Annotated in this window: 53 protein-coding genes and 1 tRNA gene (2 of these 54 only partly in view); 38 read left to right on the top strand and 16 right to left on the bottom strand. The window is 66.5% G+C overall.

Annotation, left to right across the window (positions count from 1 at the left end; all coding sequences use genetic code 11):
* The 3 genes in view from ACRB8A_RS12180 to ACRB8A_RS12170 are tightly spaced (each overlapping or abutting the next) and all read left to right on the top strand, a layout consistent with a single transcriptional unit that may run on beyond the window.
* On the top strand, positions 1-198 hold the 3' portion of the coding sequence (locus tag ACRB8A_RS12180; RefSeq protein ID WP_432244779.1) for a sulfurtransferase. 699 nt of this gene lie to the left of the window's left edge; the window shows 198 of its 897 coding nt (coding positions 700-897); its start codon lies off the left edge, out of view; it ends in the stop codon at positions 196-198.
* Positions 195-1,334 (top strand): NAD(P)-dependent alcohol dehydrogenase, encoded by a 1,140-nt coding sequence (locus tag ACRB8A_RS12175; RefSeq protein WP_056597236.1) that lies wholly within the window; start codon positions 195-197, stop codon positions 1,332-1,334. The genes ACRB8A_RS12180 and ACRB8A_RS12175 overlap by 4 nt, the downstream gene beginning before the upstream one ends.
* Positions 1,331-1,765 carry an HIT family protein gene (locus ACRB8A_RS12170; protein WP_050686826.1) on the top strand — a complete coding sequence of 145 codons (435 nt, stop codon included), beginning with the start codon at positions 1,331-1,333 and terminating at the stop codon, positions 1,763-1,765. Before ACRB8A_RS12175 ends, ACRB8A_RS12170 begins: the two co-directional genes overlap by 4 nt.
* Here the strand turns inward: ACRB8A_RS12170 and hrpA are convergent.
* Positions 1,762-5,706 (bottom strand): ATP-dependent RNA helicase HrpA, encoded by a 3,945-nt coding sequence (hrpA, locus tag ACRB8A_RS12165; RefSeq protein ID WP_432244778.1) that lies wholly within the window; start codon positions 5,704-5,706, stop codon positions 1,762-1,764. The two genes, ACRB8A_RS12170 and hrpA, sit on opposite strands and share 4 nt — an antisense overlap.
* A gap of 60 nt (positions 5,707-5,766) precedes the next feature.
* Positions 5,767-5,934, bottom strand: a complete 168-nt coding sequence (locus tag ACRB8A_RS12160; RefSeq protein WP_164468841.1) for a hypothetical protein — start codon at positions 5,932-5,934, stop codon at positions 5,767-5,769.
* Positions 5,935-6,015: 81 nt separating this feature from the next.
* Here ACRB8A_RS12160 and ACRB8A_RS12155 point away from each other — a divergent pair, with 81 nt between their 5' ends.
* Entirely contained in the window at positions 6,016-6,984 is a 969-nt protein-coding gene (locus ACRB8A_RS12155; RefSeq protein ID WP_050686824.1) for a GlxA family transcriptional regulator, read from the top strand.
* Between the two features lie 9 nt (positions 6,985-6,993).
* Here the strand turns inward: ACRB8A_RS12155 and ACRB8A_RS12150 are convergent, their stop codons facing one another.
* The 6 genes from ACRB8A_RS12150 to ACRB8A_RS12125 form a co-directional block, all read right to left on the bottom strand.
* The gene (locus ACRB8A_RS12150; RefSeq protein ID WP_050686822.1) at positions 6,994-7,317 is read right to left on the bottom strand and encodes a protealysin inhibitor emfourin; all 324 of its coding nucleotides are present in this window, start codon (positions 7,315-7,317) and stop codon (positions 6,994-6,996) included.
* Between the two features lie 60 nt (positions 7,318-7,377).
* Positions 7,378-8,430 carry a M4 family metallopeptidase gene (locus tag ACRB8A_RS12145; protein WP_432244777.1) on the bottom strand — a complete coding sequence of 351 codons (1,053 nt, stop codon included), beginning with the start codon at positions 8,428-8,430 and terminating at the stop codon, positions 7,378-7,380.
* A gap of 141 nt (positions 8,431-8,571) precedes the next feature.
* Positions 8,572-8,647 (bottom strand) — tRNA-Arg (locus tag ACRB8A_RS12140).
* A 111-nt stretch (positions 8,648-8,758) separates the two neighbouring features.
* Positions 8,759-10,303, bottom strand: coding sequence for a ferredoxin--NADP reductase (locus ACRB8A_RS12135; protein ID WP_432244776.1), 1,545 nt, complete (start codon positions 10,301-10,303; stop codon positions 8,759-8,761).
* Positions 10,300-11,172: an FAD:protein FMN transferase gene (locus ACRB8A_RS12130; RefSeq protein WP_432244775.1), complete on the bottom strand. Its 873-nt coding sequence runs from the start codon at positions 11,170-11,172 to the stop codon at positions 10,300-10,302. Before ACRB8A_RS12130 ends, ACRB8A_RS12135 begins: the two co-directional genes overlap by 4 nt.
* A 3-nt stretch (positions 11,173-11,175) precedes the next feature.
* Positions 11,176-11,664 carry an FMN-binding protein gene (locus tag ACRB8A_RS12125; RefSeq protein WP_285240763.1) on the bottom strand — a complete coding sequence of 163 codons (489 nt, stop codon included), beginning with the start codon at positions 11,662-11,664 and terminating at the stop codon, positions 11,176-11,178.
* A gap of 168 nt (positions 11,665-11,832) precedes the next feature.
* Between ACRB8A_RS12125 and argS the strand changes: the two genes are divergently transcribed.
* The 10 genes from argS to ACRB8A_RS12075 all read left to right on the top strand — a co-directional run bounded on the left by argS (position 11,833) and on the right by ACRB8A_RS12075 (position 24,618).
* Complete coding sequence (argS, locus tag ACRB8A_RS12120) at positions 11,833-13,482, top strand: arginine--tRNA ligase (RefSeq protein WP_050686816.1); 1,650 nt, start codon at positions 11,833-11,835, stop codon at positions 13,480-13,482.
* 5 nt (positions 13,483-13,487) lie between these two features.
* Positions 13,488-14,951: a diaminopimelate decarboxylase gene (lysA, locus tag ACRB8A_RS12115; protein ID WP_432246038.1), complete on the top strand. Its 1,464-nt coding sequence runs from the start codon at positions 13,488-13,490 to the stop codon at positions 14,949-14,951.
* Positions 14,952-16,268, top strand: a complete 1,317-nt coding sequence (locus tag ACRB8A_RS12110) for a homoserine dehydrogenase (protein WP_050686814.1) — start codon at positions 14,952-14,954, stop codon at positions 16,266-16,268. It abuts the gene before it with no gap.
* On the top strand, positions 16,269-17,375 hold the full coding sequence (gene thrC / locus ACRB8A_RS12105; protein WP_050686813.1) for a threonine synthase: 1,107 nt from the start codon (positions 16,269-16,271) through the stop codon (positions 17,373-17,375).
* Positions 17,376-17,377: 2 nt separating this feature from the next.
* Positions 17,378-18,352 (top strand): homoserine kinase, encoded by a 975-nt coding sequence (thrB, locus tag ACRB8A_RS12100; protein WP_432244774.1) that lies wholly within the window; start codon positions 17,378-17,380, stop codon positions 18,350-18,352.
* A gap of 299 nt (positions 18,353-18,651) precedes the next feature.
* A complete protein-coding gene (gene rho / locus ACRB8A_RS12095; RefSeq protein WP_432244773.1) occupies positions 18,652-20,844 on the top strand; it encodes a transcription termination factor Rho in 2,193 nt (730 codons plus the stop codon).
* 232 nt (positions 20,845-21,076) lie between these two features.
* Positions 21,077-22,150, top strand: coding sequence for a peptide chain release factor 1 (gene prfA, locus ACRB8A_RS12090; RefSeq protein ID WP_050686808.1), 1,074 nt, complete (start codon positions 21,077-21,079; stop codon positions 22,148-22,150).
* Between the two features lie 12 nt (positions 22,151-22,162).
* Positions 22,163-23,035 (top strand): peptide chain release factor N(5)-glutamine methyltransferase, encoded by an 873-nt coding sequence (prmC, locus tag ACRB8A_RS12085; RefSeq protein WP_050686807.1) that lies wholly within the window; start codon positions 22,163-22,165, stop codon positions 23,033-23,035.
* Between the two features lie 12 nt (positions 23,036-23,047).
* On the top strand, positions 23,048-23,860 hold the full coding sequence (locus ACRB8A_RS12080) for an L-threonylcarbamoyladenylate synthase (protein ID WP_050686806.1): 813 nt from the start codon (positions 23,048-23,050) through the stop codon (positions 23,858-23,860).
* Complete coding sequence (locus ACRB8A_RS12075) at positions 23,860-24,618, top strand: WecB/TagA/CpsF family glycosyltransferase (protein ID WP_050686805.1); 759 nt, start codon at positions 23,860-23,862, stop codon at positions 24,616-24,618. The genes ACRB8A_RS12080 and ACRB8A_RS12075 overlap by 1 nt, the downstream gene beginning before the upstream one ends.
* A gap of 10 nt (positions 24,619-24,628) precedes the next feature.
* Here the strand turns inward: ACRB8A_RS12075 and ACRB8A_RS12070 are convergent, their stop codons facing one another.
* Positions 24,629-25,525 carry a glycosyltransferase gene (locus ACRB8A_RS12070; RefSeq protein ID WP_056597247.1) on the bottom strand — a complete coding sequence of 299 codons (897 nt, stop codon included), beginning with the start codon at positions 25,523-25,525 and terminating at the stop codon, positions 24,629-24,631.
* 271 nt (positions 25,526-25,796) lie between these two features.
* Between ACRB8A_RS12070 and ACRB8A_RS12065 the strand changes: the two genes are divergently transcribed.
* From ACRB8A_RS12065 to ACRB8A_RS12000, 14 genes are all read left to right on the top strand, one after another.
* Positions 25,797-26,909, top strand: a complete 1,113-nt coding sequence (locus ACRB8A_RS12065) for an MraY family glycosyltransferase (RefSeq protein WP_432244772.1) — start codon at positions 25,797-25,799, stop codon at positions 26,907-26,909.
* A gap of 95 nt (positions 26,910-27,004) precedes the next feature.
* Entirely contained in the window at positions 27,005-27,487 is a 483-nt protein-coding gene (locus ACRB8A_RS12060; RefSeq protein WP_056597249.1) for a hypothetical protein, read from the top strand.
* Complete coding sequence (locus tag ACRB8A_RS12055) at positions 27,480-27,818, top strand: hypothetical protein (protein ID WP_432244771.1); 339 nt, start codon at positions 27,480-27,482, stop codon at positions 27,816-27,818. The genes ACRB8A_RS12060 and ACRB8A_RS12055 overlap by 8 nt, the downstream gene beginning before the upstream one ends.
* 81 nt (positions 27,819-27,899) lie before the next feature.
* Positions 27,900-28,700: a F0F1 ATP synthase subunit A gene (gene atpB / locus ACRB8A_RS12050; protein ID WP_050686801.1), complete on the top strand. Its 801-nt coding sequence runs from the start codon at positions 27,900-27,902 to the stop codon at positions 28,698-28,700.
* Positions 28,701-28,810: 110 nt separating this feature from the next.
* Complete coding sequence (gene atpE / locus ACRB8A_RS12045) at positions 28,811-29,029, top strand: ATP synthase F0 subunit C (protein WP_050686800.1); 219 nt, start codon at positions 28,811-28,813, stop codon at positions 29,027-29,029.
* 46 nt (positions 29,030-29,075) lie between these two features.
* Positions 29,076-29,630: a F0F1 ATP synthase subunit B gene (locus ACRB8A_RS12040; RefSeq protein ID WP_050686799.1), complete on the top strand. Its 555-nt coding sequence runs from the start codon at positions 29,076-29,078 to the stop codon at positions 29,628-29,630.
* Entirely contained in the window at positions 29,630-30,457 is an 828-nt protein-coding gene (locus tag ACRB8A_RS12035; RefSeq protein ID WP_050686798.1) for a F0F1 ATP synthase subunit delta, read from the top strand. The genes ACRB8A_RS12040 and ACRB8A_RS12035 overlap by 1 nt, the downstream gene beginning before the upstream one ends.
* A gap of 83 nt (positions 30,458-30,540) precedes the next feature.
* Complete coding sequence (atpA, locus tag ACRB8A_RS12030) at positions 30,541-32,178, top strand: F0F1 ATP synthase subunit alpha (RefSeq protein ID WP_050686795.1); 1,638 nt, start codon at positions 30,541-30,543, stop codon at positions 32,176-32,178.
* 73 nt (positions 32,179-32,251) lie between these two features.
* Entirely contained in the window at positions 32,252-33,142 is an 891-nt protein-coding gene (locus tag ACRB8A_RS12025) for a F0F1 ATP synthase subunit gamma (protein WP_050686793.1), read from the top strand.
* Positions 33,143-33,226: 84 nt separating this feature from the next.
* Positions 33,227-34,681: a F0F1 ATP synthase subunit beta gene (atpD, locus tag ACRB8A_RS12020; protein WP_050686791.1), complete on the top strand. Its 1,455-nt coding sequence runs from the start codon at positions 33,227-33,229 to the stop codon at positions 34,679-34,681.
* Between the two features lies 1 nt (position 34,682).
* The gene (locus ACRB8A_RS12015; RefSeq protein ID WP_050686789.1) at positions 34,683-34,967 is read left to right on the top strand and encodes a F0F1 ATP synthase subunit epsilon; all 285 of its coding nucleotides are present in this window, start codon (positions 34,683-34,685) and stop codon (positions 34,965-34,967) included.
* A 10-nt stretch (positions 34,968-34,977) separates the two neighbouring features.
* Positions 34,978-35,409 (top strand): DUF2550 domain-containing protein, encoded by a 432-nt coding sequence (locus ACRB8A_RS12010; RefSeq protein ID WP_050686787.1) that lies wholly within the window; start codon positions 34,978-34,980, stop codon positions 35,407-35,409.
* Positions 35,410-35,414: 5 nt separating this feature from the next.
* On the top strand, positions 35,415-36,725 hold the full coding sequence (locus tag ACRB8A_RS12005; protein WP_432244770.1) for an alpha/beta hydrolase: 1,311 nt from the start codon (positions 35,415-35,417) through the stop codon (positions 36,723-36,725).
* A complete protein-coding gene (locus ACRB8A_RS12000) occupies positions 36,722-39,298 on the top strand; it encodes a bifunctional lysylphosphatidylglycerol flippase/synthetase MprF (protein ID WP_432244769.1) in 2,577 nt (858 codons plus the stop codon). Before ACRB8A_RS12005 ends, ACRB8A_RS12000 begins: the two co-directional genes overlap by 4 nt.
* A gap of 151 nt (positions 39,299-39,449) precedes the next feature.
* Here the strand turns inward: ACRB8A_RS12000 and ACRB8A_RS11995 are convergent, their stop codons facing one another.
* Positions 39,450-39,653, bottom strand: a complete 204-nt coding sequence (locus ACRB8A_RS11995; protein ID WP_050687909.1) for a cold-shock protein — start codon at positions 39,651-39,653, stop codon at positions 39,450-39,452.
* A 283-nt stretch (positions 39,654-39,936) separates the two neighbouring features.
* The gene (nucS, locus tag ACRB8A_RS11990; protein ID WP_050687910.1) at positions 39,937-40,632 is read right to left on the bottom strand and encodes an endonuclease NucS; all 696 of its coding nucleotides are present in this window, start codon (positions 40,630-40,632) and stop codon (positions 39,937-39,939) included.
* Positions 40,633-40,703: 71 nt separating this feature from the next.
* On the opposite strand from nucS, the gene ACRB8A_RS11985 reads away from it, so the two are divergent.
* A complete protein-coding gene (locus ACRB8A_RS11985; RefSeq protein ID WP_056597255.1) occupies positions 40,704-41,060 on the top strand; it encodes a hypothetical protein in 357 nt (118 codons plus the stop codon).
* A gap of 43 nt (positions 41,061-41,103) precedes the next feature.
* Positions 41,104-41,904, top strand: coding sequence for an alpha/beta hydrolase (locus ACRB8A_RS11980; RefSeq protein WP_050687912.1), 801 nt, complete (start codon positions 41,104-41,106; stop codon positions 41,902-41,904).
* An 18-nt stretch (positions 41,905-41,922) separates the two neighbouring features.
* On the opposite strand, the gene ACRB8A_RS11975 is transcribed toward ACRB8A_RS11980, so the two are convergent.
* Positions 41,923-43,158, bottom strand: a complete 1,236-nt coding sequence (locus tag ACRB8A_RS11975; RefSeq protein ID WP_050687925.1) for an AI-2E family transporter — start codon at positions 43,156-43,158, stop codon at positions 41,923-41,925.
* A 263-nt stretch (positions 43,159-43,421) separates the two neighbouring features.
* Between ACRB8A_RS11975 and ACRB8A_RS11970 the strand changes: the two genes are divergently transcribed.
* From ACRB8A_RS11970 to ACRB8A_RS11955, 4 genes are read left to right on the top strand one after another with little or no spacing between them, the layout of a single operon-like run.
* Complete coding sequence (locus ACRB8A_RS11970; protein WP_432244768.1) at positions 43,422-45,119, top strand: hypothetical protein; 1,698 nt, start codon at positions 43,422-43,424, stop codon at positions 45,117-45,119.
* Between the two features lie 52 nt (positions 45,120-45,171).
* Positions 45,172-46,149 carry a tetratricopeptide repeat protein gene (locus ACRB8A_RS11965; protein WP_432244767.1) on the top strand — a complete coding sequence of 326 codons (978 nt, stop codon included), beginning with the start codon at positions 45,172-45,174 and terminating at the stop codon, positions 46,147-46,149.
* Positions 46,149-47,246: an NADH:flavin oxidoreductase/NADH oxidase gene (locus tag ACRB8A_RS11960; RefSeq protein WP_050687915.1), complete on the top strand. Its 1,098-nt coding sequence runs from the start codon at positions 46,149-46,151 to the stop codon at positions 47,244-47,246. The genes ACRB8A_RS11965 and ACRB8A_RS11960 overlap by 1 nt, the downstream gene beginning before the upstream one ends.
* 13 nt (positions 47,247-47,259) lie before the next feature.
* A complete protein-coding gene (locus ACRB8A_RS11955) occupies positions 47,260-47,580 on the top strand; it encodes a DUF3253 domain-containing protein (RefSeq protein WP_432244766.1) in 321 nt (106 codons plus the stop codon).
* Between the two features lie 5 nt (positions 47,581-47,585).
* Here the strand turns inward: ACRB8A_RS11955 and ACRB8A_RS11950 are convergent, their stop codons facing one another.
* Positions 47,586-48,512, bottom strand: a complete 927-nt coding sequence (locus tag ACRB8A_RS11950) for an aldo/keto reductase (protein ID WP_050687916.1) — start codon at positions 48,510-48,512, stop codon at positions 47,586-47,588.
* Positions 48,513-48,605: 93 nt separating this feature from the next.
* Positions 48,606-50,480 carry a Na+/H+ antiporter gene (locus tag ACRB8A_RS11945; RefSeq protein WP_432244765.1) on the bottom strand — a complete coding sequence of 625 codons (1,875 nt, stop codon included), beginning with the start codon at positions 50,478-50,480 and terminating at the stop codon, positions 48,606-48,608.
* 128 nt (positions 50,481-50,608) lie between these two features.
* Here ACRB8A_RS11945 and ACRB8A_RS11940 point away from each other — a divergent pair, with 128 nt between their 5' ends.
* The 4 genes from ACRB8A_RS11940 to ACRB8A_RS11925 all read left to right on the top strand — a co-directional run bounded on the left by ACRB8A_RS11940 (position 50,609) and on the right by ACRB8A_RS11925 (position 55,236).
* The gene (locus tag ACRB8A_RS11940; RefSeq protein WP_056597264.1) at positions 50,609-51,403 is read left to right on the top strand and encodes an ABC transporter ATP-binding protein; all 795 of its coding nucleotides are present in this window, start codon (positions 50,609-50,611) and stop codon (positions 51,401-51,403) included.
* Positions 51,385-52,959, top strand: coding sequence for a transporter (locus ACRB8A_RS11935; protein WP_432244764.1), 1,575 nt, complete (start codon positions 51,385-51,387; stop codon positions 52,957-52,959). Before ACRB8A_RS11940 ends, ACRB8A_RS11935 begins: the two co-directional genes overlap by 19 nt.
* Before the next feature lie 160 nt (positions 52,960-53,119).
* Positions 53,120-53,461: a DUF3039 domain-containing protein gene (locus tag ACRB8A_RS11930; protein WP_050687920.1), complete on the top strand. Its 342-nt coding sequence runs from the start codon at positions 53,120-53,122 to the stop codon at positions 53,459-53,461.
* A complete protein-coding gene (locus tag ACRB8A_RS11925) occupies positions 53,461-55,236 on the top strand; it encodes a DEAD/DEAH box helicase (RefSeq protein ID WP_050687921.1) in 1,776 nt (591 codons plus the stop codon). The genes ACRB8A_RS11930 and ACRB8A_RS11925 overlap by 1 nt, the downstream gene beginning before the upstream one ends.
* Positions 55,237-55,266: 30 nt before the next feature.
* Here the strand turns inward: ACRB8A_RS11925 and ACRB8A_RS11920 are convergent, their stop codons facing one another.
* Positions 55,267-56,559: a Y-family DNA polymerase gene (locus ACRB8A_RS11920; protein WP_432244763.1), complete on the bottom strand. Its 1,293-nt coding sequence runs from the start codon at positions 56,557-56,559 to the stop codon at positions 55,267-55,269.
* Positions 56,552-56,916, bottom strand: partial view of a LexA family protein gene (locus ACRB8A_RS11915; protein ID WP_056597270.1) — the 3' portion only. Its footprint extends 58 nt past the window's final position; 365 of the gene's 423 nt are visible here — the last part of the coding sequence; its start codon lies beyond the right edge, outside the window; its stop codon occupies positions 56,552-56,554. The genes ACRB8A_RS11920 and ACRB8A_RS11915 overlap by 8 nt, the downstream gene beginning before the upstream one ends.

The following is a 56,916-nucleotide window of genomic DNA, read 5'->3' as shown; positions in this document are numbered from 1 at the left end:
TGCGGCTCCGGTGTTACCGCAGCACACCAGGTGGCGGCCCTGGAACTGGCCGGCTTCAGCGCTGCCCTGTATCCGGGATCATTCTCGGAATGGTCCAACCGGCCGGACCTTCCCGTGGCCACCGGCCCGGAACCGGACGGGTCGGAACGGCAGCCAACTGGCAACGCGGGCGGCCGCGGGGGTAGCGTCGCACTATGACCCCAGGACGCCCCGTACCCCCGCCCCTCGCCCAAACCATCAACCCCGTTGCCGACGGCGGCGTGCTGGCCGCCGCCTATGGCGCCACGTCGGGGGACAGCGGCCTGGTCCCGCTCACCGTTGCGCGGCGGGCGCCCAAGGCGGACGACGTCGAAATCGCCATCGAGTACTGCGGGCTGTGCCATTCCGATGTGCACGCCACCCGGGGGGAGTGGGGCAACCAGTCCTATCCGCTGGTTCCCGGCCACGAGATCGTGGGCACCGTCAGCCGCGTCGGCGCCGACGTTACGGACTTCGCGGCCGGCGACCGTGTGGGGGTGGGGTGCATGGTGGACTCGTGCCGGGAATGCGGCAGCTGCCTGGACGGCCTGGAGCAATACTGCGAAAACGGCATGACCGGCACCTATGGAGCCAAGGACCGGCGCAACGGGGACACCGTCACGCAGGGCGGCTATGCCACCTCTGTGGTGGTGGACCGGCGCTACGTGCTGCGGGTGCCGGAATCGCTGGATCCGGCCGCCGTGGCCCCGCTGCTGTGCGCTGGTGTCACCACGTTTTCCCCGCTCCGCCATTTCGACGTCGAAGAGGGCGACGTGGTGGGTGTTGTGGGCCTCGGCGGACTGGGTCACATGGCCGTCAAACTGGCCAAGGCCATGGGCGCAAAGGTGGTGGTTTTCACCACCTCCGAAGCCAAGGCGCCCGCAGCCCTGGAGCTCGGCGCGGACGACGTGGTCCTGTCGCGGGACCCTGCCGCAATGGCAGCGGCGGACCGTACCATCGACCTGATCATCGACACCGTGGCCGCACCCCACGACCTGAACCCCTTCTTCCGGACGCTGCGCGTGGACGGGGCCCTGTTCCAGCTGGGCCTGCCGTCCGAGGCCATGCCGCCGGTCAACCCGGGCGCGCTCATCCGCCGCCGGATTGCCTATGCCGGCTCCCTGATCGGCGGAATCGCCGAAACCCAGGAGATGCTGGACTTCTGCGCCGAACACGGCGTGGTGGCGGACATCGAACTGGTGGGCGCGGACCAGCTGAATGAGGCCTACCACCGGATGGTGGCCGGCGACGTGAAATACCGGTTTGTGCTGGACACCAGCACCCTGCAGGCACCCGCCAAGGAGGCAGACGCGTGAGCACGCTGTTCACCAAAATCATCAACGGCGAGATTCCGGGCCGCTTCGTCTGGCGCGAAGCCGATGTCGCCGCCTTCCTCACCACGGGGCCGCTTGCAGACGGCCACACCCTGGTGGTCCCCACCGAAGAAGTGGACCGGTGGACCGACGCGTCACCGGAAACCCTGGCCCGGGTCATGGAGGTTGCGCGCCGCATTGGCGCGGTCCAGGTGGACCTCTTCGGCGCCCCCCGGGCAGGCCTGCTGGTGGCCGGTTACGAGATCAACCACCTCCACGTCCATGTGTGGCCGTCCCGCAGCATGGCGGACTACGACTTCGGCTCCGTGGACCAGAACCCGGATCCGGTGGCACTGGATGGGCACGCGGCGAAACTCCGCCAGGGCCTCCGCGACGCCGGGTACGGCGCCGCGGTGCCGGGGGAACCGGGCTAAGCCGGGGCGAGTGCCTTGTTGAGCACGGCACGGATGCGTTTTTCCGAGACGGAGTAGGCGGTACCCAGCTCCACCGCAAACAGGCTGACCCGCAGTTCCTCGATCATCCAGCGCACCTGGGTTAATTCGTGCCCGGCGCGCCGGCCCGGCAGGAGGGCGGACACGGCGTCGTCGTAATCGTCCTCCAGCCGCTGGACCGCAGCCATCCCCAGCGCATCCCGCTGCACGTTGCCCGGGAGGCGTTCCAGGCGTTTCTCGATCGCAGCCAGGTAGCGCGGGAGCTGGCTGAGCTGGGAGTAGCCCGTGCGTGCCACAAAGCCGGGATGGACCAGGTTCTCCAGCTGGCTCCGGATGTCATTGAGGGCGCTGATGAGAGCCAGGCTGGTGGTGCCCTTCAGCTGCTTCTCGATCCGGCGGGCGCTGGCCAGGATCCGTTCCACCACGGCCGTGACGCTGAAGACGGTGTCGATCAGCTCGGCCCGCACGGTCTCATACAGCGCGTCGAAGGCTGCCCGGTCCCACGGCAGCTGGGCGGGGACCAGCTTGTCGATGGCTGCCAGGGCGCAGTCTGCGATCAGCGCCGTGACCGAGCCGTGCGGGTTCTGGCTGAACGTGAGCTTCTCGGTGTTGCTCAAGTGTTCGAGGACGTAGCGGTCGGGTGCCGGGACGCGCAGGGCCAGCAACCTGATGACGCCGCCCCGCATGGCAGCCTGCTGCTCGGCCGGAGTCTGGAACACGCGGAGGGACACTGACGTCCCCTGGTCCACCAGGGCGGGAAAGCCAGTTACAGTGTGGCCTTTGACCATGCTGCTGACCTGCTGCTGGAGGGTCCCCACCGACCACTCAACCAATCCGGTCTGTTCGGCGAAGCCGCCGGGCACCTGCCCCCGCCCCCCGGCAGCGGCTGTGCCGGCGTCGGGCCCTGTGCCGTTGCGTTTGACCTTTCCCCCGGCGGCAGGATCGGTTGTCGCAGGGGTGGCGCCGAGGGACTCGGCGATGGCACGCCGGGTGGCCGGTGCCAGCCGTTCCTGGAGCGCCGGCAGGTCCTTGCCCTCCTCCAGCACCTTGCCTTTGCTGTCCACCACCTTGAAGCTCACGCGCAGGTGAGGGGGAACGGCGTCCCAGTTCCACGATCCCGGCGGGATGACAGCACCGCGGAGCCGCCGGAGGGCCAGTTCGAGGGAGGCTTCGAGGTCATCCGCCGCCGGGTCGAAGTCGGCTTCGAGGACGGCTACCGTTTGGCGGGCGACGTCAGGAGCAGGCACGAAGTTTTTCCGGACCTGCTTGGGCAGCGACTTGATCAGGGCCGTTACCAGCTCCACACGTTGGCCCGGAATAAGCCACCGGAAGGGGGCGTCGTCGAGCTGGTTCAGGAAAAGGACCGGCACTTCTGCCGTCACGCCGTCGGACGGGTTGGGCGCAGAACCGGGAGCCACCGGGTGGAACTCGTAGCTCAGCGGCAGGTCGAATCCCTTGTGCAGCCAGGACTTGGGGTAGGCGGAATCGTCCAGGTCATCGGCGTCGTTGCTGATCAGCAACGACTTGTCATAGTCCAGCAGGTCCGGCTGCTCCCGGCGGGCGTCCTTCCACCACTTGTCGAAGTGCCGTTCGGAGACCACCTCAGCGCCTATCCGCGCGTCGTAGAACTCAAAAAGCGTCTCGTCATCCACCATGAGGTCCCGGCGGCGCATCCGCGCTTCCAGTTCCTCCACCTCGTGCAGGAGGGCCCGGTTGCGGTGGAAGAACTTGTGCTGGGTTTTCCAGTCGCCTTCCACCAGCGCATGGCGGATGAACAGCTCGCGGGCCAGGACCGGATCCACCCGGCCGTAGTTGATCTTCCGCTGGGCGATGATCGGTACCCCGTAGAGGGTGACCTTTTCGTAGGCCATCACCGAGCCCTGCCTGGTGGACCAGTGCGGCTCGCTGTAGCTGCGCTTCACCAGGTCCGGTGCCACCTGTTCCGCCCACAGCGGATCAAAGCGGGCTGCCACGCGTGCCCAGAGGCGGCTGGTCTCCACCAGCTCGGCGGCCATCACGAACGTGGGGGACTTCTTGAACAGCGCAGACCCGGGGAAAATTGCGAACCGGCTGCCCCGGGCGCCCGCGTATTCGCGCTTGCGTTCGTCCAGGATGCCGATGTGGCTCAGCAGGCCGGACAGCAGGCTGATGTGGATGCCTTCGTGGTTGCCCACGGGATCCACCTCGCGATTGTTGTCCAGGCTGATGCCCAGGGGGCGGGCCAGCTGGCGCAGCTGCGCGAAGAGGTCCTGCCACTCGCGGACGCGCAGGTAGTTGATGAACTCGTTGCGGCACAGGCGCCGGAATGCTGAGGAGGAGAGCTCCTGCTGCTTCTCCTGCAGGTAATTCCAGAGGTTCAGGAACCCGGTGAAATCCGAATTCTCGTCCTTGAACCGATTGTGCTTTTCGGCCGCGAGCTGCTGCTTGTCGGTGGGCCGTTCGCGCGGGTCCTGGATGGTGAGCGCGGCTGCCAGGATCATGACTTCGCGGACGCAGCCACGTTTGCCGGCCTCCACAATCATCCTGCCCAGGCGGGGATCCACCGGCAACTGCGCCAGCTGGTGCCCGACGGCGGTCAGCCCGCCGCCCTTTGCACCGCCCTTTGCGCCGGCCGGCTGCGCCGCTGCCAGGGCGCCGAGTTCGCGGAGCAGGGTGACGCCGTCGTTGATGGCCCGAGACTCGGGCGGCTCCACGAAGGGAAACTCTTCAACGTCCTTGGGCCCGCGTGCCACACCCATGGCGGTCATCTGCAAAATGACCGCGGCAAGGTTGGTGCGCAGGATCTCAGGATCGGTGAAGAGGGGGCGGGACTCGAAGTCCTCCTCCGAGTACAGCCGGATGGCGATGCCGTCCGACACACGGCCGCACCGGCCCGAACGCTGGTTGGCGGATGCCTGCGAAACCCGTTCGATGGGCAGCCGCTGGACTTTGGTGCGGTGCGAGTAGCGGGAGATGCGGGCGGTGCCCGTGTCGATCACGTACTTGATGCCTGGCACGGTCAGCGAGGTTTCCGCCACGTTGGTGGCCAGGACAATGCGGCGTTTGGAACCCGGGTGGAACACCTTGTGCTGTTCCTGCAGGCTCAGCCGGGCAAACAGTGGCAGGACCTCGGTGCCCGCCAGCCTGCGGTTGGACTGGATCCGGGCTTGCAGCGCTTCTGCAGCGTCCCGGATTTCGCGTTCACCGGAGAAGAACACCAGGATGTCGCCGGGGGCCTCGGAAGCCAGTTCGTCCACAGCGTCGCAGACCGCGTCCAGCGGGTCCCGGTCCTCCTCGAGTTCATCGTCCGAGCCCTCGTCCTGGTCGTCCTTGGGCTGCGAGAGCGGCCGGTAGCGGATTTCCACCGGGAAGGTCCGGCCGGAGACCTCGATGATCGGTGCCGGCTGCTCCGGCGTGCCGAAATGGTTGGCGAACCGCTCTGGATCAATGGTGGCGGAGGTGATGATGACCTTCAGGTCCGGGCGCTGCGGCAGGATCCGCCGCAGGTAGCCCAGGATGAAGTCGATGTTCAGGCTGCGCTCATGCGCTTCATCGATGATGATCGCGTTGTATTTGCGCAGCAGCTTGTCGCGCTGGATCTCGGCCAGCAGGATGCCGTCCGTCATCAGCTTGACCTTGGTGTTGCGGCTGACTTCACCGGTGAAGCGGACCTGGAAGCCCACCTCCTGGCCGATGTCCACGCCCAGTTCCTCCGCAATGCGTTCGGCCACCGTGCGTGCCGCCAGCCGCCGGGGCTGGGTATGGCCGATCAGGCCGTTCTCGCCCAGGCCCAGTTCAAGGCACATTTTGGGGATCTGGGTGGTCTTTCCGGAACCGGTCTCGCCGGCAATGATTGTCACCTGGTTGGCGGCAATGGCGGCCATCAGGTCGTCGCGGCGCTCGGAAACCGGCAGCTCGGCGGGATAGGAAATATGAAAAGTCATGGCTGCTGACAGTCTACTGCCGCAGCCGGGCCGCCCAGGGGCCGGTCCGGACCCCGGACGTCAGAAGAGGCGGCTGGTGTGGCTGGAACTGGGCAGTTCCAAGGCTGACCAGTCCAGGCGGGAGTCGATGCGGGGCAAGTGACCACGACCGTCGTGGAGGATCGCGGCAACCGTGGCTGCCACGACCAGGAGGACAGAAACGATGAGGATGCTGACGAAGATTTCCATGTCTTCATCGTGATCCCGGGCCGGCAGCAAAAACAGTGGCAGAAACGACCAAAAAGCGTGAATTACTGCCACACTGGAAATATGCTCAAAACAGTGGCAGTCATTGTGGTGTCTAACGTTTCGATGTTCGAGTTCGGCACCGCCTGCGAGGTGTTCGGCATCGACCGGTCCCGGCGGGGCAACGGCGTTCCCGCTTTCGATTTCCGGGTGTGCACGCCCGTCCCGGGCAGCGTGACACTCGAATCCGGGCTTTCCATGAATGTGGAGCTTGGCCTGGACGCCACCCTGGACGCCGACCTCGTCATCATGACCCCTTATGGCGGGGACGCGGAACTGCCGGAGCCGGTGCTCGCGGCCCTGCGCGCCGCAGATAAGAGGGGCGCCTGGGTGATGTCGATCTGCTCGGCTGTGTTCGCGCTTGCCAGGGCAGGGCTGCTGGCGGACCGGCGGTCCACCACGCATTGGCGGCATTCGCAGGAGCTGGCCACCTCCTATCCCGGCGTTGAGGTGGACGAAAACGTGCTCTACGTCCAGGACGGGAACATCATTTCCTCTGCCGGCACGGCTGCGGGAATCGATGCCTGCCTGCATCTTGTCCGGGTGGAACTCGGGGCCCAGGTGGCCGCCGCGATCGCCCGGGACATGGTGGTACCGCCACACCGGGACGGCGGCCAGGCCCAGTTCATCGAGCGGCCCATCCCCACCTGCGGCTCGGCACCCATGGCCGAACTCCTGCGCTGGATGGTGGGCAACCTGGACCGGGAACACTCCGTCAACGACCTTGCCGCCCAGGTGCACATGTCCGCCCGTACCTTTGCCCGCCGGTTCCGCTCGGAAACGGGCGCGACGCCCGCTGCCTGGCTGAATTCCCAGCGTGTGCTCCGTGCGCAGGAGCTGCTTGAGTCAACGGACTTGAACATCGACGAGGTGGCCAGGCAATCCGGTTTTGGCCACCCGGTGCTGCTGCGGCACCACTTCGCCAAAGTCCTCGATACCAGTCCGCAGTCCTACCGGCGGGCGTTCCGCGGCCAGTTGGCAGGCGTGGGCTGAGCGGACCACTCAGGCGGGGTCGGTACCCGGCTCGGCGCGGGCTTCTTCGGCGGCGGCCCGGGCGCTGTCCACCAGGATCCGCCACGGGCCGGTAACCGCCCGTTCCGGTAGGGCCGCACGCCGCTGGCCGGCGCGGATGGAGTAGATGAAACGGTCAGGCACGGCGTCTGAAAACGCCTGCGCTGCCGCGCGCGTGGTCCTGGGCACTGCGTCCCAGGGGCATGCCTCCACCAGGAACTGCCACTCGTTAATGGCTGTCTCGGACTGGGCCTCAACGGTCCAGACCCTGGTTATTGCCGCAATTCCGCCGGTCCGTTCCACACTGATCTTCATGGCCTGGTTCCTGGGTTCCTGCTGCCCCGCTGCCCGTCGCCGGGCCGCGGGGAGCTCCGTTTAGAGCTTGACCTTCACAGTTTCCCACGCCTTGGCCACGGCGTCATGCTCTGCTGAGCCGGCACCAAAAATTTCCACGGCGGACGCGGCGGTGGCACGGGCAAAAACACCGAATGTTGCCGTTGGTGGCAGGGAACCGCCTGTCAGGGTGTCGTACCAGATCCGGCCCGGGGCGTCCCAGGCGTTCCCGCCCAGCGCTTGGGCGACGAGGTAGAAGGCACGGTTGGGGATGCCGGAGTTGATGTGCACGCCGCCGTTGTCAGCGCTGGTGCGCACATACGTATCCATGGAGTCAGGCTGCGGATCCTTGCCCAGCACGTCGTCGTCGTACGCGGTACCCGGCGCCTTCATGGAACGCAGCGCAGTGCCCTGCACTTCGGGCGTAAAAAGGCCTTCGCCGATCAGCCAGCTGGCCTCTGCAGCGGACTGTTTTCCGACGTACTGCTCCACCAGGGCGCCAAAGACGTCCGACATCGACTCGTTCAGCGCGCCGGCCTGGTTACGGTATACCAAGGCGGCAGTGAACTGGGTGACGCCGTGCGCCAGTTCATGGCCGATCACGCTCAGGGACTTGGTGAACCGGTCAAAGACCTCGCCGTCACCGTCGCCGAAGACCATCTGGTTGCCGTCCCAGAAGGCGTTGTCATACAGCTTGCCAAAGTGGACCGTGGCATCCAGGCCCAGGCCGTTGCCGTCCACGGAGTTCCGGCCAAAAACGTCCGCGTAGAGCCGGTGGGTGGAGCCCAGCCCGGCGTAGGCCTCATCCTGGGCCAGGTCTCCGGTGTCCGGTTCGCCTTCCTTGCGGACCAGCTTCCCCGGCAGGACTTCAGCGTTGCCGGCGTCGTAGATGGTCCGGTTCACCGGCCCCGGAGCTGTCTGGCGCACGCCGGCCGGGCCGGCCGCTGCCGACCGGGTCCGGGCCGCCTGCACTGACCGGACATGGACCAGGGCTTCCCGGGCGGCCCGGGCCGCTGCGGAAAACTGCGGCGCATCCTGGCGCGCCAGCCGCCGCAGCAGATACGGCGGGACGATGGTGCAGAACGGCGTGTGCATGGCGTTACCTCCTGGAGTCGGTGGAACCAGACTACGAGGGGGTGCCGACAATCCAGTGCAGGCTCACCTGCCGGAAAACCGGACCGGTGGTGCACGGTGGGTTAAACAAAACCACCCCGGCAGGACCGGGGTGGTTTTGGCTGGTGCCCTCGATAGGATTCGAACCTACGACCTTCTGCTCCGGAGGCAGACGCTCTATCCCCTGAGCTACGAGGGCAATCCGGGGTTCCTGCCGTTTCCGGCGGGACGTCCTAGAGCTTAGCAGTAAGGTGGCCCGCAAGGAAAAACGGCCGCTGCGGGGGTGGTGTGGGGCACCTTCCGGCAGCCTTCAGTAGCCCGCGAACGAGTCCGTGTGGACGCGCCGGGCGCCGGCTGCCCTGGCCGCACGGCGCAGCGAGGCGACGCTGGCCGGTGAACCGGAGACGTAGACCTCCCGCGCCCCGATGTCAGGGACCAGCGCCTTGAGTGCTGCCGGGTCCAGCCGGGTGCCCCCGTTGGGTGTGCCGGCCAGGTCCGGGGGCGGCGCAGAACCGTCCGCCAGGTGGACCACCACACGCAGGCCCGAAGCGCGCAGCTCATCGGCATAGGCCACCTCGGCGGCGCTCCGGGCCAGCAGCAGCAGGACCGCGTCGCGGTCCCGCAGCCCGCCGGAGGACAGATGGGACAGGTACGGGGTGATGCCGATTCCTGCGGCAACCAGCAGCACCGGCTGCTGCCGGTTCCGGGGGAGGACAAAATCGCCGCCCACGGAGGTGGCGCGGAGCTTATCGCCGGGCTCCAGCGCCAGGAGGGCCTTCTTGGCGGCGGAGAGGGGACCGGCGGTCCGGACGCCGAAGGTTACCTGCCGCGCATCCGGTGCGCCCGTCAGGCTGAAGACCCGGCGCCGGCCCTTGCCGTCCGACTTGGCGTGCGGCAGGTCGAGCTCCATGTACTGGCCCGGCTGGAAACGTACCGGCCGGGCAGGGGTGAAGGAGAACTCGGTGGTGGTGGGCGTCAGCTGGCGGGTGCCTTCCAGCCGCAGCGTCACGCCGCCGCGCTGGCCCAGCATAAAGGCCAGCAGGTTACCCAGCAGCAACGCGGCCTCGGGGGAGTTGGCGAGGAAGCCGAAGTTGTACGGAACCGCAAAGACCACACCCACAACGGCAGCAAGTGCCAGCTGCTGCCAGCGGCGCGGCGGAAGGGTCAGCGGCTCCGTGAGCATAAAACCCACGAAGAAAAGCACCGGCCGTTGCGCCAGCGCCTGCCAGAGGCCCGTCCCGGCGCTCATGCCGGCACGGATCAGCTCCACAGTGATGATGGACGTGGACGCCGCCACAAAAACGGCAGCCATCAGGGCTTTCCGGGTCCGGTACAGCACCAAAAGGACGCCCGGGACCAGCAGGAACAGCATGGCTGGTGTGGCGGCCCACCAGGTGGCAATGTTCAGGCCGGTCAGGCCCGTGACGAAGGCGCCGGCGGCGGCGGGGTTGAAAACATGCCGGCCACGCCACGCCAGGGCATATTTGGAGGCGGAAGCCAGGACGCAGGCCAGCGCCACCCCTGCCACGTCCATCACCTGGAACGAGGGCCAGAACAGGAAATAGATCAGCAGGCCGGTGATCAGGGCGGACTCGGAGTGCGGCTGTACCCGGAACAGTGCGGCCAGGGCCCGGTTGGCGGTGTAGGTCAGCGCCAGGCACAGGACAAGGTGGGCCAGCATCTCGGGGATCCCGAAGGTGAGCCAGCCCAGGACATCCAGCAGCAGGCTGTAGGCCACCAGGACTGCAAGGACCAGGAGCACCAGCCGGTACATGGTGAGCCGGCCCAGGGCGGTGTCCACTGTGCCGGCAAGGGAAGGGGCAGGGCCCGCCTTGGGTGTTTCCACGGAACTCATGTGAACAGTTTCCCTTCAAAGTCGGCGGAGTGGGCGGCGCTGCCGTCGGAAAAGACGGTCAGCCAGGAAAAGTCGAATGACTCCTCAAGCGCAGGCCCGGGTGAAAAAAACAGTGCTGTGGCCAGGGCATCCGCCACCATTGCGGTCTCCGCCATGGCCCAGGTGGCCACGGCGGTCCGCACAGGCAGGCCGGTGGTGCCGTCCAGGACGTGGTGGAGCCCATCGCCCCACACCCGCCGGTTCGCGGCCGAGGCGCACAGGGACCGCCCCGCCAACTCCACCACCCCGATGGCCTGCCGGGGGTTGTAGGGATGTTCGAGGCCCACGCAGACGGTGCCCGGGCCGCGGGCCAGGAGGTCGCCGCTGCCATCAATCAGGAAGGCGTCGTGGCCCGCGGCAGTAAGGTCCGCGGCCAGCAGGTCCACCAGCAGCCCCTTGCCTGCTGCGCCGATATCCAGGACCACCGGCCCGTTGACGGTGAGGGTGGCGCCGGTCCAGTCCAGGCGGCCGTCCCAGGCCGGCGCCGGAAGGGGCGCGCCGGTTGGCTGCAGGGAGTACTGCGCGTCGTAGCCCAGGCGCTCCAGGCTGCTGCCGATCAGGGGCGTCATGGCACCCCCGGTGATCCGGTACAGCGTCCGATACAGTTCCCCCAGGGCTGAGGCCTCTGCGGGGAAGGTGTAGCTGCCCGCGGCCCGGGCCATGGCCGCCACCCGTGAGTCGTCCCGGAAACGGGACCACACGCCGTCGAACGTTTCCACCGTCGCCAGCAGCGCCGTCCGGAGGGGGCCGGACAGCGGGCGCGGCGTGGTGATTTCCCACTGCGTGCCGATGCCCGCAAAGGAAAATGCCGCGCCGTCCGCTGCCGGCACCGCCTACTTCGCCTCGGACTTGATCTGTTCCACTGCGTCGTTGAAACCGCCACTGGTCAGTGACGAGCCGGCCACCTTGGAGACGTTGAGGCCGTCAATGTCCTTACCCACAATCTGACCGGCGATACCACCGGCGAACTCACCCTGGAACTTGCGGGTGTTGGGGTTGGAAGGGTGCGTGGTGATCTGCACGTCCGTGACTTTGCCGGCCGCCAGGGTCAGCTCCACACCGACGGTCTCGGTCCCGTTGGGGGAGACATAGTTGCCGTCCGCGCTGTAGGTGCCGTCCTTGTAGGCGGAGGCACCGCCGGATCCCGTGGTGGCCATCGAAGTGGATGACGTGCCCGTGGTGGGTGCGGCCGCCGGCGTCTCCGCGGCAGATGTGTTGGCGGGGTCGCCGCCGGAAGCGGCGGGCGCGCAGCCTGCCACGGCGCCGATCAGGGAAAGGCCTGCCATTCCGGCGTAAACGCCCTTGCGTACTGAGGGTCTCATGTGGGGCTCTCGTTTCGTCATTGGTTCATCCGGCGGTGGTTACTGTTATGTCAACGTCGGAGCAAGCCTATTGGTTCAGTCGGACCCGGTTGCCTCCATCACCTGCGGGCCCGCAGCGGGTCCGCCGTAAGATTCTTTGCTGTCCCGGGCCCCCGGTAGGCTAGGAGGGTGACTCCCGAAGAACTCTCCCTCGCCATATCCGCCTGCCTGAAGGACGCCGTTGCTGCCGGCGAAATCAGCCTGGCAGCGTCAGCAGTGCCGGACGAGGTGCGCGTGGAGCGACCCAAGAACCGGGACCACGGCGACTGGGCCACCAACATCGCACTGCAGCTGGCCAAGCCCGCCGGAATGAACCCCCGCGATCTCGCCACCGTCCTCCGCACCCGCCTGGCCTCGATCGACGGCGTCTCCGCCGTGGACATTGCCGGACCGGGCTTCCTCAACATCACCGTCGACGCCGCCGCAGCCGGCGCCCTCGCCAAGGTGATTGTGGAGGCAGGCCGGACCTACGGCACCAACACCGCGCTCGCCGGCCACACCGTCAACATGGAGTTTGTTTCCGCGAACCCCACGGGCCCGCTGCATATCGGCCATACCCGCTGGGCCGCCCTCGGTGACGCCATTGCCCGCGTCCTGCGGGCCTCCGGCGCCCGGGTCACCACCGAGTACTACATCAACGACGCCGGCTCGCAGATGAACGTCTTTGCCAACTCCGTGTACTCGCGGTTGCATGGCCGCCCGGTACCCGAGGGCGGCTATCCCGGCCAGTACATCGCCGACCTGGGCCATGAAGTGCTCACCGTTCACCCGGACATCCGCGAACTCACCGAGGTGGCGGCCGTCCCCGTGATCCGGGCCGCGGCGTACAAGGCGCAGCTTAAGGACATCAAAACCACCCTTGCGGACTTCGGCGTCGAATTCGACGTCTACTTCTCCGAGCAGGAACTGCACGACGGCGGCGCGATCGAAAGTGCCGTGGCGCGCCTGCGCGAACAGGGCCACGTGTTCGACGACGGCGGCGCGGTCTGGCTGCGGACCACCGACTTCGGGGACGACAAGGACCGGGTGATGATCCGCGCGAACGGCGAGCCCACGTACTTCGCTGCGGACGCCGCGTATTACCTGTCCAAGAAGGACCGCGGCTTCCCGGAGAAGATCTACCTCCTGGGCGCCGACCACCACGGCTACATCAACCGGCTCAAGGCCATCGCCGCCTGCGCCGGGGACGATCCCGAGGCCAACATCGAGGTCCTGATCGGCCAGCTGGTGTCCGTCAACGGCGCCAAGCTGTCCAAGCGCGCCGGCAACATCATCGAGCTCAGGGACCTGGTCGACTGGCTGGGCAAGGACGCGGTGCGCTACTCGCTGGCCCGGTTCCCGGCCGATTCGCCGCTGACCCTTGACCCGGAACTGCTGAAGAAAAACAGCAACGAGAACCCGGTGTTCTACGTCCAGTACGCCCACGCACGGTCCCGCGGTGCTGCCCGCAACGCCGTGGCCGCCGGTGTTGACCGCTCCGTGTTTGAGGCCGCGCTGCTGGACCACACAACGGAAAACGAACTGCTCTCCCACCTGGGCAGCTACCCCTCCATCGTGGCCAAGGCCGCGGAACTGCGCGAACCGCACCGCGTGGCCCGGCACCTGGAACTCATCGCGGGCGCCTACCACCGCTGGTATGACGCCTGCCGGGTGGCCCCGATGGGGGAGGAACCGGTTACCGACGTGAACCGCACCCGCCTCTGGCTCAACGACGCCACCAGCCAGGTCCTGGCCAACGGCCTTGACCTGCTGGGCGTCTCCGCGCCGGAACGGATGTGACAGCGATGACCGCACAGGCCAATACCGCCGCTTCACCGCTGGCACCCGAATGGTTGTCCGTTCCTGACGACCTCAACGTCCTGCATGAACCGCTGTGGGCCGGCGGCGTGCAGCGCAACGACCAGGGCGAACTTGCCGTGGCCGGCCTGCCCGTCTCGGCCCTCAAGGAACAGTTCGGCACCCCGCTGTTTGTCCTGGACGAGGCCGACTTCCGGTCCCGCGCCCGGTCCTTCAAAGACGCCTTCGACGCAGCCTTCGCGGACATCTGCGGCGGCGTGGACGTCTACTACGCCGGCAAGTCCTTCCTGTGCACCGCTGTAGTGAAGTGGGTTGAGGAGGAGGGCCTGCGCCTGGACACGGCTTCCGGCGGCGAGCTGGCTGTGGCCGCCCGCGCCGGCATCGCCGGGGACCGCGTGGCGCTGCACGGCAACAACAAGTCCGACGCCGAGATCACCCGCGCCCTGGACATGGGCCTGGGCCGGATCGTGGTGGACAGCCTGGCGGAACTGGTCCGCGTGGGCGCCATCGCCCAGGCGCGCGGCGAGCAGGCGAAGGTGATGCTCAGGCTCACCCCGGGTGTCCACGCCCACACCCACGAATTCATCGCCACGGCCCATGAGGACCAGAAGTTCGGCCTCTCCATGGCAGCTGACACCACGGAACTGGCAGGCCTTTCCGCCGCCGAGGAAGCGGTGGCAGCAGCCGCCGCGCACCCTGGGATCGACCTGCTGGGCCTGCACTGCCACATCGGCTCGCAGATCTTCGAACCGGACGGCTTTGCCGTGGCGGCGGAGAAGCTGCTCCGCTTCCTGGCCGCGATGCAGGAAAAATACGGCATCGTGATGCCGGAGCTGGACCTCGGCGGAGGATACGGCATCGCCTACACGGCGGTGGATACCCCGCGCCCCCCGGTGGAAATCGCAGCGGCGATGGCCGCCGTCGTGCGTTCCACCTGCGCGGAGCTGGGCATCACGGCACCCCGGATCTCCATTGAACCGGGACGGGCGATCGTGGGCAGCACCACCTTCACGCTGTACGAGGTGGGCACCCTCAAGACGGTCAGGGTCGACGCGCCCGCCGGCACCGACGCCGGAAACGTTACGTATCCGCGTCGGTATGTTTCGGTGGACGGCGGCATGAGCGACAACGCCCGCCCGGTGCTTTACGACGCGGATTACTCGGCTGTCCTGGCCGGCCGAACCTCCGCCGCCGCCCCGGAACTGTCCCGCGTGGTGGGCAAACATTGCGAGAGCGGCGACATAGTTGTTAGAGATGTATATCTGCCCGGGGACGTGGCAGCCGGTGATTTGCTTGCAGTACCGGGGACCGGCGCCTACTGCTGGGCCCTGTCGAGCAACTACAATTATCTGGCCCGGCCGGGCGTTGTCGCGGTGCGCGACGGATCTGCCCGGCTGATTGTCCGCGGGGAAACCGAAGAAGATCTGCTGAACCGCGACATGGGAGCCTGAATGACGGAAATGCGAACCCTGAAGGTGGCCCTCCTGGGCTGCGGCAACGTTGGGGCACAGGTGGCGCGGATTCTCCTTGAGGACGCCGACGCTCTGGCCGCCCGGACCGGAGCCCGCCTTCAGCTCAGCGGGATCGCCGTCCGCAACGTTAACTCCAAGCGCGACGTCGACCTGCCCCAGGACCTTTTCACCACGGACGCCGAGACCCTGGTCAAGGACGCCGACCTGGTCATCGAACTTATGGGCGGCATCGAGCCGGCCCGCACGCTGATCCTCGCTGCACTCAGCAACGGCGCGTGCGTGGTCACGGGCAACAAGGCCCTGCTGGCCCAGGACGGCCCCACCCTTTACGAGGAAGCCGACAAAGCAGGCGTCCAGCTCTCCTATGAGGCCGCGGTGGCCGGTGCGATCCCCATCCTGCGCCCCATCCGCGACAGCCTGTCCGGTGACCGCATCACCCGCGTGCTGGGAATCGTTAACGGCACCACCAACTTCATCCTGGACCAGATGGATTCCACGGGCGCCCAGTTCGCCGACGCCCTGGCCGAAGCCCAGCGCCTGGGCTACGCGGAAGCGGACCCCACCGCTGACGTTGAAGGCCACGACGCCGCCGCGAAGGCCGCGATCCTGGCCTCCCTGTCCTTCCACACCCGCTTTGCCCTGGAAAACGTGCACTGTGAAGGCATCACCGCAGTCAGCGCCGCGGACATCGCCGCGGCCAAGGACGCCGGTTTTGTCATCAAGCTGCTGGCCATCGCGGAGAAGCTTGCGGACGCGGACGGAAACGACGGTGTCTCGGTGCGGGTGCACCCCACCCTGCTGCCCCGCGAACACCCGCTGGCAGCCGTCCGTGGAGCCTTCAACGCCGTGTTCATCGAAGCCGAGAACGCCGGCGAACTGATGTTCTACGGCCAGGGTGCCGGCGGCACGCCCACGGCTTCCGCCGTCCTGGGCGACCTGGTGTCCGCGGCGCGGCGCCTGGTCCTGGGCGGTCCGGGCCGCACCGAGACCACTACCGGCCACGTCCCGGCGCTGCCCATCACCGCAGCGTCCACCAGTTACTACATCGGCCTGGACGTGGCTGACCAGCCCGGCGTCCTGGCCCGGATCGCGCAGCTTTTTGCGGAGCACGGCGTGTCCATCGAAACCATGCGCCAGACCATCCACCGCAACGCCGATTCCTCCGTGGAATCCGCCGAGCTGCGGATTGTCACCCACCGCGCATCAGAGGCTGCACTTGCAGCCACCGTCGAGGCCGTCAAGGGCCTGGACGTCATCAACTCAGTTACATCCGTTCTTCGGGTAGAAGGAGTCTAAGTGGCTCACCAATGGCGCGGCGTTATCCGCGAATACGCTGACCGTTTGCCCGTCACGGAAGCCACCCGGGTCATCACCCTGGGCGAAGGCGGAACGCCGCTGGTGCCTGCACAGGCGCTCTCCGAACTCACAGGCTCAAAGGTCTACCTCAAGGTGGAGGGCATGAACCCCACCGGATCCTTCAAGGACCGTGGCATGACCATGGCCATGACAGCCGCTGTGGAAGCCGGCGCCAAGGCCGTGGTGTGCGCCTCCACGGGCAACACGTCCGCCTCTGCCGCCGCGTACGCGACCGCTGCAGGGTTGAAGTGCGCCGTCCTGGTGCCCGAGGGCAAGATCTCCATGGGCAAACTGAGCCAGGCGATCGCCCACGGTGCCACCCTCCTGCAGGTGGACGGCAACTTCGATAACTGCCTGGACATCGCCCGGAAGCTGGGGGAGTCCTACCCCGTGTTCCTGGTGAACTCCGTCAACCCGGCCCGCATCCAGGGCCAGAAGACCGGCGCCTTCGAAATTGTGGATTCCCTGGGCGACGCCCCGGACATCCACGTCCTGCCCGTCGGCAACGCCGGCAACATCACCGCCTACTGGAAGGGCTACAAGGAGTACTCCGCGCCCTTCGAGTCCGCGACGGCCGGCACCCTGCCCGCAGTGTCCACCAGGACTCCTGTTATGTGGGGCTTCCAGGCCGCCGGTGCCGCCCCGTTTGTGGCCGGCCACCCCATCACGGAACCCGACACCATCGCCACCGCCATCCGGATCGGCAACCCTGCTTCGTGGGACGGCGCCATCAACGCCCGCGACGAATCCGGCGGACTGATCGACGCCGTCACCGACGACGAGATCCTGGCGGCCCACCGCTGGCTTTCCGCCCGCGAGGGTGTTTTTGTGGAACCTGGTTCCGCCGCAGGCGTGGCCGGGCTGCTGAAGAAGCACGCCGCCGGCGAGGTACCCGCGGGCAAAACCATCGTTATCACCGTCACCGGCCACGGCCTCAAGGATCCCCAGTGGGCACTGCGCACCGAGGACGGCAGCGATGTGCAGCCGGTCAAGGTGTCCAACGACGTTGTCACTGTCGCCGCTGAACTGGGACTGGAAGAAAAGTAACCTTGGAAACCACCTCACAGGCCGTCGCCGCACTGGAGCTCATCGAGTCCGGCCAGCGTGTCACGGTCCGGGTCCCCGGCACCTCCGCCAACCTCGGACCCGGCTATGACAGCCTGGGCCTGGCGCTGGCACTGCACGATACCCTCACCGTTGAAAGCCTGGACACGGACGAACTCCTGTTCGAGCTCACCGGTGAGGGTGCAGAGACGCTGCCCCGCGACGCCAGCCACCTGGTGGTTCGGGCCATCGATGCCGCCCTCGAGCGCCTGGGCTTCCGCCGCCGGGGCCTGCGGGTGTCGGCGCAGAACGTCAACCCGCACGGCCGCGGCCTTGGCTCCTCGGCGTCAGCGGTGGTGGCGGCCGTGACGGCGGCCAACGCGATGGTGCCGATGGCGAGCAGCCGCGGCAAAAATTGGATCCTGCAGCTGACCAGTGAGCTGGAGGGCCACCCGGACAACGTCGCACCCGCCATTTTCGGCGGATTGGCGCTGTCATGGCAGGACAGTGACCGGTACAGCACTACCTGCGCCACGGTGGCCGGATCTGTCATCCCCATTGTTGCCGTGCCGGACTACGAATTGTCCACGGAAGCGGCGAGGGCCTTGCTGCCTGCCTCGGTGGGCCACCATGCGGCGGCCATGAACTCCGGGCGCGCGGCCCTGCTGATCCACGCGCTCACCGCGGATCCGGAACTGCTGTTCCCAGGCACCGAGGACTATCTGCACCAGAGCTACCGCGCCGAGGCAATGCGCCCCAGCGCCGCGCTCATCACCGCCCTGCGCCGGGCGGGGCACGCAGCAGTGGTTTCCGGAGCTGGCCCCACCGTGCTGGTCCTGGCCAACGGCGAGGTTGAGGCCGCCGCCGTGCTGGCCTCGATTGAGGCGTTCACGGCGGCCAACACGCCGGAAATCGGCTGGCGGGTGCTGAAGCTGGCTGTGGACGTTGAAGGTGCTAAGGTGGACATGCACCGGCGGTAATTGACGCCTGTTGATCCGTTTTTGCAGTTCCTTGCCATTGGATCTTTTACTGCGCAATCGATGCCGGTGCCGCCTGCTTGGTCTGTCGCAGGAATCTGCAGCATTTCAACTGCCCCTGACGCGTCAGTCCGGCGGTCCGCACTGAGCGGAGCGCAAGGTGTATCTGTTACCGGCCCTGCTGGCCACAAAAGACAACCGGCAAGGCCGAAAATATCCGGCTGCAGATCTGAACTGCAGCCCAGATCAAATCATCGCGTCCAGCTCCCAGTCCGGACGCCGTCGAGGGGGAAGGATCCTTCGTGACCGAAACCACTGAGCTGTTGCCAGCTGTGGAAACATCATCTTCTGCAGCCGAAACATCGGCTGCACCCGCCAAGAGCAGCGGCCTGGCCGGCCTTAAGCTGGCCCAACTGCAGGCTCTTGCCAGCCAGCTCGGCATTTCCGGCGGTTCCCGCATGCGCAAGGGGGACCTGGTCACGGCCATTTCCGCCCACCGCGCAGGCACACCCATGGTGAAGGCCCCTGCCAAGGCGGCAGAGAAGCCGGCCGTGGCCACCGCCCCCGAGGTTGTTGCCGCGCCGGAAGCCGAGGCTCCTGCAGCCGACGCCACCAGGGTCCGCCGGGGCCGCAGCCGCCGTGCCGGAAGCGACGGCGTCATCAGCCCCGCAGCCGAGCCGGCCGCTGCCGAGGCCGCTGCAGCTCCCGCCGCCACGGAAGCGGCACCTGCCGCTGCCGCGCCGGAAGCAACGGACGGCGCCGAGCGCCGCCAGCCGCGCACCCGCAACCGCCGCCGCGGCGAAGCGGCCGCGACAGCAAGCCAGGAGACCGCCGCCGAAACCGCGCCGGAGCAGCCCGCCGCTGAGCAGCGCACCGAAGCACCGGTTGAAGCCGCCGAAGCCGGCCAGCGCGGCGACCGCCGCGAGGGCGTCCGCACCCGCAGCACACGCGAGAGCGCTGCCCGCGAGAGCGCCGGCCGTGACAACGCTGCACGTGAGAGCGCTGTGCGCGACAATGCCGCACGCGACAACGCCGCACGGGACAACGCCGAGGCAGGCCGGGACAATGCCGGCAGCCGCGACGCAGGCCAGCGCGAAGCCACCCGCCGCGATGACAACGACGAGAGCGACGGCGGCAGCCGACGGAACCGCCGTAACCGCCGTGACCGCAACGAACGCCCCGAGCGTAACGACCGGAACGAGCGCACTGACCGCTCCGCGGGCCAGGACCGGGACGCCAACTCCCGCAACGACCGTTTCCGGGACCGCAATGACCGCCGTCGCGGCCGTACCCAGGGACCCGATGTCGATGACATCGAAATCACCGAAGACGATGTGCTGCTGCCCGTTGCCGGCATCCTGGACGTCCTGGAGAACTACGCGTTCATCCGGACCTCCGGCTACCTGCCCGGCCCCAACGACGTTTACGTCTCGCTGGCCCAGGTCAAGAAGTACAACCTGCGCAAGGGTGACGCCGTCGTAGGCGCCATCCGTGCCCCCCGCGACGGCGAGGACCGCAGCCAGCAGTCCGCGCGCCAGAAGTTCAACGCGCTGGTCAGGGTCACCTCCGTGAACGGCAAGACCCCGGAAGAGCTCAAGGACCGCGTCGAGTTCGCGAAACTGGTTCCGCTCTACCCGTCCGAGCGCCTGCGCCTGGAAACCGATCCCAAAAAGATCGGCCCGCGTGTCATCGACCTTGTGGCCCCCATCGGCAAGGGCCAGCGCGGCCTGATTGTCTCCCCGCCCAAGGCCGGCAAGACGCTTATCCTTCAGTCCATCGCCAACGCGATCACCACCAACAATCCTGAGGTCCACCTCATGATGGTGCTGGTGGACGAACGGCCTGAAGAAGTCACCGACATGCAGCGCACCGTCAAGGGTGAGGTCATTGCCTCCACCTTCGACCGTCCCGCTGACGACCACACCACCGTGGCTGAACTGTCGATCGAACGCGCCAAACGCCTCGTGGAAATGGGCATGGACGTGGTGGTCCTCCTGGATTCCATGACCCGCCTGGGCCGCGCCTACAACCTGGCAGCACCGGCCTCCGGCCGCATCCTGTCCGGTGGCGTCGATTCCGCAGCCCTGTACCCGCCGAAGCGCTTCTTTGGTGCAGCCCGCAACATCGAAAACGGCGGCTCGCTGACCATCCTGGCAACGGCGCTCGTGGAGACCGGCTCCAAGATGGACGAGGTCATTTTCGAGGAGTTCAAAGGCACCGGCAACATGGAGCTCCGGCTTTCCCGCCAGCTGGCCGACAAGCGCATCTTCCCCGCCGTGGACGTCAACGCGTCCGGAACCCGCCGCGAGGAAAACCTGCTTTCCGCCGAGGAAGTCAAGATCATGTGGAAGCTGCGCCGGGTCCTCTCCGGTCTCGAAACGCAGCAGAGCCTTGAACTGCTGACCAACAAGATCCGGGAGACCCAGAGCAACGTCGAGTTCCTGATGCAGATTCAGAAGACGACGCTGGGCAGCAAGTCGGATAACGACAAGTAGCTGGGTTCACCGCTAGATTCTGGCGGTCCCGCGCGCCAACGCCGCACGGATTTTCCGCCCCCGCCCCTCCGCCGGGTGGCTTACGATCTACGATCGCAAGCCACCCGGCTTCGGCAGGCCCGATGCCACTCCCGGGGCGGAAAATCCGTGCGGCTTCGTCGTTAAGTCGCCAGCAGCGGTCAAGTTAATGGTGTCGTTACTAGACTTGTGAGAGTCGAAAGAGGTTTTGAAAATGTTTGAGTCCGTACAGGGCCTGCTTGATGAGCATGATGCCATCCAGGCGCAGCTTGGGGATCCCGCTGTTTATGCTGACCAGCGGCTGGCCCGGAAGCTGGGGCGGCGGTCCGCGCAGCTTAACGGCATCGTGGAGGCTTACCACCGGTGGGAGGGCATCAGCGATGACCTTTCCGCAGCCCGGGAAATGGCCGCCGAGGACCCTGAGTTTGCCGCCGAGGTACCCGAGCTGGAGGCTGCGCTGGAAGTTGCGGCCGCCAAGCTCACGCGGCTGCTGATCCCGCGTGACCCGGACGACGCACGCAACGTGATCCTTGAAGTCAAGGGTGGCGAGGGTGGCGACGAGGCTGCCCTGTTCGCAGCGGACCTGCTGCGGATGTACACCCGCTACGCCGAGTCCCGCGGCTGGAAGACGGAGATCATCTCCGCCACCGAGTCGGACCTGGGCGGTTACAAGGATGTCCAGGTTGCCGTCAAGGGCAGCTCCAATGATCCCGCTGAAGGCGTCTTCGCCCGGCTGAAGTTCGAGGGCGGCGTCCACCGCGTCCAGCGGGTTCCCGTCACGGAGTCCCAGGGCCGGATCCACACGTCCGCAGCCGGTGTGCTGGTCCTTCCCGAAGTGGACGAGCCCGAGGAACTGGACATCAACCAGAACGACCTAAAAATCGACGTGTACCGGTCGTCGGGCCCCGGTGGACAGTCCGTTAACACCACGGACTCCGCTGTCCGCATTACCCACCTGCCCACCGGCATTGTGGTGGCCATGCAGAACGAAAAGTCCCAGCTGCAGAACCGCGAGGCAGGCATGCGTGTGCTCCGCGCCCGGATCCTGGCCCACCAGCAGGAGATCATCGACGCCGAGAACTCCGCGCAGCGCAAATCGCAGATCCGCACCATGGACCGATCGGAGCGCATCCGCACCTACAACTACCCGGAAAACCGGATCGCCGACCACCGAACGGGCTACAAGGCCTACAACCTTGACCAGGTGATGAACGGTGACCTGGAGTCTGTGATTCAGTCCGCCATCGAGATGGACGAACAGGCGCGCCTGGACGCCATCGGCGACTAGTCCACTTCCGCGATGACCATCGGGCCCGACCAAACGCTCGCCGCCGCCGTCAGTGAGGCCACCCGGATACTGGCGGCGGCTGGCGTCCCCAGCCCGCGCGTGGACGCAGAACTCCTCGCCGACCACCTCCTCAACGTCGGCCTGGGCCGGCTGCGGGCCTTGCTGTTGGGCGACACCCCGGCGCCTGATGGCTATGCGGCGCTGATCGCGGAGCGTGCCTCCCGGGTTCCCCTGCAGCACATCACGGGAGTGGCTTACTTCCGCTACCTGGAACTGGCGGTTGGTCCCGGCGTGTTCATTCCGCGCCCCGAAACCGAATCCGTGGTCCAGTTGGTGATTGACCACATCCGGGACGTCGCTCATCCTCGTGTGGTGGACCTGGGCACGGGCTCCGGTGCGATCGCGGGATCCATCGCCGCGGAAGTCCCCGCTGCCGAAGTCCACGCCGTGGAATACAGCGCATTTGCCCACGCGTGGGCAGCAAGGAACCTCGAGCCCCTGGGAGTGAACCTGGTGCAGGGCGACCTGCGCACGGCCCTCCCGGAGCTGAACGGCACGTTTGACGTGGTGGTCTCCAACCCGCCCTATATTCCGGCGGAAGCCGTCCCGAACGAACCCGAAGTGGCGTTGCACGATCCGCCGGAAGCGCTGTACGGCGGCGGCGCGGACGGCATGGAGCTTCCGACGGCGGCCGCTGCCTCCGCTGCCCGGCTGCTGCGGCCGGGCGGCTACTTTGTGATGGAGCATGCGGAGGTCCAGTCAGGGTGGATTGCCGCCATGCTGGCCCGGCAGGGGTCCTGGACCGGCATCACGTCCCATCAGGACCTGAACGGCAAGGACCGCGCCACCACCGCCTTTTTGGCGGATCCTCCCAGTTTGGAATGAAAGAATAGGCCAGTGACCACAACCTATAACTGCACCACGGACGATCAGCGCGCGGCCGGCCTGGAGCACGCCCAGCGTGCCATCAGCGAGAAGAAAGTGGTGGTGTTCCCTACGGACACCGTCTACGGGATCGCTGCTGACGCGTTTTCGGCCCAGGCCGTCACCATGCTCCTGGCGTCCAAGGGACGCAGCCGGGCCATGCCGCCGCCCGTGCTGATACCCCGCATCAACGCTTTGGACGGGCTGGCCACGGACGTCTCCGCGGATGCCCGCAAGCTTGCCGAGGCTTTCTGGCCCGGCGGGCTCACCCTGATCCTGCACGCCCAGCCGTCTCTGGACTGGGACCTGGGGGAGACCAAGGGAACTGTGGCGCTGCGGATGCCTGCCGACGACATTGCGCAGGAACTCCTCACACTGACGGGCCCGTTGGCGGTGTCTTCGGCCAACCGGACCGGCCACGCACCAGCCCAGACGGCGGCGGATGCCCGCGAGCAGCTGGCAGAGTCCGTGGAGGTTTACCTGGAAGGCGGCTTCCGGCCCCTGGCTGGGGACGCCGCGGTGGCATCGACAATCGTTGACGCCACGGGGCCGCTGCTTCGGGTGGTCCGTAACGGCGCCGTGAGCCTCGACCGGCTCCGGGAGCACGTGCCGGGTGTCCTGGGCCTGGGCGAGATCCCCATGGCCGAAATTGACGAACCGGCGACTGAAACTGTTGACGAACCGGCCGACGGCGCCGTTGATGAAACGGGCAATGGAACAGCGGCCGCAGCAGTGACCGCCGACGTCCCGCCGGCCGACGCGCCGGAGCGGACGTCCGGATCCTGATGTTGCCGGACCGCCAAAGGGTTCCCGGCCTGGGAGTCGATGCCACTCCCTTGCGGGTTCCTGACCTGGTGGATGTCCTGGGCGGATTCATCAGCGAGGGGTCCACCAGGACCATCCTGGGCCACAACCTGCACAGTGTGACGCTGACGCTGCAGGACAATGGTTTCCGCGCGCTGTACGAGCGCAGTGACGTGGTGCTGCTGGACGGCGCGCCAGTGCTGTGGCTGTGGGGCCGGACCGGCAAGGCCCAGGGACCTGTCATGGACTACAGGCTGGGATCCACTGACTGGCTCCCAGCCCTGGGCGGCGTGGCCGGCCTGCAACGGATCGCCGTGGTGGGTGCCGGGGCCGATGCCAATGCCGGGGCAGTCACCATGCTCGAGTCGATCGTGCCCGGTGCCCGCGTGACCGGTTTCCCAGGAGCAGGCTGGGACACCGCCCGGGAAGATGAAGCTGTCACGTGGCTGCAGCGTGAGGCGCCCCAACTGGTCCTGCTGGGTCTGGGCATGCCGTTGCAGGAAGAAGTGCTGCAGCGCAGGCTCGCCGACCTGCCGCCGGCCGTGTACTGCGCGGTAGGCGGAGCCATTGACCAGCTTGCCGGGACGCAGAAGCTTGCTCCCCGCTGGCTTGGCCGGCTGGGCCTCGAATGGGCCTGGCGGCTGGTGTTGCATCCCCGCCGGGTGGCTTACCGGGTGCTGGTTGAACCGTGGGTCCTGCTGTGGCTGCTGGCCGGCCGCCGCTTGGAGCGCCGGCCGTAGGGGCGGGCGACTAGAACTTCTGGTCCTCCAACGGGGCGAAGCCCTTGCCGCGGAGCCCTGCGCTGAACGCCTTGGCCCAGGACATCAGCCCGGGGAGGTCCCGGCGCTGCAGGAAGTAGCCCAGGTAGCCGCCCACGTCCGCCACGAGGGACTTGACCCGGAAATAGCGCCTGATCAGGTACCCGCGGTTCCGGTAGTAGTAGTAGCGCTTGAACGCCGACTCCGGAACGATGACGTGCCACCGGGCGCCAAAAACGTGCTGCGTTTCTTCAAAGGCGTGCGGGTGCGTGATCGAGGTGGTGGTGACGGTGCCGAACCTGATGCCGGCCTGCCGCAGCCGCAGGGTGAAGTCCACTTCGTCGCCCCGGATGAACAGCCGCATATCGGGGAGTCCGACCTTGAAGAAGACATCCGAGCGGATCAGGGCACCGTTGAAGAAATGCCCGTCGTTGGGCAGGAACCCCAACTGCTCCACCTCTGCACGGTCATGGGTGACCTTGCCGTCCAGCCGGAAGAAAAACGACAACCGGTCGGGTTTGCCGGGCGCTGTCACCAAGGGGACCACTGCTTCGAGGTCGCGGGCTTCTGCCTCGCGGAGCAGGGTGGCAAGGCATTCGGGATCTGCGGGCTCGGCGTCGTCGTCCATCATCCAGATCCAGCGGGCGCCACTGGCCACCGCTTTCAGGGCGGCGAGGGCAAAACCGCCGGCGCCACCGAGATTGGCTTCGGAGCGGACATAGTCCACATTGGCATGGCCGGCGGCAATGCTGCGGGCCGGCGTTGTGCCGCTGTCCACGAGGCAGATGGTGTCCACAGCGGCGGTCTGGGCATTGATGGCGGACAAGAGCACGGCAAGCTCTTTGGGCCTGTCGAAAGTTACGGCGGCAACTGCCACGCGGGGGGTCATGGGGGTCCTTTCAGCATGGCTGCCAGGGATGTCCCCGTTCGCTGTGCGCCAGTGTGGCGCGAAGCCATGAAGCTGTTGGCGCTAGTATCTTTGACTAGAGTCCACTGTAATACAGCCGTGTAAGGCACCAAGAACTGCCTGCTGCGCGCCCGGCGACGGAGAGTTTCATTTATCGAAGAACAGATTTCCGGCCAGTGAGCCCACGCGGGAACAACCAGCCGCAGCCGCTGCGGGGGGCCATTGTGCCATCTGTCGAAACGGCCGCCGCCCCATGATCATGTACCTGCTGATGGGCCTGACGGCAGCCGTCGTTTCCTACGCGGCCACGTGGGGCGCCAGGATCGTGGGCCACCGGCTCGAACTTCACCTGCCTATCCGCAGCCGTGACATGCACTCCATTCCGGTCTCACGCCTGGGCGGGGTTGCCATCTTCCTTGGCGTGCTTGTGGCCCTGGTGGTGGCCAGCCAGTCGTTCTTCGTTAAGGACATCTACCGGAACAACTTCCAGCCCTGGGGTGTCCTGGCCGGCGCGGCAATCATCGTCCTGATCGGGGTGGCGGACGACCTGCTCGATATCCGCTGGTGGGTCAAGCTGATCGGCCAAAGCGTGGCCGGCCTGGTGGTGGCAGTCTGGGGTGTCCAGATGACAATCGTCCCCTGGATTCCCGAACCCATCTACCTGGAGAACAACACGATCAGGGTGGTGCTGACGGCGGGGCTGATAGTGGTCAGCATGAACGCCTTCAACTTCATCGACGGGCTGGATGGCCTGGCTGCAGGTGTCGCCGTCATAGGCGGAGCTGCGTTCTTCTTCACTGCCTACTGGGTGCACCGGAACGCCGTCCTGCTGGACTATTCCGACCTTGCCACGCTGCTCACTGCGGTCCTGGTGGGTAGTTGCCTGGGGTTCCTGCCGCACAACTGGTTCCCGTCGAAGATCTTCATGGGCGACTCCGGTGCCATGCTGATCGGCCTGCTGATGGCTTCGGCCGGTGTTGTGTCCACGGGCCAGATCACGTCCGGGCTCTATGACAGGGTCAACGGCATCTCAACCGTCATCCCCATCCTGCTGCCGTTTGCGGTGCTGTTCCTGCCGCTGCTTGACCTCGGGCTGGCAGTCATCCGAAGGACCGCACGTGGGCGTTCGCCGTGGACCGCGGACCGCGGCCACCTGCACCACAAACTCCTGGACATCGGCTACTCGCACCGCACGGCAGTAATCCTGCTCTACCTTTGGACCGCCGTGCTGTCCTTCGGGGGCCTGGCGTTCGCCGTTTTCCCCTGGCAGATTGTCCTGACCGTGGACATCTTCGCCACGCTGGCCATGGCGCTGGTGACAGCATGGCCTTACCTGACCCGACGTGGCGAAAGCACGCGTGCATAAAGCGGGTCAGGAATTATTTCTATCTCGTGTAGAATTTAGGGGCAGCCTTGAGCTGCCCTCCACACCAGCCATCAGGCGCCGACGATTGGGATCTAATGACCTCCAACGCCGAGTCCGGACCCGCGTCCGGCAACTCACCCGTTGGCGCTTCGGGTCCCACGAAATCACTGTGGCTGCACCTTCTTAAGCTCAGCGCGCTGGCCGGTTCGGCCGCCGTCGTCAGCTGCTCCCTGGTGGCCATCCTCTTCGTGGGTCCCCACGGAGGGCTGTCCAGCCTGTACGGGGGAGTGCTGGTGATGCTGTTCTTCGGCATCAGCCTGCTGGTGGGCCACTTCGTGGGACGTAACAATCCAGCCGGAGCAATCGGCGTTTTTGTCGCCACCTATTTCATCAAGGTGGTGGGCTTCGCCGCGGTCCTTTTCATCGTCGGAGCCCCCGAGTGGCTTGACGGCCGGTGGTTCGTCATCAGCGCCGTGGCCACCGTGGTCCTGTGGCAGGCCGCCGAAATCTACGGTTTCAGCAAAGCCCGCCTCCAGATCTACAACGACCCCGAAAGCAAGGGACCAGCCGATGCGTGACCCAAAGAACGCCCGCAGCGGACCCCTCCGCACCCGCGGCCGCGGTGTCTCCGCACCCGGTGTATCAGAGAACGGCAGGGACGGCGGTTACAACGCTGGAATCGCCGTATTCAGCTACATCATTGGCGGAATCATCGTCTGGAGTTTGATAGGGTGGGGACTGGATAATCTGTGGGGAACGCGCTGGATTGTGCTCGCAGGCGCTCTGCTTGGAGCCCTCGGAGGTTTTTACCTTTCCCACATGCATGGTCTCACCAGTTCCCGAGAAAAAGCTGGGGATCACCGTGCTGCCAGCGGGCCGTCCAAGGACGGCAACACTAATGCCAAATAATTTCACAGGGGGAGCAGCAGGCCATCAGGCCGCCGGTCCCCGCCCAACGCCCAATGATGGACACTGCAGAGAGGAAACGCGTTGATCGCGCTTGCGCTCCCGGCCCAAGATTCAGGAGAGTTTACTCCTCCTGGTATTAACGAAATGCATTTGCCGGCAATCCTGCCGTGGGGTGCCGCAGAGGGATTCTCCAAGCAGATGCTGCTGGTCCTCCTCTCCGTCGTCTTTATCGCCGTCTTCTTCGTGCTTGCCGCACGCAAGGGACAGCTGGTACCCGGCAAGCTCCAGTTCGCCGGAGAGGCCGCCTACGGCTTCGTCCGCAACGGAATCGCCAAGGACATCATCGGCGGCAAGGACTTCATCAAGTACGTCCCGCTGCTGTTCAGCCTGTTCTTCTTCATCCTGGTGAACAACATCTACGGCGCCATTCCGTTCTTCCAGCTCCCCACGTTCTCGCACGTCGGCGGCGCTTACGTTCTGGCGGGGATCGTCTACTTCACCTGGCTGATCATCGGCCTCAAGAAGAACGGCATCCGCTACTTCAAACTGGCAACCGTTCCTTCCGGGGTTCCGTGGTACATCCTGCCGATCGTTATCCCGATCGAGATCATCTCGAACTTCATTGTCCGCCCGGTGACGCACAGCCTCCGTCTGTTCGCCACCATGCTCGCAGGACACCTGATTGTGATGATCGCCGGCTACGGCATCGAGTTCCTTGTGTCGCAGGAGAACATCCTGCTGCAGGGCACCTCGGTCCTGGTCCTGGCAGGCGCCATCGCCATGTACATGCTTGAAGCCCTGATCATGGTCCTGCAGGCCTATGTCTTTACCCTGCTGACCGCGATCTACATTGAAGGCGCACTTCACGCCGACAGCCACTAGCCGCAGCGCCGCACGGCGCACGGCCTGAAGGCACCCAAAAGACTTCCCCTCGCGGGGATGAAGCAACCCAAACAACCTGCCACATGGGTGGCATCTTGAAAGGAAGAAAAATGGAAGGCTCCATCAACGGCTCAATCAACCTCATCGGTTACGGTCTCTCCGCAATCGGCGGTGGTATCGGTGTTGGTCTCGTGTTCGCCGCGTACATCAACGGTGTGGCACGCCAGCCGGAAGCCCAGCGCGTCCTGCAGCCGATCGCATTCCTCGGCCTCGCGCTGACTGAAGCCCTCGCCATCCTCGGCCTGGTCTTCGCCTTCGTTCTCTCCTGAGAACCGAAGCGGACATTAGAACCGAGTAGATAAGGACGGGTGAAACATGAATCAGCTGATCATCTCAGCCGCCACTGAAGGCGAAGAGGTTAACCCCCTCGTTCCCAACGTTTGGGAAATGGGCGTTGTCCTGGTTGGCTTCGTCATTCTTATGTTCATCGTGGTCAAGTTTGTTGTCCCGATGTTCGAGAAGACCTTCGCCGAGCGCGCCGAAGCCATTGAAGGCGGCATCGCCAAGGCTGAGAAGGCCCAGGCCGAGGCCTCTGCTGCACTCGAAGAGTACAAGCAGCAGCTGACGGACGCCCGCGCCGAAGCCAACCGCATCCGTGAGGAAGCACGTGCCGAAGGCGCACAGATCCTGGCTGACCTGAAGGAGAAGGCGGGCGCAGAGTCTGCCCGCATCACCGCTCAGGCCCACGCCCAGATCGAGTCCGAGCGCCAGGCCGCCGTCGTGTCCCTGCGTGCAGAGGTGGGCACGCTTGCCACCACGCTGGCAGGACGCATTGTCGGCGAAGCACTCAATGATGACGAGCGTTCAGCCCGCGTTGTTGACCGCTTCCTGGCAGATCTGGAGAACCAGAACGCGGGTGCTGCGAAGTAATGGCAGGCGTATCGAGCGAATCGCTGGCAACAGCGCTGGCAGGTCTGGAAGCAAAACTTCCGACGGCGTCGCTTCAGTTGGCAAAGGAACTCTTCGGAATTCTGGGAACGGTGGACAGCTCGGCTGGCTTGCGCCGCGCCTTGACTGACCCGTCCCGCTCAGGTGACGAGAAGTCGGCGCTGGTCAGGCAGCTTGTTGGCGGGAAAGTCTCCGCTGATGCTGCTGACGTCGCAGCCGGATTGGCCAGCTCACGCTGGGCAGCCGCACGCGACATCGGCGATGCACTCGAGACCCTTGCCGCAACGGTGGTCATTTCCGTTGCTGAAAACAAGTCCGCCGTTTCTGCCTCCGGAATCTCCGGCCTGGAAGAGCTGGAGAACGATCTGTTCTCCTTCAACCAGACTGTTGCCTCCAACCACGAGGTACAGCGTGCCTTGTCCGAGCCGCAGGCAAGTGCTGCTGCTAAAGCCACCCTCGTTGAGCGGCTGGTGCCCGGCGCAAGTGAGGAAGCAAAAATCCTCATCAAGCAGGCTGTCACGCAGCCCCGCGGCGTCAAGCCGTCGCGGCTGGTAGGGCGGTTCGCTGAACTGGCCGCCAAGCGACAGCAGCGCTGGATTGCCACCGTCAGCGTCACACAGCCGCTGTCCCACACGCAGCTGGACCGCCTCCAGGCGGGCCTGAATGCCATGTACGGACGCGAACTGAAGGTCAACCTCACCGTTGTCCCCGCACTGATTGGCGGCATCCGTGTCCAGGTGGGGGATGAAGTGCTCGACGCTTCCGTCCTCACCCGCCTGGGTTCACTGCAACGCCAGCTGGCCGGCTAGCCGGACAAGCACAACCACACTGATACAAACCCCGGTCATCGTGAGCAACGATGATCACGAAAACAGGAGAGCAGGGACTGCAGATGGCCGAATTGACCATCAACGCCGACGACGTCCGTAATGCGCTGAACGAGTTCGCGGCGTCCTACGAACCCGGAAACGCAGAACGCGTAGAGGTCGGCCGCGTAACCACCGCAAGTGACGGCATCGCCCGTGTTGAGGGCCTTCCCTCGGTCATGGCGAACGAGCTGCTTCGCTTCGAGGACGGCACGCTGGGCCTGGCCCAGAACCTTGACGTCCGCGAAATCGGCGTGATCGTACTCGGTGACTTCACCGGCATCGAAGAAGGCCAGGAAGTCCACCGCACCGGACAGGTTCTGTCCGTCCCCGTGGGCGACGCATTCCTGGGCCGCGTTGTGGACCCGCTGGGCGTGCCCATCGATGACCTCGGCGAGATCAAGGCTGAGACCACCCGTGCCCTGGAACTCCAGGCTCCCGGCGTGACCCAGCGCAAGTCTGTGCACGAGCCCATGCAGACCGGACTCAAGGCCATCGACGCCATGATTCCGATCGGCCGCGGCCAGCGCCAGCTGATCATCGGTGACCGCCAGACCGGCAAGTCCGCGATCGCGATCGACACCATCATCAACCAGAAGGCCAACTGGGCTTCCGGTGACGTGACCAAGCAGGTCCGCTGCATCTACGTGGCGATCGGCCAGAAGGCATCCACCATTGCCGCTGTCCGCCAGACCCTCGAGGACAACGGCGCGCTGGAATACACCACCATTGTGGCGTCTCCCGCATCCGACCCCGCAGGCTTCAAGTACCTGGCCCCCTACGCCGGTTCGGCGATCGGCCAGCACTGGATGTACGGCGGCAAGCACGTCCTCATCGTGTTTGATGACCTTTCCAAGCAGGCTGAGGCCTACCGCGCAGTGTCACTGCTGCTGCGCCGTCCGCCGGGACGCGAAGCCTACCCGGGCGACGTTTTCTACTTGCACTCCCGCCTGCTGGAGCGTTGTGCCAAGCTCTCCGACGAGCTCGGTGCCGGTTCCATGACGGGCCTGCCGCTGATCGAGACCAAGGCGAACGACGTTTCCGCCTACATCCCGACCAACGTCATCTCCATTACTGACGGGCAGATCTTCCTCCAGTCGGACCTCTTCAACGCCAACCAGCGTCCCGCAGTCGACGTGGGCGTTTCGGTGTCCCGCGTTGGTGGCGCCGCGCAGGTCAAGTCCATGAAGAAGGTTTCCGGCACGTTGAAGCTGGAGCTCGCCCAGTACCGGGACATGCAGGCATTTGCCATGTTCGCCTCGGACCTGGATGCGGCTTCCCGCCAGCAGCTGACCCGTGGTGCCCGCCTGATGGAACTGCTCAAGCAGGGCCAGTACTCGCCGTTCCCGGTTGAGGACCAGGTTGTCTCCATCTGGGCCGGCACCAACGGCCACCTGGATGACGTTCCCGTTGAGGATGTGAACCGGTTCGAGACCGAGTTCCTGGAACACCTCAAGCACAAGTCCTCCATCCTCACCACGCTGGCCCAGACCAACGTGATGGACGATGACACCGCAGCAGCCTTGAAGTCGTCCATCATCGACTTCAAGAAGGGTTTCTTCGGCGAAGGCGACAACCACCTGGTGGGCGCAGGCCACGAGGCACACGACGCCATCTCCGGTGGCGACGTTGACCAGGAAAAAATCGTCAAGCAGAAGCGCTAATTCCACTGGACAGGTGTGCCGGGCCCACAGGGTCCGGCACACCGGTTTAGGGAAATGTTAGGAAAGGATAAGTATGGGAGCCCAGATTCGGGTCTACCGCCAGAAGATCAGCTCGACCACGTCGATGCGCAAGATCTTCAAGGCGATGGAACTGATCGCTACCTCGCGCATCGGCAAGGCCCGTGCGCGCGTAGCAGCTTCACTGCCTTACGCGAACGCGATCACGCGCGCCGTTTCTGCTGTCGCCAGCCAAAGCGAAATCGACCACCCGCTGACCACTGAGCCGGAGCAGATCCGCCGCGCCGCAGTCCTGGTAATCACCTCGGACCGCGGATTGGCAGGTTCTTACTCGGCCAGCGTCCTCAAGCAGGCGGAAGGTCTCAACGAGCTGCTCCACGCCGAAGGCAAGGAAGTCAAGACCTACCTCGTCGGACGTAAGGCCCAGGCCTACTTCGACTTCCGGAACCGGCCCTATGAACGGGTCTGGACCGGAGGAACCGACGCGCCGGAGTTCGCCACGGCCCGTGAAATCGGTGCAGCACTGCTCGCCGAGTTCGCAGCCGACTACGAGGACGGCGGCGTTGACGAGATCCACGTCGTTTACACCCGCTTCAAGTCGATGGTCACCCAGGAACCGACGGTCATCCGTCTTCTGCCCCTTGAGGTAGTGGAAGAGGAAGCTGCATCGGAGTCGGAGCTGTTGCCGCTTTACGAGTTCGAACCGGAAACGGAACGCGTCCTGGACGCGCTGCTGCCGCGGTACATCGAATCCCGCCTCTTCGCAGCAATGCTGCAGGCAGCAGCTTCCGAGCTCGCCGCCCGCCAGCGCGCCATGAAGTCGGCAGGCGACAACGCAACGGACCTGATCAAGAAGTACACGCGTCTGCGCAACACGGCCCGTCAGGCCGAAATCACGCAGGAGCTTTCCGAGATCGTTGCCGGCGCGGACGCCCTCGCGTCCTAGTCCGGCCCGGTACCGGTTCCCGCGGGACCTGCACCACAACAGATAAACTTAACCCCACGCCATCTACTGAGTGAAGTGAGAGAGATGACTGCCACTGCTACCGAACACGTAGCCGCAACGTCCGGTGCCACCGGCCGCATTGCGCGCGTTATCGGCCCGGTTGTCGACGTCGAATTCCCGGCTGACGCAATCCCGTCGATCTACAATGCCCTCACCACCGAGATTACTCTCAACGGTGAGACCAAAACCATCACGTTTGAGACCTCCCAGCACCTGGGCGACAACCTCATCCGCGCCATCTCCCTGCAGGCAACCGACGGACTCGTCCGCGGCACGTCCGTGGTGGACAGCGGCGCCCCCATCTCCGTTCCGGTTGGTGACGGCGTCAAGGGCCACATCTTCAACGTCCTGGGCCAGCCCCTGGATGTCACCGAAGCAGAGCTGGAGACCACCGAACGGTGGCCCATCCACCGCAAGGCTCCGGCGTTCGCCACCCTCGAGGGCTCCACGGAGATGCTCGAGACCGGCATTAAGGTCATCGACCTTCTCACCCCTTACATCAAGGGTGGAAAGATCGGCCTGTTCGGCGGCGCCGGCGTGGGCAAGACGGTGCTGATCCAGGAAATGATCACCCGTGTGGCCCGTAACTTCGGTGGAACCTCCGTGTTCGCCGGTGTTGGCGAGCGTACCCGTGAGGGCAACGACCTCTGGGTTGAAATGGAAGAGGCAGGCGTCCTCAAGGACACCGCCCTTGTGTTCGGCCAGATGGATGAGCCGCCGGGAACGCGGCTCCGCGTGGCCCTGTCCGCACTGACCATGGCGGAGTACTTCCGCGATGTGCAGAACCAGGACGTGCTGCTCTTCATCGACAACATCTTCCGCTTCACGCAGGCCGGTTCCGAGGTGTCGACCCTCCTGGGCCGCATGCCTTCCGCTGTGGGCTACCAGCCCAACCTGGCTGACGAGATGGGCCTCCTGCAGGAGCGCATCACGTCCACCAAGGGCCACTCCATCACCTCGATGCAGGCCATCTACGTTCCCGCGGATGACTACACCGACCCGGCCCCGGCCACGACCTTCGCGCACCTGGATGCAACCACGGAACTTTCCCGTGAAATTGCTTCCCGTGGCCTGTACCCGGCCGTTGACCCGCTGACGTCGACCTCCCGCATCCTGGATCCCCAGTACATCGGCAAGGACCACTACAACACGGCAGTCCGCGTGAAGCAGATCCTGCAGAAGAACAAGGAACTCCAGGACATCATCGCCATCCTCGGCGTTGACGAACTCTCGGAAGAGGACAAGATCGTCGTGTCGCGTGCACGCCGCATCCAGCAGTTCCTTTCCCAGAACACCTACACCGCCAAGCAGTTCACCGGCGTCGAAGGCTCCACGGTTTCCATCAAGGACACCGTCGAAGGCTTCACGGCGATCTGCGACGGCGATCTGGACCACATCGCGGAGCAGGCGTTCTTCAACGTCGGCGGCCTCGATGACGTCGAGCGCCAGTGGGCCAAGATCCAGGAACAGACCAAGTAATATGGCTGAGCTTGAGGTTGAGATTGTCGCAGCGGACCACTTCGTGTGGTCCGGAGCGGCCAAGATGGTCAAGGCCCGCACCAGCGATGGTGAAATCGGAATCCTGCCCGGCCACTCGCCCCTGCTGGCGATCCTGGCTGAAGGTGAACTGGCCATCCAGCCGGTGACCGGGGACCGGATCGCCGTGGATGTTGACGGTGGATTCTTCTCCGTGGACAACAACCGCGTCGTCATCGTTGCTGACAATGCCCAGCTGGGCGGCTCGGCTACCGCTGGGATCCGCTAGCACGCCCCTGATGGACGCTCCGGTAATTACGTTCATCGCCATGGCAGTCATTTTTGGGCTGCTGGTATTTGCACTGTGCCTTTCGGGGGTGCGCCGCTTCAACCTGCGGCGTGCCCTCGGCACGGTGGACGCCTCCATTTGCACGGCTGGAAACAGCTGGCAGATGGGGGTTTGCCGTTATCAGGACAATGACCTGGAGTGGTTCCGGCTGCTTTCCCTCAGCGTCCGCCCCAAGCACCGGTTCAAGCGCAGCTCCCTGGAGCTCCTGGGCCGGCGCAAACCCACCGAGGATGAGGCCGTTAAGGTCCAGCCCGATGTGGTGATCGTTGAACTCCGATATGAAGGCGAGGACCTTCGGCTCGCCATGAAGTTCGATGCCTACACTGGCCTGTCCTCGTGGCTGGAAGCCGGACCGGTCATCGGCGTAGGGACCTGGCGCTAGCCGCCGTGGAATGGTTTTACAACATCCGGCTCACTGACGGTCCGGTCTTTTGGACGGCAGTGGTCCTTGGCCTTGCCGGTGCCATCCACCTGGCAGTCCCGCCGGCTGCCACGGGCCCGGTCCGCTGGCTGATCCGCGTCCTGGCCGCCGCTGCCGCTGCGTTCGCCCTGGTGGCCGCAGTGCACTGGGCCCTGATCAACATCCTTTCCGTCTTCCCCGAAAACATCCCGGACGCCGTCCTGATCTGGCTGGTGCCCGCCGTCGGCGCCCTGCTCCTGGCCTTCCTGAGGCTGCCGGGGAACTCCTGGCGTTCCCGCTGGACCAGCCTGGTGGCAGTCCTGCTGGTCGCGACGCTCTCCGCTGTGCAGATCAACGCCTACTTCGGCCTCAACCGCACCGTCAGCGACCTCCTGGGCACCGCCGTGGCCAGCGTGCCTGTCCTGGAACCGGCCCTGATGCGCCAGTCCGGCGCCCCCGACGGCGTTACGCTCCAAGGTTGGAAAGCCCAGGGTGATCTCCCGGCCGGGGGAGAGCTCCGCAGGTCCGCCATTCCCGGCACCCTTTCCGGCCTGGCAGCCCGCGACGCCTACATTTACCTGCCGCCGGCCTACTTTGCCGCCAACCGGCCGGCCCTGCCCGTGCTTGTCCTTGTCGCCGGACAGCCCGGCGGGCCCGCCGACTGGCTGACCGGCGGTGCACTCCGGGGCCACCTGGACACCTTCGCCGCTGCCCACGGCGGACTTGCCCCGGTGGTGGTGGTTGCCGATCCCAATGGTTCGCAGAACGCCAACACCATGTGCATGGACAGCGCGATTGCCCAGGCAGACACCTACCTGGCGAAGGACGTGGTGCAGTGGATCAGCACCACCTTGGCGGTGGACACGGACCACAGCCGCTGGGCGGCTGGCGGGTTCTCGTTCGGCGCCACCTGCGCCGTGCAGATGGGCACCCGGCATCCTGACCTGTTCCCGGCCGTCCTGGGCTTTTCCAGCGAGGCCGAACCCGCCGTGGCCAAGGAGCGCCAGAAGACCATCGATGCAGCATTCCCCGGGGACCCGGAGGCTTTCGACCGCCAGACGCCATTGGCCATCATGGCAACCGAACGCTTTGACGGGCACGCCATGTATCTCACGGCCGGTGCCGATGACGCAGAATTCGTGGCGTACCTGGATACGCTCACCACCGCGGCCCGGGACGCCGGCTTTACCGTTGAATCGCAGCGGGTGGAGCATACGGGCCATTCGTGGGACACATCGTCCCGCCGGATCGAGGATGCGCTCCAGTTCCTGGCCGGACGCTGGGGGCTGTCCGGATGAGCGCCGCCAAGCAGGAAACCACCGCGCGACTGGCCTGGACCACTGTGGCCCGTCCTGTGCTGCAGCGTTTGGGCCGTAACCTGGCAGCGGTCCCGTTCACGCTCGGTGTCCTGGCCATCTTCTGGATAACCGCGGCGGCCACGGGAAGTTTCCTGGCGGGGCCGCCGGAGCACTTGCTCGAAGTGGCAGGGGTTAGCCTTCCCGGGCTGCAGGCCGGGTCCTGGTGGTCCATGTTCACCAGCCTTTTCTTTGCCACCAACCCCCTGGCCTACCTGGCTGCCTCGCTGATGATTGTGGTGCTGCTGGGTCTGGCCGAACGCCGGCTGGGCACCAAGGCGGCCATCGGTCTCCTTGTGCTGGGCCAGTTTGCCGCCGTGACGCTGTTCCTGTTGGTGACCCAGCTCGCGGTTGCGGTGGGGGACGGGTGGCTGGACCGGATGGCGGACGTTGTCCTGATCGGTCCGTATGGCCCGGTCCTCGCTGCCGGACTGGCCGGCAGTGCCCGGCTCCCGGTCCTGTGGCAGCGCCGGCTCCGTACCGTGGTGCTTTCCATCTCGCTGCTGCTGGTCCTGTATGTGGGCCACGCGGAAACCGTCATTGGCCTGATCGGGGCGTTGCTGGGCCTGCTGGCCGGATGGTGGATCCAGGGCGACGGCGGGCAACCGCACCGGCACCGCTCCACCGGCCGCGAAGCCCGGAATCTCCTGGCCCTGACCGTGGCCGTCTTTGCCGTGGGTCCCATCCTGACGGGCATTGCCCGCTCGCCTACCGGTCCGTTGGCGCTGCTGCGCGATGTGGTGCTGAACCCGATGCCCACGCTGGGCCAATTGGCCTTTAACTGCGGCGCCACGGTGGAGGCATCCTGCCTCGAAGCCGGCCGGGCCGGCTTTGCCGGCCCGTTTGGCCTGGCGCTTGCAGTGGTTCCCGTTGCGCTGCTGCTGATCTGCGCGGACGGCATGCGCCGCGGACGCAGGCTGGCCCTGAATATTGCCCTGGTCATCCAACTGGCCGTCACCGCCCTCGCCGCCGTTTATCTTGCCCTTTTCGCTTTGCTTCCGGCGCGGCCGCTGGGTCCACGGGCGGCACCGCTGGGGACTGCTTTTGCCCACGTGCTGCCCCTGGTGGTGGTGCCGCTGCTGCTGGCCCTGGTGCTGTGGCTGAACCGGCGGCATTTCCGCGTCCAGACCCTGCCTGGAGCCCGCCGGTTGCTGGCGGCTGTGGTGGGCGGTACGTGGCTGGTCCTTGCCGGGACTTACACTGTGGCCTGGTTCGGGTCCGGCGGGCTGTCCCGCGACGGCGGTGTGGCGGGCCTCTTCGCAGAGCTGGCCCGGCAATACGTTCCGGTGCCCATTCCACAGCACTTCCAGCGCCTGTTCACGGACCGCAACACCGTCGAAGCGGTGCTCTTTGCCTACTCCGGACCGGTTTTCTGGGTGATCGCCCTGGTGGCGGTGTGGTGGATCCTGGTGGGCGGCCAGCACAGCAGCGATTCCGGCAGGCAGGACCGCAGCCGGGCCCGTGACCTGCTGCACCGCGGCGGCGGCCCGTTGTCCTGGATGGCCCTGTGGGAACCAAACACCTACTGGTTCAGCCCTGATGGGAACGGTGCCATGGCCTACCAGCAGCACGGCACTGTTGCCCTGACGCTGGGCGGGGCGTTCGGGCCCGGGCCTGCCCAGCCCGCGGTCACCGAAGGGTTCCTGGCGCACTGCCGCAGCCAGGCCCTGATTCCGGCGCTGTACTCCTGCGATGACGGGATATGGCCGGAGCTGCGGGACCGCGGCTTCCACCGGGTCGCGGTGGCGCAGGAGACCCGGCTGGCGGTCCGGGAGATCGAGTTCAAGGGCAAGGAGTGGCAGAACGTCCGGACGGCATTGAACCGCGCAGCGAAGCTGGGTGTGACGGCGGTCTGGGGGCCTTACAACGAGCTGCCCGCGCCGCTGCGGTCCCGGCTGAACGAGGTTTCCGAAGGGTGGGCAGCAGCCAAGTCGGTCCCCGAGATGGGCTTCACCCTCGGCGGCGTGGACGAACTGGATGACCCCGAGGTGCTGTGCTGCCTCGCCGTGGACGCCGGCGGGACGGTTCACGGGGTCACCAGCTGGCTTCCCGTTTACGACGGCGGCCGGCTGGTCAGCAGGACGCTCGACGTGATGCGCCGGGGACCTGAGGGGTTTCCAGGGGTGATGGAATTCCTGATCGCCTCCGCCGTCCTTGAACTGCGGGACACCGTGGAAGTCATTTCCCTCTCCGGCTCGCCGCTGGCCAGCAGGCCCGGCGACGCAAACCCGCCGGCCGCTGTCGGCAGCCTTTCCGCAGCGCAAACCGCGGCGGAAGGAGGCGCCGATAACCTGCTGAGCATCCTTGATCTGGTGGGCCACGCCCTGGAACCTGTTTATGGCTTCCGTTCCCTGGCGGCTTTTAAATCGCGTTTCAAACCCGAATACCGGTCGCTTTATCTTTATTACCAGGACCCGCTGCACCTGCCCGCAATTGGCAGGGCACTGACGCGTGCATACCTTCCCGGGTTGTCCCTTTCGCAAGGTGCAAGGCTGGTCCGCAAACTGGTTTCGTGAAACAAATTGCGGAGCGTGTTTCCGGCCCTGGCAACAATGAGCGGTGCATGCCGGGAATGGCAACGGACCCGGGTGGACAAACAAATGGTCCCCGGCAAAAGCCGGAGACCATTTGAAAAGCGTTGGCCGCAGCTGCGGCCGGGGGCGGAGCCTAGACCAGCGTGACGCCGGTGGCCTGGGGGCCCTTGGCGCCCTGGCCGATTTCGAACTGAACGCGCTGGTTCTCGTCGAGGGTCTTGAAGCCGCCCGTCTGGATTTCCGAATAGTGGACGAAGACATCGCCGTCGGCGTCATCCGGCGTGATGAAGCCGAAGCCCTTTTCAGCGTTAAACCACTTGACGGTTCCCTGTGCCATGTATTTCTCCTCATTGTGGAAAGGGTCTAAGAACGGCACACTGCGTGCCGGCCTTGGTCACTCCGCGGAAGAATCCTGGCAGCCGGTCCGGTAAAGGAACGGTGTTGCAGGAGCTTCACGCTCGCAACATGTCTTGCGAGCATGAATAACACCTACACAAAGACTGTTCCAAGAATTTCATGTCCGTTCCCGCAGGTCAACGGTTTGGAATGCACAACAGGAAGAAAATAAGGTAACAAAACGGTGAAATGCCCAGCGCCTGGCCTGCCGGGGGCGCTCTGGCCTAGAAGAGCCGGGACCCGCTGTCGTCCACGCCCCGCATGGCGTCATAGTCCAGGGTGACGCAGTGGATGCCGCGGTCCGCGGCGAGCACCTTCGCCTGCGGCTTGATCTGCTGGGCGGCGAAGATGCCACGGACCGGCGCCAGCAGCGGATCCCGGTTCAGTAGTTCCAGGTAACGCGTGAGCTGTTCCACTCCGTCAATGTCGCCGCGGCGTTTCAGCTCAATGGCCACCGTGGCGCCGTCGGCGTCCCGGGCCAGGATGTCCACGGGCCCGATGGCCGTGAAGTACTCCCGGCGAATGAGCGAGAAGCCGGTACCAAGGGTCTCGATCTGGTCGGCCAGCAGCCGCTGGAGGTCCGCTTCGACGCCGTCCTTGATCAGGCCTGGGTCCACTCCCAGGTCGTGGGAGGTTTCGCTGAACTTCTCGTGGATGTTAATGATCAGCCGGTCGTCCGTCTTCGCCGACTGGACGGTCCACTGCTCCACCACGCCAAGTTCCAGGTCCACATCGTCCGGGGACGTCACCCGCAGGCTCGCCGGCGGGCTCATCCAGTTCAGCGGCTTATAGGAGCCGCCATCCGAATGGACCAGCACCGACCCGTCCGCCTTGACCAGGAGCAGCCTGGTGGCGAGGGGGAGATGGGCCTTGAGCCGGCCAACGTAATCTACTGAGCATCGGGCTATGACAAGTCGCACGCCGTACAGACTACCGGCTGGCGCCCTGTGCCAGGGTCCGGTCCCCGCTGAAGCTGGGGCAGAATGGAAGCATGCCCCGCTCCAACCGTCCGCGCCGTCCCGTGTCAGGCAAGGGTGCTGCACCTGGCCGCAGCAGCGGAAAAAAGACCGCCGGCGGCGGCGTGCCGGAACTGGACCTCGAACGTGCCAGGGCCGGCATCGCGCGGCGGGAAAGCGCGCCGGACGGTGACTGGATGGTCCGCACCATGACGGCACGGAATGCAGAGAAGACCTACATCTGTCCCGAATGCTCCACCGCAGTGGTGCCGGGAGTCGCGCACCTGGTGGTTTGGAAGGACGACCACCTGTTCGGCGCGGCGGCCGGGCTTGCAGAGCGGCGGCACTGGCATACCAACTGCTGGATGTCGCGCAGTTACCGTTACCGCTGAGCCTGCGGGCAGCCCGGGCCCCGCGTTGGCTAAGCTGGCAGGCATGACTTTTGATCCGGCGTCGTACGCATTCACCCAGTCCACGGGCCTGGCCCCCATCAGGGCGTCCACTGTCCTGCCCGCACGCCGGGAAAACGTGGAGCTGCTGACGGCTGACGGGCACACCCTGGTGGGCGAACTGGCCCTGCCTGAATCCGGCCCCGTGCACGCCACGCTGATCACCCTGCACCCGCTGCCCACCCACGGCGGCTTTATGGATTCCCACGTGTACCGGAAGGCGTCCTACCGGCTGCCGGCCCTGGCAGGCATCGCGGTGCTGCGGTTCAACACCCGCGGCACCACCTCGCCGCGCGGGACAAGTACCGGTGCGTTCGAGGAAGGCATCGGTGAGCGGAACGATGTTGCGGCAGCGGTCCAGTTCGCGGTGGACCGCGGCCTGCCCAACCGCTGGCTGGTGGGCTGGTCCTTCGGCACTGAACTTGCCCTCATGTACGGCGCCGTGGATCCCGTGGCCGGCCAGGTGGAAGGTGCTGTGCTGCTGTCGCCGCCGCTGCACCGCGCCACGGACCAACATCTGCGGCAGTGGGCGGACGCCGGCAAGCCGCTGGCCGTGCTGGTGCCCGAACACGATGACTACCTGCAGCCGGCAGAGGCTGCCGAGCGGTTCGCACTGGTGCCCCAGGCACGTGTGGTGGGGGTGGCAGGCGCCAAACACCTGTGGGTGGGGGAGAAGCACGCCGCACGGGTGCTCAACGAGATTGTGGCCACTGTCAGCCCGGCAGGGCCGGGCGGGGAAGGCCTGCCGCAGGAGTGGGCCGGTCCGGCCGCCACCGCTCCGGCCTGAGCCTGCCCCGGCTGCGGCTTAGTGCTGGTCCTGCCGGACGATATAGATTTCCCGGACCAGCAGCAGGACAGCTGCTGCGGTGGGGATGGCGATCAGCGCGCCGAGCACGCCCAGCAGGCTGCCGCCGGCAATCACGGAGATGACTGCGACGGCCCCGGGGACCGCTACTGCCTTCTGCATGATGCGGGGGGAGATGAAGTACGCCTCGAACTGCAGGTAGGCGAAGTAGCAGATGGCGTAGATGACGGCTGTCTGCCAGCCCACCGTGAGGGAGATCAGCAGCACCACAACAGCGGCGATCAGCCCGCCCACCAGGGGGATGAACGCGAGCAGTGCCACCACAAACGCCAGCAGCAGGGCGAATGGAATATGCAGGATGGACATCACAATGAAGGCGTACGTGGCATTCAGCAGGGCCACGCAGACCTGGCCGATCACATAGTTGCCCACCGATTTGGTGATCTCCTCAGCCAGGGCTTCCACCCGGTTCCGGCGCGAGCGGGGGGCCAGGCGGTAGCCCCACTTCTTCATGGCCGGCAGGGCGGCCAGGAAGTACAGGCTCAGGACCAGCACAATCAAGGCGCCGAAGAGGCCGTTGGCCACGGTGGAGCCGAAGCCCACCACGCCCCCGAAGATCCCGCTGACGGCTGCCGGATCGTTGACGAACTTGTCCAGTTCGTCCTGGATGCGGTCTCGGACCCCGAACTGGTCATCGAGGTTGACGAAAAAGTCCGAGTTGATGAAATCCCGGACCCAGACCGGTGCCTGCTCCACAATCTGGGTGACCTGACCCACGATGGTGGGGATCAGCGTGGCGAAGAATCCGACAACAGCACCTGCCAGCACCGCCACCGCAAGCAGGATGCCCACGGGGCGGGGGACCTTGCGGTTTTCCAGCCAGCCCACCACCGGCTCCAGGCCAAGGGCGATAAAGAGTGCTGCAACGATCCAGAGGAGAAGCTGCGTGGTGTTGGAACCGATCCAGTAGACCAGGAGGGCGAGCCCCACGCCCACAGTCCCCATAAAGCCCATGTACAGCGGATGCTGCGGCGACATCCGCGGACCGGGACGGCCGAACTGCGCCTTCACCTTGCTCTCCTCGCGGTCCCCGCCTTCCTCGGCGGCGTACTCCGGCGGCATCTCGAAGCGGAGCCGCGGCTGGGCGCCGGGGAGGGGCTGGCGGAGCCTGCGGACCACCTGGCCCAGGGCTGCGGCGGCGGTACCCTTGCGCCGCTTCGGTGCCTGACCCTGCAGCGCGTCCGCCTGTCCCTCGGTGCTGCCTGGGTTTTCGGTGTCCGCGGAGGATGCGTCCGTCTTGTCAGTCACTGGTTTTTGGGGCCTGTTCCGTGCGTGGCACCGCGCCTGCGGGCCGTTGTGATGATCATCGCAAACACTATCAGCCGGCCCGCCAGCACCGGCGGCGGTACCGCCGCCACCGGCTTCAGCCGGCGCCCGAGCGGGTCCCGGACAGCGCCCGTGGTAACAAAACGGTTACTATTGAAGGTAAAACCCCGCTGATGATAGGTGATCCCTTGCGTTTAAAGACTGCAGCCGCGCTGGTGCTGCTCGGCCTCCTGACCCTCCTGGCAGGCATCGGCCAGCAGACCATCTGGGCTCCGTCCGAGACCTTCACCGTCTCCGCGCCGGCCGATGGCACTGACGCACCCGTTACCGTTTTCGACCAGGGCCTGCGCACCCTGCATGGCGGCACCGCCAGGATCACCGTGGAAGGCGACGGGAACTTCATGCTTGCCTCCGGCCGACCGGACGACGTCGCCGCCTGGGTGGGCGGGGCCGCCCACAACACTGTCAACGGCGTGTCCGAGGACAAGAAGTCCCTTCAAGTGCAGCACTCGGAGGGTGAGGCCACAGTGCCCAACCCGGCCGGTTCCGACCTTTGGGTGACCACCGAGAACGCCAGCGGCGAACTCGATTACACCTGGACCCCGCCCGCAGACGGTGAATGGTCGCTGCTGCTGGCCACCGACGGCACCAAGCCGGCCCCGGCCACCGTCTCCATGACGTTCCCCAACGACACCGCTACCCCGTGGGCGGTGCCCCTGATCGTCCTGGGTGCCATCATCATGGCGGCCGGCATTGCCCTGGCCTTGCTCTCCGCGCGCAAGCGCAACGGCGAAGGCGATGGTGCAGGCAGCGGCTTCGCACAGCGCGCGCGGGAGCGGAAGGCCAACGGCTCTTCGGCACCGCTGGCCATGGCGGCGGCAGTCCTGGCGGCCGTGGTGGTTGCCGGTTCCGGCACCGCAGCCGTGGCGGCCACGCCGGCTCCTGACGCCTCCGGGTCTGCGGCACCGGCCAAGGACGAGGCAGCACCGTCGCGGGTGCTCCTGGACGCCCAGTTCCGCCGTGTCCTGGAGCAGGTCTCCAGTGCGGTGGATGCCGGCGATGCCGCCAAGGATGCCGCGCAGCTCGCCACCCGCGTTGGCGGTACCGAGCTGGAGGTCCGCACCCAGAACTACAAGATCCGCTCCCAGGTGGGCTCCTACGAGGCACGGATGCCCGTCCGGTCCACCAAGCTGCTCACCACTGTTGTCACCACCAACCGGGACTGGCCGCGGTCCGTTCTGGCTGTCACCCAGGGTGACGGGAACGTGGTTCCCCAGCTCCTGACCCTGGTCCAGGCCTCGCCGCGGGACAACTACAAGCTGGTCCAGACCACACCGCTCCAGCCGGGCACCACCTTCCCGAACATCAGCCGCGAGGGTACCGAAACCCTGGCAGCCGGGGATAAGACCGGCCTGCTGTACACGGCCGAAGAAGCCATGGCAGGACTTGCCGACCGCCTGGGCAACGCGGAATCGCCCTACAAGGACAAACTGGTGGAGGGCGAGTCCTCTCCCTACATCGCCGACACCCTTTCGTACCAGGCCGAAGTGGTCCAGTCAGGCCAGAACGGTAATTTCGCCTTCACCCACAAGGTGGATCCGGCCAGCATCACGGTGTTCCGCACCGCTGACGGCGGCGCGTTGGTGGAAGGCCGCATCAACTTCGGGTTCGAAGGCACCCCCAAGGCGGCCGGTGACAAGCTCACCATCGGTGACGACGCCGCCGCCCTGGCAGGCGGCAAGGAAACCACAACGGGTATGGTCCTGAGCTTCGTGGAATCCATGGCGGTTTATGTGCCGCCGGCCGGCAGCACCGATCCCATGAAACTTGTTGCCGCCACCCGCGGCCTTGTGGGGGCCTCGTTCAAGTAGTCCGGTGACCGCAGTACCCCCGGCAGCGGCCGGAGTGGCTAGAGTGGAAAGCATGAGTTCGCCTGCTTCCCGCCCTGTCCCTCCAGCCGCTGCCAGCCTGCTTAACCTGCGTGGCGCCGTCGATCTTTCCAGCCTCAAGCAGCGCCCCGCCGCTCCCGCTCCCGCCAGCGGCGCGCCGGCGCCTGGTGCACCGGCAACGGGCGACGGCGGCCCGGAACTAAGCGTCAACGTCACCGAAGCCAACTTCCAGCAGCTTGTGGAGCTGTCCGCGCAGGTACCGGTTGTGATCGCGCTGTGGGCGCCGTATTCCCCGGAATCCGCGGGCATGCTCGAAACCCTCGAGCGCGTGGTGGCCGGCTACGCCGGAAAGCTGGTGCTGGGCGCCGCGGACGTGGAAGCCTTCCCACAGCTGGCCCAGGCGTTCCAAGTGCAGGCCGTGCCCACCGCCGTTGCAGTCCTTAAGGGCCAGCCTGTTCCGCTGTTTGAGGGCGGTGCAGAGGAAGAGCAGGTGCGTGGCATCCTGGATGAACTTTTGAAGGTGGCCGCAGCCAATGGAGTGACCGGCAGCCTGAACGCCGGGCCGCAGGAGGAGCAGGAACCCGCGCCCCTGCCGCCCCTGCACCAGGCCGCCTATGATGCGATCGAGGCCGGCGACTACGAGGCCGCCGCCACCGCCTACCGCCAGGCGCTCAAGGAAGTGCCTGCGGACCACGAGGCGAAGGCGGGGCTTTCGCAGGTGGAACTGATGGCCAGGCTGCAGCCGCTGTCCGCCCCGGACAGCGACGCCCTGCGCAAACTGGCCGCCGATGAGCCGGACAACATCGACGCCCAGCTGGGGGTGGCGGACCTGGACGTTTCCGGCGGCCACGTGGAGGACGCCCTGAACCGGGTGGTCACCTTCATCGGCCGGAACTTCGGACCCGAGCGGGAGACTGCCCGGATCAGGCTGCTGGAACTGTTTGAAGTGGTTGGCGCCTCCGATGAGCGCGTTGCCAAGGCACGGCAGGCCCTGGCCCGGGTGCTGTTCTAGTGCCGGGCCTGTTCGAGCCCCTGGCCCTGCGCGCCCTCGAACTCCGGCACCGCGGGTGGGTCTCGCCCATGTGCCAGTACAGCTGCGATCCCGACGCCGCGCCCGGAGTACCCAACGACTGGCACCTGATGCACCTGGGTTCCTTCGCCGCGGGCGGGGCGGCGCTGATCATCACCGAAGCCGCGGCCGTCAATGCGCAGGGCCGTATCAGTCCCAGGGATGCCGGGCTGTACAACGACGACCAGGCGGCCGCCTGGCAGCGGATCACCTCCTTTGTGCACCGGCACGGCGCCGCGGACGCTAAGATCGGTGTCCAGCTCGCCCACGCCGGCCGGAAGGCCGCCACTTACTGGCCGTTCTCCGGGGAACAGGGCTCGGTGCCCGCTGCCGACGGCGGCTGGGACACCGTGGGACCGTCACCGGCCGCTTTTGACGGCTACGCGGTTCCGGCGGAGATGACGGAGGACCAGATCCGTGGCGTCATCGCGGACTTTGCCGCCGCCGCCGTGCGGGCCGTGGCGGCGGGATTCGACACGGTAGAGCTCCACGGTGCCCACGGCTACCTGCTGCACCAGTTCCAGAGCCCGCTGATCAACCGCCGCCAGGACGCCTGGGGCGGCAGCGAGGCAGGGCGCAACAGGCTGATGCTGGCAGTGATCGATGCTGTCCGCGACGTCATCCCGGACAGCATGCCCCTGCTGCTCAGGATTTCGGCCACGGACTGGGCGCCGGGCGGGGTGGATTTGGCCGCATCCATCCGGCTGGCCCGGCAGGCAGTCGCCCAGGGTGTGGACCTGATCGATGTCTCCAGCGGAGGCGCTGTACCGCAGCAGCAGATTGCTCCCAGCCCCGGCTACCAGACAGGGTTTTCCGCCGCCATCCGCGCGGACGCAGGCGTCCCCACCGGGACTGTTGGCCTGCTGACGTCCGCCGGCCAGGCTGAACACGCCATCGCCACCGGCCAGGCGGACGCCGTGTTCCTGGGCCGGGCGGCCCTGCGGGATCCGCACTGGTGGCTGCGGGCCGCCTTCGAACTGGGTCATGACCTTCCGTGGGCGCCGCAGTACGAGCGCGCCGTGCCGCGGCGCACCTTCTGAGGCGCTGACACCCATGGCACATCGGGAAGAAGTACCGGATGAGGCTCCCCGGGAGAAAAACCCGGCCAACGGGAGCCGCGGCGTGGGTCCCGTCGACCAGGAGCTGGAAGCGAAAATCCTCGAACTCCTGGCGGCCAGGGCCGCAACGTCCACCATCTGTCCTTCGGATGCCGCCCGGGCAGTGGGCGGGGACACCTGGCGTGACCTGATGGAGCCTGCCCGGCAGGCTGCCCGGCGGCTGGTGGACGCCGGGCAGGTCAGCATCACCCAGGGCGGGACCGTGGTGGATCCGTCCACGGCCAAGGGACCCATCCGCATCCGCCGGGCCAAGTAGCCGGCTTAGCCCAGTTCGCCGGTGCCGGCTGCCGTCAGTGGCAGGATCCGGTCCCAGAATTCGGCCGGGATGTCCCAGCCGGCAAGATCCACAGCCTCCGCAACCCGGTCGGGTTCCGACATACCCACGATGGTGGAGGTGACGCGGGGGTCCCTGGTGGAGAACTGCAGGGCAGCGGCGGCCAGGGGAACGGAATACTCGGCGCAAAGGGCAGCCATCTTCCGGACACGGCCGATGATCGCGGGGGAGGCGGGCCGGTAGCAATAGTTGGGTTCGGCGTCGGGTCCCTTAACCAGCATCCCGCCGCCGAACGGGGCAGCGTTCACGAACGCCACACCACGCTCCGCCGCATCCCGGATGAGGGGCCCGGCGCTCTGGTCCACCAGCGTGTAGCGGTTGTGGCTGATCACAACGTCGAACACGTCCAGGGCGAGGTACTTCAGTTCCAGGTCGATGGGCCCACCCGCCACGCCCAGGTGTCCGATCACACCTTGGCTGCGCAGGTCCAGGAGCGCTTCGAGCGGCCCGCCGGCAGCAGTACCCTCCTCGAACGTGATTTTTTCGGGGTCGTGCAGGTACACCAGCGGCAGGTGGTCAAGCCCCAGCCGGTCCAGGCTTTCCTCAACGGACTGCCGGACCCGCGCGCCCGAATAGTCGGCAACGCCACGGATCGGGTCCACTTTGGTGGCCACCACCACCCCGTCCGGAACGCCGCCGGCTGCGGCGATGGCGGCACCGATCCGGCGCTCGCTGTTGGTTTCGCCGTACTCATTGGAGGTATCGATGAAGTTCAGGGGTCCCGCAAAGGCCCTGAGGATGGTGTCGACGGCGGTGTCGGTGCCGCGGGGTGCCGGGTGGCTGCCCAGGGAGCTGGTGCCCACGCAGACGGTGGAGACGGTCAGCCCGGTGCGGCCCAGGGTGCGGTAGTCCATTCGGGAATCCTTCGGTTCAGACGGCGGGGAAACGCTTTCTTCTCCAGTATGCCGGTCTGCCCCGGCCGGGATCCCCGCTCGCCGCCCCGCGTGTCAGCCCAAAAGATCATCGGCGTAGCACCAGCGCCAGTCTTCCCCGGGTTCGATGCTGCGCATGACAGGGTGGCTGGTTTCGTGGAAATGCAGCGAGGCGTGGCGCCCGACGGAGGAATCGCAACAGCCCACGTTCCCGCATTCCAGGCACATCCGCAGGTGCACCGTGGCCGTTCCTTCACGCCGGCACGCTGCGCAGAAAGCGCCGGGCGGGACCGCGGGCTCTGCAGCTGCTGCCAGATGCCCGCAGATTCCGCCGGGCCGGGCGATCCCTTCACCGCCACCGCCATCGGAGGAGTCCAGCTCGTCCAGGGCCGCATCCAGCATGGACTCCTCGATGTCCAGCCGTTCCAGCACCTCACTGATCACCTCGTGCGCAAACTGCCCACCCCGCCGCAGGTCCAGGACCTTGGTCCGTTCGGCATCCAGCATGGCCATCCGCAACCGGGCATACCCCTGGCTGGGCGTTGCGGCGTCCGACTCGGGCCGGCCCAGCCGTTCCCAGGCGGCCAGGCCCCGTTCCTGCGTCCGGCGCTTGAGCATGTCCATGACTTCCGGCGGGTCAGTGTCCCGGCGCAGTTCCGCCAGCCGCCCCAGGCCGGCGTCTGTGGCCAGCTGCATCAGCGATGCCCGGTTCAGCGCGTCCTCGCGCCGGTCCGGACCCTGCACCGCCAGCAGCCTGACCAGAACAGGGAGTGTGAAACCCTGCAGCACCAACGTCCCGCCAACCACCACCAGGGCAGCCAGGACCAGCACATTCCGGTGTTCCAGGTCTGCGGGCAATGTCAGTACCGCGGCCAGGGTGACCACGCCCCGCATTCCGGCCCAGGAGACAATCGCCGCGGCCTGCCATGGTGGTTCCGGCTCGGCCTTCCGGACCGAGGGAACCAGGCGCGGCAGGAACGTGGCCGGGAACACCCAGACCGGCCGGAGCAGCAGCACCGCAAGGAGGATCACTGCGCAGCCCAGCCAGACCCGGCCGGCACCCAGCGAGTCGTCCTGGACACCCTCCACGATGGCCCGCACCTGCAGCCCGATCAGCAGGAACACCGAGTTCTCCAGCAGGAACTGCACCGTGTCCCAGTTGCTGCGGGCACTCTGGCGGGCTGCGCCGTTGGGCATGGAGGGTGCCTTGAAGCCCATCACCAGCCCGGTCACAACAACAGCCAGCACCCCGGAGGCATGGATGGCCTCAGCGGGGAGGTACGCCACAAAAGGGGCCATCAAGGACGTGGACGTGTTGATGGCCACGTTGCTGACCCGCTTACGGACCTCCGTGAGGACATAGGCGGCCGCGAACCCCACAGCCAGCCCACCGCCGGCGGCCACCAGGAAACCGCCTGCGACCTCCAGTGCGGAAACGGACCCCGCGATCGCCGCGATCGCAGCGCGCAGGCACACCAGCGCGGTGGCGTCGTTAACCAGCGACTCGCCCTCCAGGATGCTGACGATGCGGCGGGGCATGCCCACCCGCCGCGCGATGGACGTGGCAGCCACGGCGTCCGGCGGGGCCACCACGGCGCCCAGGGCAATGGCCGCAGCCAGGGGGATCTCCGGGAACAGCCACCACACCACAAATCCCACGGCGATGGTGCCGAACACAACGTAGCCCACGGACAGCAGCCCGATGGACCTGATGTTGGAACTGAAATCAAACAGCGAGGACCGGAAGGCGGCGGCATACAGCAGGGGTGGCAGCAGGCCCACCAGGACCAGTTCGGGGTTGAGCTCAACCTCCGGGATGAACGGCAGGAAGGATCCCGCCACTCCCGCCAGGACCAGCAGCAGCGGAACGGGAAGGTCAAGCTTCCTGCCCAGCGCGCTGACGGCGCAAACCACGGCGACGATAACCAGCAGGCCCAGGGCAATGTGCATGAGGCAAGTCTGACAGGCTGCGGCCACAAGACCGCCCCAACGGGAGCGCGCGCGGGGTGCTCCTACGCCTATTTCACTACTCCTCCGGGAGGACCCGCCGCCCGGGGGTCGAAGGCTACTCTGGCTTTATGACAGCTCTGCAACCTGAACAGGCGCCACGGCCCGGTACGGCACCCGCCCTGTCCATCAATGGCCTGGCAAAACGGTTCGGCGGGAAAATCGCGGTCGACGGCATCAGCCTTGATGTGCCGGCGGGTTCCTTCTACGGCGTTGTGGGCCCCAACGGCGCCGGCAAGACCACCACGCTCTCGATGGCCACCGGGCTGCTGCGGCCGGACTTCGGCACGGCAGCCGTGCACGGCGTGGACGTCTGGTCGAACCCCTTGGAAGCCAAGAAACTGATGGGGATCCTCCCTGACGGCGTCCGGCTGTTCGACCGGCTCACCGGCGAACAGCTCATCACCTACGCCGGCCTGCTGCGGGGCATGGACAGGGACGTGGTGGCCACCCGCGTGCGCGAACTGCTGGCTGCCATGGACCTGACCAAGGATGCCGGGACGCTGGTGGTGGACTACTCCGCCGGCATGACCAAGAAGATCGCGTTGGCATCCGCCCTTATCCACGCCCCGCGGCTGCTGGTCCTGGACGAACCGTTCGAAGCGGTGGACCCGGTCAGTGCCGCCAACATCCGCTCCATCCTCGACGGCTATGTGGGTTCCGGCGGTACGGTGATCGTTTCCAGCCACGTGATGGACCTGGTCCAGCGCATGTGCGACCACGTGGCAGTGGTGGCCGGTGGCAGGCTGCTGGCCGCCGGAACTGTTGACGAAGTCCGCGGCGAAGCCTCGCTCGAGGACCGGTTCGTGGAACTGGTGGGCGGCCGAAGCACAACGGAGGGGCTCGAATGGTTGCGCACCTCCTAAGGCTCAAACTCACACTGCTGCGAAACGGCCTCCGCCGGAGTCCGTGGCAGCTGGTGGGCATGGCGTTCGGTGCCCTGTACGCCCTGGGCATCATCGGGCTGCTGATTTTCGCCCTGGCGATGCTGCGGACCGAACCACTGGAGCTTGCCTCCACTGCGGTGGTCCTGGGCGGGGCCGCAGCCATCGTCGGCTGGGCCGTGATCCCGGTTGTGGCCTCCGGAACGGACATGACCCTGGACCCTGCCCGCTTCACCACCTTCGCCATCCCGCTGCGGAAGATGCTCCCGGGCCTGGCGCTGGGCGGGCTGATCGGCATCCCCGGCATCGCCACCGCCCTGGTGGGACTGTCCACGGCCGTGACCTGGTGGCGCGGGGTGCTGCCGGTCCTGGCGGCCGTGGTTGGCGCGGCCCTTGGGGTCCTGACCTGCATTGTCATCTCCAAGGTGACCACCACGGCGACCGCAAGCCTGGCAGCTTCCCGCCGCTTCAAGGACGTCAGCGCCATCGCTTTTATGGTTCCGCTGGTCCTGCTCGGACCCATCATCGCCGGCGTGACCCGCGGCATCACGGATTCCGCGGCCTTCCTGCCGGAACTGGCCCGCACCATGTCCTGGACGCCGCTGGGCGCCTCCTGGGCCCTGGCCGGGGACGTCGCGGCAGGCGACGCGGGACCGGCGCTGCTGAAGCTGCTGATCGCCGCCGCCACGCTGGCCGCACTGGCGTGGGCGTGGAAGTCCATGCTGGAACGGGCCCTGGTGACCCCGCCCTACAGCGGCGGCAGCACCAAGCGCAAGGGCGGCAAGCTGGGCCTGCTGGGCCTGCTGCCACCAACCCCCACCGGCGCCGTGACGGCCCGGGCGCTGACCTACTGGCTGCGCGACCCCCGCTACTCAGGGTCCCTGGTGGTGATCCCGCTGCTCCCGGTGGTGCTGGTGTTCACCGGCGCCCAGAGCGGGGATTTCAGCAGCCTGGCCATCCTGGCGCCGCTATCCGCTTTCCTCCTGGCCTGGTCGATCTCAGCCGACGTCTCCTACGACAACACTGCGTTTGCCCTGCACCTCGCCACGGGTGTCAGGGGCACCGCGGACCGGTTGGGCCGGGCCATGGCCTGCCTGCTGTTCTCCCTTCCCACGGTGCTGGTTTTCGCCGTGGCATATGCCGTCCTGACCGACACCTGGTATGCGTTCCCGGGGCTGCTGGGACTAACGCTGGGCATCCTGTTCAGCGGGCTGGGCCTTTCGTCTGTGGTGTCTGCCCGGTACACCACGCCCGTGCCCTTGCCCGGTGACAGCCCGTTCAAAAAGCCGCCGGGCAACGTGGGCCAGACCATGGCCGTCCAGTTCGGCGGCATGGGCGTCCTGCTGGTCCTGGTGATCCCCGAGGTTGCACTGCTTATTGCCGAACTGGTCACCGGCAACAGGATGCTGGGCTGGATCAACCTGGCCGTGGGCCTGCTGCTGGGTCTTGGACTCTTCGCCGGCGGCATCCGGCTGGGCGGAAAATGGCTTGACGCTAGGGGGCCGGAACTCCTGGCCCAGGTGGGCGTCAATAAGTAATGCCTTTCACCGGGGCCGCTGCCGCACGGCAGCGGCCCTTGGCGTCCCCGGCGCCTGTTCCAACACGCCCGGGTGCGCCGGCTGTCCCTGTGCTGCACCTGGTCCAAACGGGCACCCGGGAGGTCCCGGCGTCGAACGCCAGGCCTTCGGAAAGGCTAAGATGGAAGGCATGACTAGCATGACGGACCCTCTCGAAAACGATCCGCGGCGCGAGCTGTCCGGGGCTGGAACGTCCACGGCCACCATTGAGCGCGAGGAACTCCGCCAGGAAGTGGAGCCCGGGGACCGGGAGCGCTTTTCGCACTACGTGCGGAAGGAAAAAATCATGGAGTCCGCCCTCAGTGGCGAACCCGTTATTGCCCTGTGCGGCAAGGTCTGGACGCCGGGCCGGGATCCCAAAAAGTTTCCGGTCTGCCCCATGTGCAAAGAGGTTTATGACGGCCTGCGGCCCAGCAACGACGGCGGCAAGGGCTCCGGCGGGGACAAGGGCAACAACAAATAGTGACGGAAACCCTCTTTGGTGGCCCCACCCTGCCTCCGGCATACCCGGAACGCGCAGCCTGGGGAACCGCCCCGAAACTCCGTGCCTGGCAGCAGGAGGCCCTGGATCTGTACATGCAGGCGGCCCCCCGCGACTTCCTGGCCGTCGCAACGCCCGGCGCCGGTAAGACCACCTTCGCGCTGCGGGTTGCCTCAACGCTGATCGAGGCCGGCACCGTCAACCGCGTCACCATTGTGGCGCCCACCGACCACCTCAAGCGGCAGTGGGCCGACGCCGCCGCCAAGGTGGGCATTGCGATCGACCCCAACTTCAAGAACTCCGACGGCCAGCACGGCCGCGGCTTCGTTGGGGTGGCCGTCACGTACGCCCAGGTGGCCAGCAAACCGCTGCTGCACCGGGCCAAGACGGAGGCCGCCCGCACCCTGGTGATCCTCGATGAGATCCACCACGGCGGCGAAGCCCTGTCCTGGGGCGACGGCCTGCGCGAGGCGTTTGATCCTGCCATCCGGCGGCTGTCCCTGACAGGTACGCCGTTCCGGTCGGACACCTCACCCATCCCGTTTGTGGAATACGCCCAGGACCGCGACGGCATCCGCCGGTCGAAGGCGGATTACACATACGGTTACGGCAGTGCCCTGCGCGACCATGTGGTCCGCCCCGTGATGTTTATGGCCTATTCGGGCCAGATGCGCTGGCGCACCAGCGCCGGCGAGGAAATGGCCGCCTCCCTCGGCGAGGCCGCCGTCACGAAGGACATCACCTCCCAGGCCTGGCGTACGGCGCTTAACCCCACGGGGGAGTGGATCCCGGCCGTCCTGGCCGGCGCGGACAAGCGGCTCAGCGAGGTGCGCCGCACCGTGCCCGACGCCGGCGGCCTGGTTATCGCCACCGACCACGAGGATGCCCGCGCGTACGCCGGCCAACTGAAGCGGATCACCGGCGAATCGCCCACCGTTATCCTCTCGGATGACGCCAAGGCTTCGGACAAGATCGACGAGTTCACCGCCAGCGAGAAACGCTGGATGGTGGCGGTCCGCATGGTGTCCGAAGGTGTTGACGTCCCGCGGCTGTCCGTGGGCGTCTACGCCACGTCCACCTCCACCCCGCTGTTCTTCGCCCAGGCCGTGGGACGTTTTGTGCGTGCCCGCAAACGCGGCGAAACGGCGTCGGTGTTCCTGCCGTCGGTGCCGCAATTGATGGCGCTGGCCAACTCCATGGAAGCCGAACGAGACCATGCCCTGGACCGTCCCGAAAAAGAGGACGCCGACGGCCTGTTCAACCCCGAAGACTCACTCATGGCGGACGCCAACCGCGAGGACAAGGCATCCGACAGCCTCACCAAAGGCAAGTTCGAGGCACTGGATTCGCAGGCGTCCTTTGACCGGGTCCTGTTCGACGGCGGCGAGTTCGGTACCGGCGGCGAAGTGGGTTCGGACGATGAACTGGACTTCCTGGGCATTCCAGGCCTGCTGGACGCGGAACAGGTGGGGACCCTCCTGCGCCAGCGCCAGCACGAGCAGCTGAACCGGAAGAGCAGGTCTGCGCCCGTGCAGGCGGCCGCCCCGGCCATGCCGGACCACCGGATGCTGATGGACCTGCGGAATGAGCTGGCCAAAAACGTCTCGGCCTGGTCGGCCCGGACCGGCACCCCGCACGGTGTGGTGCACACCAAGCTGCGGACGGTGTGCGGTGGCCCTCCCGTGGCCCAGGCCAACGAGGAGCAGCTCCAGTCGCGGCTGCGGAAGCTCCAGGACTGGTTTATCGGCCGCACGTAGGCGCGTGGCGGACCGCCAGGGGTCGAGGCGTTATTTGGCTTTGACCACCGGCAGGTCATCCCAGTGCGTGGTGTACCGCGGCGTCAGCCTGTCCCGCTTGGTGGCCCACTTCGATCCGGACCTGAGGCCGCCGTGGCCCAGCCCGATGCTGGCCCGGCCGAACCGTTCCGCAACACCATCCAGGATGGGGCCCAGGGTCCGGTCCGGCGTGTCCAGGAAGTCCATCAGGGTGTCCTGGCTGCCTGCCGGACTCAGGTCCCTGACGGTGACGCCCACCCGCATATAGGGGGTGCCTTCGCGGATGTCCGGCAGCAGGCGCTGCGCCGCCCTGATGATCTCCAGGGGATCGGCGGTGGGGGAGGGGAACGCCACGTCCACGGAGTGGGCCACGACGGGTCCGCCGTTAAAGGACGAGGTCCGGGCGAAAGCGTTGAGGTTCCCGGTGACCAGCTTTTTCCGGGCAAGGCGGGCTGCTGCGCCCTGGGCGTAGACACTCAGGGCCTGCCCCACCTCCCTGACACTGCTGGCGGGAGTCACAAACGACCGGGAAAACAGGATCTGGCTGTGGCCCCGGGTTTCGTCCAGGGTGATGCAGGGGGTTCCCTGCAGTTCCAGGACCGTCCGCATCAGGACCACCGAGAAACGCTTGCGGATCACCAGGGGATCGGCATTGCGCAGGTCCCAGGCCGTGATAATCCCGACCGCGGCGAGCCGGGTGCTGTTGCGCCCGCCCACACCCCAGATCTTCTGCGCCGGAAGCTTGCGCAGCAGCCGCTCCTGGTCCGCGGGGCTGATGCTGTCCCAGTGGCAGACGCCCTGGAAGTGCGGGTTGTTCTTGGCCCATTGGTTGGCAAGTTTGGCGAGGGTTTTGGTGGGGGCCAGCCCCACGCAGACGGGCAGTCCCACGTGGCGGCGCACGCCGCGGCGGATGTTCCGGCCGGCGACGTGCTGGTCGGCGGTGCTTCCGGGCAAGGTCAGGAAGGCCTCGTCGATGCTGTAGATCTCGGTGGCCAGCGAGTGCCTGGCCAGGTACTCCATCACCCGTGCGCTGAGGTCCCCGTACAGTTCGTAGTTGCTGGACAGGCCCACCAAGCCCCAGGCCTTGGCCTGCGCCGAGATCTGGAACCAGGGTGCGCCCATGGCGATGCCCAGGTCCTTGGCCTCGGCGCTTCGGGTGATCACACAGCCGTCATTGTTGGACAGGATCACCACGGGCCGGTTTTCCAGCGATGGGTCGAAGGCGCGCTCCGCGGAAACGTAGAAGTTGTTCACGTCCACCAGGGCGAAGCACTTTGCTGCGCGGTCGGGGCCGGCTTCAGACACGGTGCAGGCACCGGGTGGCGACGCCCCACACGGCCAGGTCGACGCCGGCCGTCACCGTGATGGGGGCCAGGCCGGGATCGTCAGCGGTGAGCGTGAGCTCGTCCCCGGCAAGGTGGAGCCTGCGGATGATCAGCTCGCCATCCACAACGGCAACCACCACGGAGCCGCTGCGGGCCGTGAGGGAGCGGTCCACGATCAGTTCGTCCCCGTCGAAAATGCCGGAGGCCCGCATCCCGTCGCCCGCCACCCTGAGGATGAACGTGCTGGTGATGTCGTTGATCAGGTGCTTATTGAGGTCGATGCGGCCGGAAAAATAGTCCTGAGCCGGAGAGGCAAAGCCCACCGGCAGGAATGACT

Origin of the sequence: Arthrobacter sp. G.S.26 (genome assembly GCF_050847375.1) — a bacterium.
Classification (GTDB): domain Bacteria; phylum Actinomycetota; class Actinomycetes; order Actinomycetales; family Micrococcaceae; genus Arthrobacter.
This window is presented reverse-complemented; position numbering and strand designations above follow the sequence as displayed.

What these genes read in the sequence shown, in the direction of transcription:
- ACRB8A_RS12015 (WP_050686789.1), top strand. Translation starts at nt 34,683, where the DNA reads ATGGCTGAGCTTGAGGTTGAGATTGTCGCAGCGGACCACTTCGTGTGG.
- ACRB8A_RS11950 (WP_050687916.1), bottom strand. Translation starts at nt 48,512, where the DNA reads ATGGACTACCGCACCCTGGGCCGCACCGGGCTGACCGTCTCCACCGTC.
- ACRB8A_RS11980 (WP_050687912.1), top strand. Translation starts at nt 41,104, where the DNA reads ATGACTTTTGATCCGGCGTCGTACGCATTCACCCAGTCCACGGGCCTG.
- ACRB8A_RS12010 (WP_050686787.1), top strand. Translation starts at nt 34,978, where the DNA reads ATGGACGCTCCGGTAATTACGTTCATCGCCATGGCAGTCATTTTTGGG.
- ACRB8A_RS11930 (WP_050687920.1), top strand. Translation starts at nt 53,120, where the DNA reads ATGGAAGGCATGACTAGCATGACGGACCCTCTCGAAAACGATCCGCGG.
- ACRB8A_RS11940 (WP_056597264.1), top strand. Translation starts at nt 50,609, where the DNA reads ATGACAGCTCTGCAACCTGAACAGGCGCCACGGCCCGGTACGGCACCC.
- ACRB8A_RS12065 (WP_432244772.1), top strand. Translation starts at nt 25,797, where the DNA reads ATGATCATGTACCTGCTGATGGGCCTGACGGCAGCCGTCGTTTCCTAC.
- ACRB8A_RS12070 (WP_056597247.1), bottom strand. Translation starts at nt 25,525, where the DNA reads ATGACCCCCCGCGTGGCAGTTGCCGCCGTAACTTTCGACAGGCCCAAA.
- ACRB8A_RS12160 (WP_164468841.1), bottom strand. Translation starts at nt 5,934, where the DNA reads ATGGAAATCTTCGTCAGCATCCTCATCGTTTCTGTCCTCCTGGTCGTG.
- atpE (WP_050686800.1), top strand. Translation starts at nt 28,811, where the DNA reads ATGGAAGGCTCCATCAACGGCTCAATCAACCTCATCGGTTACGGTCTC.
- ACRB8A_RS12035 (WP_050686798.1), top strand. Translation starts at nt 29,630, where the DNA reads ATGGCAGGCGTATCGAGCGAATCGCTGGCAACAGCGCTGGCAGGTCTG.
- ACRB8A_RS12155 (WP_050686824.1), top strand. Translation starts at nt 6,016, where the DNA reads ATGCTCAAAACAGTGGCAGTCATTGTGGTGTCTAACGTTTCGATGTTC.
- ACRB8A_RS11995 (WP_050687909.1), bottom strand. Translation starts at nt 39,653, where the DNA reads ATGGCACAGGGAACCGTCAAGTGGTTTAACGCTGAAAAGGGCTTCGGC.
- ACRB8A_RS12175 (WP_056597236.1), top strand. Translation starts at nt 195, where the DNA reads ATGACCCCAGGACGCCCCGTACCCCCGCCCCTCGCCCAAACCATCAAC.
- ACRB8A_RS12000 (WP_432244769.1), top strand. Translation starts at nt 36,722, where the DNA reads ATGAGCGCCGCCAAGCAGGAAACCACCGCGCGACTGGCCTGGACCACT.
- ACRB8A_RS12060 (WP_056597249.1), top strand. Translation starts at nt 27,005, where the DNA reads ATGACCTCCAACGCCGAGTCCGGACCCGCGTCCGGCAACTCACCCGTT.
- ACRB8A_RS12135 (WP_432244776.1), bottom strand. Translation starts at nt 10,303, where the DNA reads ATGAGTTCCGTGGAAACACCCAAGGCGGGCCCTGCCCCTTCCCTTGCC.
- atpD (WP_050686791.1), top strand. Translation starts at nt 33,227, where the DNA reads ATGACTGCCACTGCTACCGAACACGTAGCCGCAACGTCCGGTGCCACC.
- ACRB8A_RS11965 (WP_432244767.1), top strand. Translation starts at nt 45,172, where the DNA reads ATGAGTTCGCCTGCTTCCCGCCCTGTCCCTCCAGCCGCTGCCAGCCTG.
- ACRB8A_RS12125 (WP_285240763.1), bottom strand. Translation starts at nt 11,664, where the DNA reads ATGAGACCCTCAGTACGCAAGGGCGTTTACGCCGGAATGGCAGGCCTT.
- ACRB8A_RS12025 (WP_050686793.1), top strand. Translation starts at nt 32,252, where the DNA reads ATGGGAGCCCAGATTCGGGTCTACCGCCAGAAGATCAGCTCGACCACG.
- ACRB8A_RS11945 (WP_432244765.1), bottom strand. Translation starts at nt 50,480, where the DNA reads ATGCACATTGCCCTGGGCCTGCTGGTTATCGTCGCCGTGGTTTGCGCC.
- ACRB8A_RS12075 (WP_050686805.1), top strand. Translation starts at nt 23,860, where the DNA reads ATGTTGCCGGACCGCCAAAGGGTTCCCGGCCTGGGAGTCGATGCCACT.
- ACRB8A_RS11955 (WP_432244766.1), top strand. Translation starts at nt 47,260, where the DNA reads ATGGCACATCGGGAAGAAGTACCGGATGAGGCTCCCCGGGAGAAAAAC.
- prfA (WP_050686808.1), top strand. Translation starts at nt 21,077, where the DNA reads ATGTTTGAGTCCGTACAGGGCCTGCTTGATGAGCATGATGCCATCCAG.
- hrpA (WP_432244778.1), bottom strand. Translation starts at nt 5,706, where the DNA reads ATGACTTTTCATATTTCCTATCCCGCCGAGCTGCCGGTTTCCGAGCGC.
- atpA (WP_050686795.1), top strand. Translation starts at nt 30,541, where the DNA reads ATGGCCGAATTGACCATCAACGCCGACGACGTCCGTAATGCGCTGAAC.
- ACRB8A_RS12110 (WP_050686814.1), top strand. Translation starts at nt 14,952, where the DNA reads ATGACGGAAATGCGAACCCTGAAGGTGGCCCTCCTGGGCTGCGGCAAC.
- ACRB8A_RS12040 (WP_050686799.1), top strand. Translation starts at nt 29,076, where the DNA reads ATGAATCAGCTGATCATCTCAGCCGCCACTGAAGGCGAAGAGGTTAAC.
- prmC (WP_050686807.1), top strand. Translation starts at nt 22,163, where the DNA reads ATGACCATCGGGCCCGACCAAACGCTCGCCGCCGCCGTCAGTGAGGCC.
- ACRB8A_RS12150 (WP_050686822.1), bottom strand. Translation starts at nt 7,317, where the DNA reads ATGAAGATCAGTGTGGAACGGACCGGCGGAATTGCGGCAATAACCAGG.
- ACRB8A_RS11985 (WP_056597255.1), top strand. Translation starts at nt 40,704, where the DNA reads ATGCCCCGCTCCAACCGTCCGCGCCGTCCCGTGTCAGGCAAGGGTGCT.
- ACRB8A_RS12145 (WP_432244777.1), bottom strand. Translation starts at nt 8,430, where the DNA reads ATGCACACGCCGTTCTGCACCATCGTCCCGCCGTATCTGCTGCGGCGG.
- ACRB8A_RS11935 (WP_432244764.1), top strand. Translation starts at nt 51,385, where the DNA reads ATGGTTGCGCACCTCCTAAGGCTCAAACTCACACTGCTGCGAAACGGC.
- ACRB8A_RS12055 (WP_432244771.1), top strand. Translation starts at nt 27,480, where the DNA reads ATGCGTGACCCAAAGAACGCCCGCAGCGGACCCCTCCGCACCCGCGGC.
- lysA (WP_432246038.1), top strand. Translation starts at nt 13,488, where the DNA reads ATGACCGCACAGGCCAATACCGCCGCTTCACCGCTGGCACCCGAATGG.
- ACRB8A_RS11970 (WP_432244768.1), top strand. Translation starts at nt 43,422, where the DNA reads ATGATAGGTGATCCCTTGCGTTTAAAGACTGCAGCCGCGCTGGTGCTG.